This is a genomic window from Alteromonas sp. I10 (genome assembly GCF_003201515.1).
Classification (GTDB): domain Bacteria; phylum Pseudomonadota; class Gammaproteobacteria; order Enterobacterales; family Alteromonadaceae; genus Alteromonas; species Alteromonas macleodii.
The window spans coordinates 1-57,671 of sequence record NZ_QJJN01000013.1 but is presented as its reverse complement, the minus strand read 5'-3'; the positions used below and the strand labels follow the sequence as shown (position 1 = coordinate 57,671).

The following is a 57,671-nucleotide window of genomic DNA, read 5'->3' as shown; positions in this document are numbered from 1 at the left end:
TCGGGAATTCCCAGGGAGCGTTGATGGCACACCAACAGAACAGATTGCGGAGCTGCTAACCAGCGAGTTTATCGGCAAAACAGATTTTTTGATCGACATGCATTCTGGTAGCGCAAACCAAACGTTGCTGAATCATGTGTATTCTCCTTTTGTGGGCGACGAAGAACTTGATGCGTTAACATTTGAATTTGCCAAAGCCACGGGCATGCAGCATATCGTTATGTATGGCGACCGCCCAAGAGATCCCAACAATTCAATTTCATACCCTAACACAGCGATGACGAGAGGAAAGCCGGGACTGACGACTGAAATTGGGCATTTGGCACAGACAGATGAAGAATCGGTAGCAGAAGCGCTAGATGTGGCTAAAAACGCCATGTATTTTTTGAAAATGCTGCCAGAGACGCCAAAGCAGCACCCCGAGCCAGTTATCTATGAAACAATCAAATATCCTAAGAGCTCAAAAAACGGATTCTTCAAAGCTTCTGTGGTGATAGGCGATAAAGTAAAGGCAGGGCAGGATGTAGGTGCGGTCACGGACTATTTTGGAAATCTCGTTGAAACCATTAAATCGCCGGTTGATGGCACGGTTATGATGGTTAATCAAATGCCAGCTATCAAAGACGGACAGTCTGTTATGGCTATTGGTGTTGAAGTTTCTGAATAACTAAGCTGGTAACGTAGTTACAGTGGTGATCTAATTAACCTACTCAAACAAATAAATGTTAAAGTTATTTCACGAAATTGTGATTAGGGAATGATATGGACTTTCTTTTTAATGTTTTGATTTGGGTGGGCGTTGTTATTTTTGCCATATTTTTTATTGGATTTATGGCCGCTGCTAAGCTGAATAAACGCCAAGAAGAAAACCGCGCCAATCAGACGTCTGCAGAGCCTACTCGTGAAGGCGAAAAGCCGAGTAACCAAAATAAAAGTTAACCTTTCGTTCATTGTAAAACGTCAACGTTAAATAAAAACGTTCACATTTATTCACCCCTTTATATCAGTTCCCCCGTTTAGTGAAAAAGGGGGAACATTATGCAAACAACAATTTTACCAAACGCTAACCCAAAGCACTTAACACACCAAAGTGTACTACCGTTTGAAAAAGCGCCTTTCGCTAAACGTGCTTTAAACGCGGCCACAATTGCTATAGCTGGATGTACCGTTACGGCAGGGCTTTTCGTATTAATGGCAGAGCTCATTAAGCAAGACAAAGTAAACATAAGCGAAGCCCCACCGGTGTTCTTTGAGCCGATCATTTACCAACCTGAAGACGAACGGACCATCACTAAAAAACCAATGGTGCCAATTGAGCAGGTAATTAAAACGCCACCTCAAAAAGTTATCGAGATTGACCCTGAGCCCAATGAAGGCCCAGGAGGCTTTGAGATAAAAACGCACATACCTAATACTGCGTTAGATTTGTCGATTAACTTGAATAGTGCGCAAGGTGATATGCAAGCCACACCCCAATTTAGGGTAGACCCCACTTATCCACCTGAGGCCAGTCGCGACGGAATTGAAGGCTGGGTAAAGCTAGGGTTTACGATAAGTGCTAGTGGCTCAGTGTCTGATATTACAGTACTAGATTCAGAGCCCAAGCGCGTGTTCGATAGAGCTGCGCGCAGAGCGCTTAAAAAATGGAAGTACAAACCCAAGCTGAATGGCGGTAAACCTGTTAGTCAATCAGGTATGGTTGTAGTATTAGATTTCAAACTAGAACAATAAGGACTGCCTATGAGTATAGGCGCAAGCTTGCAAAGCCTGTTTCAAGGTAAGCGTGAAAAAGCGCTGGGAGTCAGCGAAAGGCTAATGCTGCGGTACAGCGCAAAAGGTGATGAAGCATCGTTAGCCGCGCTGTTTGACTTACACAGCCATAAGCTATTTTATTTTTTGAAGGTGTTAAGTGATAGCACTGTTGCAGAAGATATGTGTCAGCGCACTTGGATTAAGGTTATCGAAAATCGTCACTTATTTAAAAGTGGCGATAATTTTCAGGCTTGGCTTTTCACTATTGGTAGGCGGACGCTTATTGATGAATTCAGAAAAAACGCCAAGCTTGAATTTAACAACGAGGCAGTTGAGTCGTTTTCGTTAAGCGAGTTACTTAAAAATGCACAGTCTTCGGTAGAGGACGATGTAGCAAAAGGGATAGAAAAAGACGTGTTTAAGGCATGTATTCAGCAGTTACCCTACAAGCAGAAAGAGGCGCTTTCGCTACAGTTTGAAGGTTTTTCGTTAGCGGAAATCGCCACTATTTGCGGCGCTGAAAAAGAAACGATTAAAACCCGGATACGTTATGCCAAAGACAGCCTTAAAACCATGCTGGAGAAACTGTAATCATGTCTACATCAGATAAAGAGCTACAAGGTGCGTTCAAACGCAGCCAGCAGGTACAAAAGCAAAATGATGGAATGAGTGAAAAGGCTAATGCTCGAATTCGTGAAAGGGTTCTCGCGTACAACAAGGCAATAGAAAGTGATAGTGGAATAAAACGCGTATTTGCTGCTACGGCTGCTAATATTCGAGCGTACTTCGCTTCTTCAACCTTACGTTTTACGGCTGTGGCATTTGCTATTGTCGCAATGTTGGGCGTTTACAATATCGGTACATTCCAACGTAATAGTTCGTCGCCTTTTCAAACGGCAGCACACCGTGTAGACATTGTTCAATATCACGGATTCGAAGGGGAAGATAAGCTGCTAGCTGGTAAAGCCGGAACTGATTATAAAGCGCGATTTAATGCCTATACTCAACAATATATTGAAAGCAATTTAGTCGCTAGAGCGGTTACGTTAGAGCCAGCCACGGTTACAGCGCAAAATGGGTATTGGCTCTTGGTGAGCTGCAAAAATCAGCAAGTTGTGGTTTCTGAAAACCTTATCGCATCATTAAATATTAACGGTCGCATTGAAGGGGATATCAATATTGGCACGCATGTGGCGCTCGCCTTTGATGCGCAAGGAAGAATACTTTCAGTTAAACAGTCGAGTAAGCCGTTGATGTGCTGATTTATAGGGCGTTTAGCTGGATGCGTTCGTAAACGAGGTAAGGGCGGTGAAACTGGCTCGAGCCTCGATTACGAACAGTATCTTAGGAATGACTTATTTGTCTAGGTCGTGCGCCCTAAAGGCATTTGGAAGTAACTCACCAATGGTGGTTTCGAATGTCTCGCCGTTTTGACTTACCATGGTTACGGGAGTTTCATCTGGGGCGAATTCAGCAATTTTCTGTCTGCATCCACCGCACGGAAAGCAAAACTCGTCGTTCGGGCTCGCAATAACGATATGCGAAATACGTTTTTGTCCCTGTGTGACCATATTGCCAATAGCTGTGGCTTCAGCACATTGTCCTAATGGAAAAGCAGCACTTTCTACATTACAACCAGAGAAGGTTTCGCCACTTGGAGTAAGCAACGCAGCACCAACTTTAAAGTTGGAATAAGGTGAGTGTGAGTTTTTCTGTGCGTCAAAAGCAAGTTGTGATAGTTGTTCTAAATTATTTTTCTTCATAGCTACCTGTGTTAACCACCCAATACGCTTTACTTTTATCATCAAATGCGAGAAGGTTGGCGGCATTAGCGCCGCAACAAGCGTATACTTAATGCTCAGGCGGTTTTTTCTTTTTTTATAGAATGCTTTTTTACCATGTGCAGAAACGTTAGTCTCATCTTTTTTTCTCTATTCGCTGCTATTTTAACCGGTTGTGCGCAAACACCACCTGTTTCAGAAAGACCACAAATGGGAAACCTGCTTTTAGCCGAACCTGCGCCCATTAATCCTCGTTCCGAAATGGCTATTGCTCGTTACAATCAGGTGCTTACCAGCCCTGCGTTATCAGATGAAGACAAAGCTGAACTGCACTTTCAGCGAGGCATGTTGTACGACAGCGTGGGTCTATCGGGCTTAGCGCAGTTTGATTACACCCAAGCCATTAATTTAAAGCCAGATTTGGCTGAAGCCTATAATTCTATGGGTATTCACTATATTCAGCAGAACGACTTTATTCAGGCTTACGACGCATTCGACTCTACGCTGGAAATCAACCCAGAGTATGATTTCGCGTTCCTAAATCGCGGTATTGCGCTTTATTACGGTGGCCGCGCCGAACTCGCGACCAACGATCTTAACCGCTTTTTTGAAAAAGATGACAGCGATCCATTTCGCGCTCTGTGGGCCTACTTTGCGCATCACGACGTGTCAGAGCTTGAAGGACAAAAATACTTGGCTTCTATTCGACCAACGCTGGACAACCAGCACTGGGCTACTACGCTGGTGGATTTGTTTTTAGGTACTGTTGATGAGAACGATGTACTTAACTCATTGTTAGACGGTGTGAAAAGCCAAAAAGCGTTAACAGACAGGTTGTGTGAAGCGTATTTTTACTTAGGTAAATTTCATACCCAGCGCGGCAACAGCGGTATTGCATCAAATTACTTCAAGCTTGCATTAAGCACCAATGTATTTGATTACGTTGAACACCGCTACGCACGAATGGAACTTAACCGTTTGCGTGAACTAGCTAGCAGCGATCTGGTTAGCGAAGAGTAAGCAGCAAGCGTTATGCGAGGCTTATTTTTAGCAGTGTTCGCACTGCTCATAGTTGCGGGCGATAGCGGACGCTATGTCCCGCAACTAATTGCTAATGCAAGCAAGGTACTTACGCCGGCAAGCCTAGTGTCAGATAGCGACCCAACTGAAAAGGCGAGCTCTGCTTCAGCAAATACTGCCGACGGCATGGCACAGGACAGCACAGAATCTTCTCCCGACGCTCAAACTTCGGATATTACCGAACGTTTCAATTATTCTGACTATCACCTTAAGCATGACGCACTAGCGCTACTTTGGTTAGCTGCAAAGCAGGGCAGTGAAAATGCACAGGCACGCTTGCTCGGTGAATTTGAGCGTGCGTATAACGCAGGCTTCATTGCTACTGACTATATCGATGAAGCCACTGCAACCTATTTTCTAGAGAAGCTAGTGAATCTTGAAAACGCAGACGCTGCATGGCTGCTGTACCAAATATTAGGTGAAGAAGGTGCGTCACAGCGCTTTATGCGCTTAGCGGCGCTCGGCGAGGTCGCAGAAGCACAGCTTGCGTTTGCAATGTCTACCGATTCGCCAGAAAAACGTGAGAAGTGGCTGGTACGCGCGGCTTCACAAAACTACGTACCCGCACAGGCCGCATTGGCCGATTGGTATCTTCTACACGGGCAACAACAACTAGCGAAACCACTGCTCGCAGCAACAGCAACCTTAGACATGCAAAGTGCATTTAAGTATGCTCGCCTTCTGTGGGACGAAGGGGAATTTTCTGAGGCTAAGGAGCATTTTAGCTTTGCCGCGAAGAAAGGGCATCTTCAAGCGGAAAAAGCCTTAGAGGCCATCAATCTCTACACGCCGTATTCTATACAGCAAGCACTAAAGCAGTCTCCTTCATTTAACTGGGAGAATGAAGGGAAATGCCTTCAGCGTATTCAGCCTTTTGCTACCAGTTTAGCTACTATCATGCGTGCTCACAGTCTTTATAACTCATTCAACGACGACAAGCGCCTGCAGAACCTTTCTATTTGCCTGACCCCGCCTATTTGGCTTAAACCCGATGTACTAAGCTGCGATCCGGATTATAAGAACGCTGGGATCTTAGGCTGTAGTATTACTCCTTTGGCAAGCATTGCGAAAAAGCAGAAATTTAGTCATGCAGTAGTAGTGGCAGAGCAGGGTAAGGCAAATGTTCAAAACGGCGTAATGTACTTAGACATTAGTGACGCTTATTCAGTGTTTGTTCACGAGCTAGCGCACTTCGCAGGCTTCGCTGACGAATATCCTATTGGCAAGGGCATGGCGAATAGGCTGTGCGATGAAGATGGAATAAGCGATTTTGCACCACCAAACCTAATCGTAGACTCTGAGTATTGGTACGCACCTCACGAAACGGTTGAAAATTGGCTAGAAATAGATCCTGCAACCATTATTGCACGCGCCAAAACGTGCACCGTATTGGGGAAAAACAGCTATAAGCCCAGTCGCAGAATTACCTTTATGGAACATCACGATAGCGGCGTGATCCCGCCTTTATATTTGGTACTGTGGCAGCAGCAGCTGGAAAAACAAAATGCCCAGCGACCTATTTCAATGAATTTTTTCCAGGCGTTCCACAATAGCGGCAACCAAAAAGAAGCCGCACACTGGTTAGCTGAATACGAAGCGTTTACTGGTGGCAAATAACCGCAGCTCTCATTACTAAAACAATGCACTCGCCACTATTTGGCGAGTGTATCTTTAAGCTCTCTTACCCACATAGACGTTGCACCACAAATTGCTACGGGCATAACGATAAAGTTAACCACGGGAATAAGTGAGAATATATTCACCATCATTCCGAACGTCATCGCTTTCCCTTTGTGTTCACCAAGGTGCAGGCGCATGCGCGTAAAATCTATTTTGTGGTTGTCGTATGGGTAATCGCAGTACTGAATTGCCATCATCCAGGCGTTAAATAAAAACCACAAGACTTGCCCAATAATAGGTAGGAAAAAGAACAATAACAAAAAACCAATAGCGCGAGGTAAATACCAAACGAGCTTGGTAAGTTCACGGCCTACAGTTCTAGGAATGTCTTTAACTAAAGACATCACGCCCTCGTCACCTAAATCTTGACCCGTTAAATGACGCTCTACTTTTTCTGATAAAACGCCATTAAACGGCGCTGCAATCCAGTTTGCGAGTGTACCAAAGATGAGTGCGAAAATGAGCAATACGCTGATGACTGCTAGGGGCCACAAGAAAAAGCTGATCGCTGTTTTGATCCAGCCTAACCATTCAGGTACAAGGTCAATCACATAAGCGATGCCCATTTCTATTTGGCCAAATAAGAAGTAAAAAGCCACAGAAAAAAGCACTAAGTTTATTGTTAGGGGTACAAAAACAAAACGCTTTAATCCTTTGGTTTTTATAAGCGAAAAGCCTTCAAAGAAATAATGTACACCGCCTGAACTCATTCGTACTCCTTCGCGTTTGAAACGCTGTGTTTGTTAACTATCTGTTCTATCATACGCGCTTGGCGTATTCTCTGCCTAACTCAGTGAAATGGTAATTGTTACAAGCTGTTAGATTTGGTAGAGTCGAAGCATAATAACAAAAGAATCTTCCGTGTGATTGCATCATTTCTACATCAACTGCTATTTCAGCCGATGGTTAGCTGGTTTCTGGCTAATATCAAGGCGATACCGCGTGCAGCTTTGTGTTTAAGAGGGATGATGTGTGAGGCTTAAAAAGATTAAGCTCGCGGGTTTCAAGTCCTTTGTTGAGCCAACTACTATTCCATTCCCCGGCGAAATGACCGCCATCGTAGGTCCTAACGGCTGCGGCAAGTCGAATGTCATTGATGCTGTACGTTGGGTTTTAGGTGAAAGTTCTGCCAAAAACTTACGCGGCGATGCAATGACCGACGTGATTTTTAATGGCTCTTCGTCTCGTAAGCCAGTGGGGCAATGTAGCGTTGAACTTGTTTTCGACAACAGTGCAGGGCGGATAGCGGGTGAATTTGCCAACTACAATGAGCTGTCTGTTAAACGCTTAGTTACACGGGACGCCACCTCTACCTATTTTCTAAACGGCACTAAATGTCGCCGGCGTGATGTCACCGATCTGTTTCTAGGAACAGGGCTAGGCCCCCGGTCTTACGCCATCATTGAGCAAGGTATGATCTCGCGGCTTATTGAATCTAAGCCACAGGATTTGCGTGTATTCATAGAAGAAGCCGCGGGTATCTCAAAGTACAAAGAGCGCCGCAGAGAGACAGAGAACCGTATAAGGCACACGCAAGATAACCTTGAACGCTTGAATGATGTGCGCGATGAATTAGGCAAGCAGCTCGAAAAATTACAGCGTCAGGCTGCCGCGGCTACTCGTTACAAAACGCTACGTGCACAAGCCAGAGAGCTGAAAGGCCAGTTAGCAGCCCTTCGTTTTCTAAAAAATAGTGAACATATTGAAGCGCTGCAAAAACAGCAGCAATCACTACAGTTAGAAGTGGACGACTTAGTGGCTCGACTACAGGGCGATGAAGCGGGGCTTGAGTCGTACAAAACCAAGCAACTGGAAACAAAACAAACTATAGATGATCTTCAGCAGCAGCTGTTTACTACTAGTAACGCAATCACACGACTAGAGCAAAATGCGCTGCACGCAAAACAACGCAAAGGGCAGGTAGAGCAAGAGTTAGCACGAATTAGCGAGCAACACGAATTGCTTAACCACTCTATTGACGAGGCACAGGAAGCGCTTGCGGTATCAAACGAGGCGCTTGAAAACATTGAGCCTGAATTTGCCCTTAAGGAAGCAGAGTTAGAGCATGCCAAAGAGCGTTTTGAAGACGCTGAACAAGCGCTAAGAGAATTTAACGCACAAGCGCGAGCGCAAGAACAAACCTACAATCAACTTCGTCAGAATGTTCAGCAATGCCATAGCCAAATTCAGTCAACTATGAGCATGCAGTTACGCACTTCTCAGCGTATCAGCGAACTACAAGACGAGCTAAAACAGCTAGATGAAGAAGATTTTGCCAGTCAGATAACACTTTTAGAAGAGCAATGTAGCGAACTCGATTTTGACATTGACGAAGCTAAGCAATTACTTCAAGAGTCCAATCAAAAGGTGTCGCAGCAACAAGGCGAAGTCAACGCTATAGAAGCGAAACGCCGTGATGTACAAGGCCAGTTGCAAACTGCACTGTCCACAAAAGCTGCACTAGAAGCGCTTCAGCAAGATGCCTCAAATAATGAAGACGTACTATTAGACGGAATAGAAAAGCTGTGGCAGCAGTTTAGCTCTAACCAAACCCTTGCACCTTGCGTAGAATCGATTTTACAACACGCAAAAGACCCCGTTGTTGCCAAAAGCCATGACATACAGGCATTGCTTCAAAATCGCGCTTATTTGCCAAGCGGCATTAAAGTGTTTACCGATAAGGCGTTTGTAAGCACTGCCAAATCGGGTTCACTAGCACACGCTCTATTAACTGAATCTAGCACTAATGAATCGTCAACACAGCGTGTTCCCGCATTTTTTAATGACATTTACCTTTGTAGCAACGATGACGAACTTGCGGAAATGATTGAAAGTGCTTTTAACAATGAACCTGAACCTGAAGGTATAGCCAAGGGGTTTACTAGCGCAATCTCACCTTCAGGGTTGTGGGCAAGCTCGCAGTGGGTAGTGAAACCTGGCGAAGCAAGCGACGGTGCTTTGCAGCGGGCGAACAAAATTAAGGGGCTGGTAGACAGCATTGAAGAAACTGAAAGCCTTATAGATGAGATTGAGTATTCACTAGAGCGCGCCAAACAGGCACTTGAACAGAGCGAAGCGCAAAAGCAGGCTATTCAGAGCGCCTTGGGTGAAAAAGAAAACCAGCGCGCACAGATTAAAAATAAACTTTCTTTGCTTGAAATGCAGCAAGAGCAACAGTCAACACGCACTGCCAAACTTAATGACGAGTTAGCAAAGCAAGAGTTAATGTTAGCGAAAGAAGAAGAGCAACTAGCCCAACTTTCGGAAAAGTTAGAGCTTCAAGAGGCACAAATACTTGAACACGAAGTGCACATTGACGATGTGAACGCTAAGCGTGATGCAAATGAGCGAACTACATCAGAGCTACGCGCGTTAGTTGATACATTAACATCGCAAAATCATGAGCTTGCACTTAAGAAGCAGCAACTAGAGAACCACCAGAATTTATATAGCCAACAGGTTACACGTAACCTTCAGCAGCGTGAAGAGTACATAAAAAACAAAGAAAGATTACAAAAAGAACTTACACAGCTGACGTCTCCTGAAGAAATTCAAGAAGCAGAGCTACAGTCGTTGTTAGAGAATAAAGCGGAATTAGAACAGCTGAAAAGTGCTAAGCAAAGTAGTCTTGAAGATATAGAGCAGTGGTTGCGAGAAGCCGAAAAAGGGCATCAAGCTCTGGGTAAAGACATTCAAACGCGACAAACCAATATCGATAAACTCAACATTGATATTGAAGGCTACCGGGTACGTGCGAATACGATTTTAGAACAGCTTGATGAAACGCAGCAGTCGCTGAAGAGCATTCTAGAAACCTTACCTGAAGATGCCGAAGAGAAGCGCTGGCAAGAAGACCTTGAAAAAACGCAGGCTAATTTGCAGCGCTTAGGTGCAGTGAACTTAGCCGCGGTTGAAGAATATGAAACCCAGTCGGAAAGAAAGTCACATTTAGATACACAGCACAACGACCTTACTGAAGCCTTGGAAACGCTACAGTCGGCCATTCGGAAAATTGATAAAGAAACCCGCACGCGCTTTTCTACTACCTTTGAACAGGTTAACGAAGACCTTAAAACGTTATTTCCCAAAGTGTTTGGGGGCGGTTCGGCGTATCTTGCGCTTACCGATGACGATTTGTTAGAAACTGGGGTGACGATAATGGCTCGCCCCCCTGGTAAGAAAAATAGTACGATTCACCTCTTAAGCGGTGGAGAAAAAGCACTAACCGCTTTATCATTGGTGTTTGCTATTTTCAGATTAAATCCGGCTCCATTTTGTTTGCTGGATGAAGTAGATGCACCATTGGATGATGCAAATGTAGGGCGCTTTTGTAACTTAGTGTCAGAAATGTCACAAACAGTGCAGTTTATTTATATCACCCACAATAAAATAGCGATGGAAATGGCCAGTCACCTCACCGGTGTTACCATGGCGGAACCGGGAGTTTCGCGCATGGTGGCGGTAGATGTGGATGAGGCTGTAGCCTTCGCAGAAGCATAACAAAGGGCGAAAGAAATTAAATGGAAGATCAATTACGTCTATTTTTACTCCTTGGAGGCACGGTTTTTATCATCGCAGTGCTTGCCCATGGTATTTGGAAAATTCGTAAAAACAGTAAGCCTTCGGAAAAAGAGCGCTTAGAGCCCCGTCAGTGGCAAGATGATGACAACGATTTCGAGTCCGACGAGCAAGAAGGCTTTGACGAGCTTGGCATTGGCGCGGTGCGCGTGGTTAGCAAATCACAAAACCAAGAGCGTGAGGCTGCAAGCAACGTATCGACGAATACGGCAAAAAGCCCTGCGCATCACGATATCAATGAAAAACATGCTTACAGCAGCGAAGAAGCTGATGACGACGATAGCTTGTCTCAACATGCCACGTCAAAAGAGCACGGTGATGGAAAAGAGGGCGCACACGGTGAGCATGCGGGTAAACGCCCAAGCAGCGTTGGTAATTCCGCTATGCCGTCTGACGGGAAAGAAGAAGCTGAGAAAGCACCAAAGCTCTATGGCTCTGTGGTTACGAATCCGAAGCCACACATGAAAGGGCAAGCTCGTCCCGATGGCGCATCTACAAAAGGTGCTAACAGAGGCGACGAAAACCTTGCCGCGTTCCCTGAACCTCCTGGCTTCTTACTTCGTGAAGGCGAAGAGCAAGAGGAAACGTCTTTAGCGTCGCATGCTCAGCGTGAAGAAAGCGAACAGCCAAATACTCCAAGTAATCAAGAGAGAGCGGATAACGCGCAATCGCATGATCCAATTCAGAGTCAGGCGGGCGGTCATCAAGAAAGTGGGCGTGCAGAGCCAGTTCGTCCTGCACAGAAGTTTTATATCGACCCAACGCTGGAGGAAGAGCCTGAAACAGTGCAGCCGCCGGCTAAAAACGAAAGAGAAGTTGCTGATTTTAGTTTAGATGCACCCGAAGAGTCTGTTTCATCCAGCGATGTTCATGAAGAAAATGAACAGCCTCGACGTTTTGCACGTAATAAACGAAGTAAAACGCCAGTGAGAAGACGTGAAGAGCCGAATTTTGGCGACGATCAAATGCGTATTGATTTTGACACCAGTGAAGCAGCTAGCGCTGATTTTGGCGATGAAAGCTTTAGTGCTAATGAGTCAGGTAATGATGGTGCTGGAAGTACACCAAAGACCGCTAAGTCGTCGATTGAACCTGAGGTTTTAGTATTAAATGTAAGAACGCCAGAAGGCGAGCCTATCTCAGGCGCGGCGCTACTACCTATGCTATTAACATTAGGGTTCAAGTTTGGCGATCAAGACATCTTCCACCGCCACGTAAATTCAAATGGCAAAGGGCCAGTATTGTTTAGCCTTGCTAACATGTTTAAGCCTGGGGTTTTCGATATTGATAACCTAGAGAACTTTGAAACCCAAGGTATTTCGCTGTTTATGATATTGCCTATTGAGGGTGACCCTCATCAAGTGTTTAACATGATGCACAATGCCGCCCGCAAATTGGCAGATGAGTTCGGCGCACAAGTACTTGATGGGCGCCGAAGCGTATTAACGAAGCAGGGCTTACAGCAATACGTCGAGAAAATTCGTGAGTTCGAGCGCAAGCGTATGATTGCGCGCAGCTAGCGTTAATTTATCACTTGCGCCTCAATCTTGTGGATTATTCATGTAGGTGCAAAAACAAAAAAGGACTTGGCTCATACCCAGGTCCTTTTCTGTTGATTAGGGTCTATTGATCTTTGATGTATAACAAGGGCTAGCAAGCCATAGCATTGTAGCGTGGCTGTACGTTTCACAACCTGACTGAAATAGGCCAGGTTTTTGCAGCCCATTTGGAACATACAGCGGCTTGGGCGAATAGGCCTTGGCAACGAATTGTAATACTTTTAACTATTTAAACGGCGTGACAACAACTCCATGTCAGATTCTTTAGAACAAGCAAAGCAACAAATAGCAACACTTCGCAACACACTTAATGAGTACAACTATCAGTACTATGTGATGGATGACCCTTCGGTTCCTGATTCAGTATATGATAGAGATATGCAGGCGCTTATTGCGCTAGAAAAACAATATCCTACGCTTCAAAGCCCGAATTCTCCCAGTCAAAAAGTAGGGGGCGCAGCGTTATCGGCCTTTGAACAAGTTACCCATGATGTTCCTATGCTGTCGCTGGATAACGCCTTTGATGAAGAATCACTGCTTGCCTTCGAAAAACGTTTAAAAGACAGACTAAAAGATTCGGCAACGTTAGATTTTAGCTGCGAACCCAAGCTAGATGGTTTAGCGGTAAGTATTCTGTACGAAAATGGTGAATTAGTGCGTGCTGCAACCCGTGGTGACGGTCAGGTAGGAGAGAATATCACGGCGAACGTTCGTACCATCTCTAATGTGCCGTTAACGCTTCGTGGTGATCATTATCCTGAGCGCGTAGAAGTGCGCGGTGAAGTGTTTATGCCCCGTGATGGCTTTGCAAAACTCAACGAACACCAAAAAGAAACGGGGGGTAAGGTTTTTGCCAACCCTCGTAATGCTGCGGCCGGCAGCTTACGACAGTTAGACTCTAAAATTACGGCCAAGCGCCCGCTGATGTTTTATGCTTATTCGCTAGGCGTAGTGCAACCTGAAAGTTTTGAATTACCCACAACACACAGCGAGCGCCTAAAACAATTGGGTAATTGGGGGCTGCCATTGTGCCCTGATATCGATACTGCTGAGGGCGGTAAGGGCTGCTTGGCATACTACAACCACATTCTGGAAAAGCGCGACAGTTTGCCATACGACATTGACGGCGTGGTGTTTAAGGTAAACCGTATTGACCTGCAAAATGCCCTTGGCTTTGTGGCGCGAGCGCCTCGCTGGGCCATTGCACAGAAGTTTCCTGCACAAGAAGAAGTAACTAAGCTACTTGACGTTGAGTTTCAGGTAGGAAGGACTGGTGCGATAACGCCGGTTGCCCGTTTAGAGCCCGTGTTTGTAGGCGGAGTAACAGTATCTAATGCTACTCTTCACAATCAGGACGAAATTTCCAGATTAGGCGTTAAAGTTGGCGACACCGTGGTAATCCGCCGTGCGGGTGACGTTATTCCTCAGGTCGTGTCTGTGGTAGAAGCTAATCGCACAGGTAGCGAAACTGACATTAGCTTCCCAAGCCAATGCCCGGTTTGTGACTCGCAGGTTGAAAAACTAGAAGATGAAGCGGTTGCTCGTTGCACCGGTGGACTAATTTGTGCCGCACAACGCAAACAGGCGCTTAAGCATTTTGCTTCGCGTAAAGCATTCGATATTGATGGTCTGGGCGACAAGTTAGTCGATCAGTTAGTTGACGCTGATCTTGTGCACAGTCCCGCCGACTTTTTCACGCTTTCGTTAGGCGATGTTGTTGGGCTAGAGCGCATGGCTGAAAAGTCTGCCAGTAAGCTACTGGCATCGCTTGAAGCTTCTAAGCAAACAACGCTTGCCAAGTTCCTATACGCATTGGGGATCCGTGAGGTTGGCGAAGCTACTGCGGCAAACTTGGCTGCGCACTTCGAAACCTTGGAGGCTATTCGCGAGGCGTCGCTTGAAGCACTGGTTGAAGTCCAAGACGTTGGTGAAGTGGTGGCTACCCACATTTTCAATTTCTTTAACGAGTCACACAATACCGATGTTATTGATGCGCTGTTAAAAGAAGGAATTAACTGGCCTGCTATTGAAAAGCCAGATTCGGATAATTTGCCTCTTGAAGGCAAAACATGCGTTATTACAGGTACGCTCAGCGAAATGGGGCGTTCTGACGCGAAAGCACGTTTGCAGTTACTTGGTGCAAAAGTGGCAGGCTCGGTAAGTAAGAATACCGACTTCCTAGTTGCAGGAGAAAAAGCGGGTTCCAAATTAACCAAAGCACAAGAGCTAGATGTGGAGGTATGGGACGAAGCTGCGCTTATCGCTTTTTTATCAGAGCATGAAAAGTAGCCTGTCTGGCTTAAATTCAATAAGAGCGCTCGGCGTAATGTTTTTCCTGAATAGATTGACGCCGAACTCATATTGATAGTTACCAATAAAAAAACGCCACTTCTATGAAGTGGCGTTTTTTTATAATTCTTGCTCTGTCTTTTACGGCGTATTTTGTACTGAACGTTGTAAGGGGCTTGAGAAAAGGTAAATATTTCTACAAAAACTCAAGTGTAAGGCTCTCACGCTAGTGGGCTTCTTGATTCCGCATTTGTCTGCGTCTTTCCCAGGCTTTTTTCACTTGAAAGCGCCAAACCCAGTTTAAAGAGAAATAACCCGCTAGACCAAACACAACCGAGCAAATTCCACACCCGACTAAAAATGCAGGGCCAATGGTATTAATGCTTTCTACAACCCACTGCCAACTAAACTGAAATTCAAAATGCTCAGGCTTGGTCCCAAGTACAGTAGTACCAACCTTGTAAGCTCCATAGAATATAGGCGGGATAGTAAATGGGTTAGTCACCCAAACAGTTGCAACAGATAAGGGCAGGTTTGCTCGAAATGGAATAGCTAAACCGGCAGAAAGCCACATTTGAAACGGTACCGGCCAAAACGCGAAAAATAAACCTATGCCAAATGCACCAGATGCAGAACGACGGTTTAAGTGCCAAAGATTAGGCTCGTGCAATACGCTACCAAAAATTTTTAAAGCTTTGTTTTGCTTAATGCTTTGGTGATCTGGCAAAAAACGTCGGATAAATTTCTTAGGCATAAATATCAATGCATCTCGAAAATAAAATCAAAAAAGACAGAAAAAATAACAGTAAACGGAATTGCGCAACATGAATTTGCACCACCCACATTCACTCACTGTCAATTGCTACGTGAAAACATGGTCAATCGTATCACAATTTGCTTAAGCTGTTTTTGCGCTAGCGCAATAAGTGCAGTTTTCTGGCAAAAACTTCCAAGTACTCACAGCATGGCATTGATGATTGCCATTTTAATAATATCTGTGACTATCATTATATTCATTTCGACGACAAAACCCGCTGAACATCATGTATTTCCAGAGGTGCCGCTGTGTTGGGCAGTGAGCGGACTGCTGTCTGGAGTACTTTGGGTGGCGAGTGTAGGGCATTTTTACTACGCTTGGCAACTGCCCCAAGGGAAAATTCAACAAGATGTCACAATTTCAGGTCGAGTTGTGTCGGGGGGATGTGTCTTCGGCACTGCTAGGGTGCCGGAAACGATTTATCACTATGTTGTCGCTATTGAGTTTGTCAACCGTGAAAGCACAGCGACATTTGTAGACAAGGGTATACTTTTCCCCTTGCCTAAGCGTGTTTTAACTAGCACGTTTAATTTCAAAGCTCGTCTTACTCACCAACGTTATGAATTCCCAAATGATCGAAAAAGCGAAGGCTTAGCCAATAAGAAAATCGCACATGCTCAACAGGGAGTTATAGGCGTGCGGCCTCAGTCAGTTTCTCCGTCTCAGGTGAAATTAAATTGTTTGCACAACGGCGATACGTTCACCGCACTTGTAAAACTTAAACCTGCATACGGTACGGCTAATCCTGTTGGAGCTAGCCGACAACAGCAGTTGGTTAGCCAATTTATTCATGCAACTGGCTATATCAAGTCGATAGAGCACGATAAAACAAAGCATAATCACTCAGTGCGTTATGAACTTGCTACAACATTGCAGAAGCTAGACCTTATTCATGAAAGATGGTGGCGCGCATTGCTGCTAGGGGATAAAACGGGCTTTACGTTGGATGATTGGACCCTGTTACAACGCACCGGCACTGGGCACATGTTTAGTATATCAGGCATGCATCTATCACTTATCGCTGGGGTCTGCTTATTGTTTTTTAACCCTGTTATATTTTTACTCACGCATGTTACTAGCCTATTAGGCAGAGCGAAATATTGGTTAGTACGTTCAGCCTCCATCAACTATCCGGCAACAGGTCGAAAGAATAGAGTGCGGGAAATAAGTAAGATGTTTCAAACCAGCGCGCCAATTAGAGCCTCTGTACTTTGTGTGCTTATTGTTGCTTGTTTTTGTTACGCGTTGCTTAGTGGAAGCGCATTGCCGGTTGTGCGTGCGCTGATACTGGTAACTATGGGGTGCGTGCTGTCTCTTTCTCGACATGCATGGCGGCCAGTAAATGTTGCGTTGACAATGCTTACTTTGAGCTTGTTGCTGTTTCCTCTTTCTATACTAAGCGCTAGCTTTTACTTGAGCATAGGGGCTGTACTGTGCATTTGGTTTTTAGTTGTTGTTTGGGGGCTACAGCGAGCACCCTGGTATGTGTCTTTGTTTAAACTACAAGTAGCGCTTACCGTAATAATGATGCCCCTAACCCTAATATGGTTTGGTAGCGCCAGTTTTGTTGCAGTTGTTACCAACTTAATCGCCTTGCCCGTAATAACGTTACTTTTACCTATTTGTTTAATTTCGTTGTTAGTCCTTCATTTTGCTGAGTTGCCTTTCGCACAACAAGTTACGGGCATGCTTATGCATTACAGTGATGTGTGTTTAGGGTATTTGTTATCGCTTTTGAACGTTCTTAGTCAGTTTTCTGGGAGCGCTATCAATTTTTACGTAAGTAGTGGTGCGGGACTTTGTCTAATTGTCGCTTTTTTTATTTTTCTTTTGCCAACATGGCGGTACAAAGCTATCTGTGTAGCGCTTCTCTTGCTCCCATCGCTAAGCATTTTTCAAAAGTGGTTACTTACCAATGAATCGATATGGGCGCTGCATGTATTTGATGCGGGCCAGGCCAGTGCTATTGCAGTGACTGCGGGAGGTCGGGCTATGATTATTGATTCTGGTGCTCAGTTTAATGGCAATGCTCATACTGCAACGAAACACCTGTTACCTTTTTTAGAAAGTAAGCATATTTCGAATATAGATGTTGTAGTTCATACGCATAGTGACAACGATCATGCAGGTGGGGCATTAGCCATTGGACAACACGCCTTAGCTAAAAAAGCCACTTTCTACACACCAACATTAGGTTGTGAGCGAGGAAAGCGTATACGCTGGCAGAACTTAACAATCAATTTTCTATGGCCGCCAAATGGCAACAAAGAGGACAACAATGCCATGTCGTGTGTGGTTAAAATAACAAGCGACGCTGGTAGCGTGTTAATTCCTGGTGACATTGAGAAAACAAGTGAGTACGCGTTGATAACCCGTGAAATCATGGATGGTTTTTCAGAGGGGGCTTCAATGGATACTTTAGCGAGTTCTACAAATCTAAGTGCCGACATTCTTATTGCGCCGCATCACGGAAGCAAAACATCTTCTACTAATGTTTTTATAGAACACGTTGCACCAAAAGCTGTGATCTTTACGCAAGGTTATGAGAATCGATGGCAGTTTCCTGCGTATGTTGTGGCTAAACGTTACGAGCGTTTGGGCGTAACGCAATATTTAACAAGCTATCACGGATATATAAGCGCAACCTTCGATAAGAATTCTTTCCATATAGATTCCCAACGTGGAACGTTGAATAAACGCTGGTATTTACCAGGCATTACACCGCGACACCTCAAAGACTAAGTAATATCGCCAAATGACAGAAATATTAGCTTGTAACGAAACGAAGATGTACACGAATACCTTTAAATAGGTATGAAGTGGCCACACATTATTCACTTAGTTGGCAGACTAACCAATTTTGCCGCTATATTAGTGAATTAGAGCGAGAACGAGTACAATACTTCCAACGCGTTTTTGTTAACGTTTCAAACAGGTTAAAAAAACTACATGCAACAAGCCGACAACTCGGATTATCAAATTAAGCGCTTTTTACAGTATCTTAAAGCGTATAAAGTGCCTTTCGTTTTTGCCATCATCGGTATGATTGGTTATTCCGCGGTAGATACCTTCGTATTTTCCCAGCTTCAGCCAATGATTGACGAATCACTGGGGAAAAACGACCATGACTATCTACGTCTAGCCGCATATGCGATTGTGCCGCTCTTTTTGTTACGGGGTGTTTTCAACTTTTTAGGTAGTTACACGCTAAGCTGGATTGGTGCTCAGGTGGTAATGCGCATGCGCCAGCAGTTGTTTGAAAAATACATTCATCTTCCAGTGGCATTTCACGATAATCATGCGGTTGGCGGGCTTATCAGTAAAGTCACCTACGACACAGAGCAAGTGGCTAATGCATCTGGTAAGGCGCTGCTAACATTGGTGAGGGAAGGCGCACTGGTCATCGGTTTGCTGTGTGTCATGTTCTATTACTCATGGCAGCTTTCGCTCATATTTCTTTTAATTGGCCCAATTGTGGCGGTAATTGTTTCTATCGTCAGCAAGCGTTTTCGCGTTGTAAGTAAAAACATTCAACAGTCAATGGGCAACCTAACATCGTCGGTAGAGCAAGCGGTGAAAGGTCACAAAGTTGTGATCATGTTTGGCGGTCAAGAAATAGAGCAAAAGCGTTTCGAGCAGAAAAACAATCACAACCGTCAACAGTCAATGAAGCTGAATGTCACTTCTATTTTGAGTGTGTCTTCAATACAGGTAATAGCGTCAATTGCCCTTGCTGTCGTTCTGTTTATTGCCAGCACGCCCGGTATGCTTGAAAAGCTTACAGCAGGCGTATTTATTAATGTGGTCTTTTGTATGGTGATGCTGCTTAAACCTCTTAAACAGCTGACTACCATTAATAACCAATTTCAAAAAGGTATGGCAGCCTGCGCCAGTATTTTTGAAATTCTTGATGAAGCAGACGAAGAAGATAAAGGGAAAACCAAAGTAGAGCGCGCAACAGGAAAAATTGAATTTGACGACGTTACATTCTCTTATCCAGGAAAACAGACGCCCGCGTTATCTAATGTGAGCTTTATCGCAAACCCTGGACAGTCGATTGCTTTGGTAGGGCGCTCGGGAAGTGGTAAATCGACCATCTCGTCGCTGCTTACACGCTTTTATGTACCGCAAGAAGGTGAAATTCGCTTGGATGACACGGCGCTCAACGATATTGATCTTAAAGATCTGCGGGCGCAGTTCGCCGTGGTATCGCAAAACGTTACGCTATTTAACGATACCATAGCTAACAATATTGCTTATGGTGCGCGCCAAAACGTATCTCGCAAAGACATCGAGAATGCGGCAAAGATGGCGCATGTTGAAGAGTTCTTATCAAACTTGCCTGATGGGTTAGATACGATTATTGGTGAAAACGGCTTAATGCTTTCTGGTGGTCAACGTCAGCGTATTGCCATTGCAAGGGCAATACTTGCCGAAGCGCCCATACTTATTCTTGACGAAGCGACATCTGCCCTTGATACAGAATCTGAGCGTTTGATCCAAGACGCATTAGAAACGCTGCAAAAACGATGCACCAGCATTGTTGTGGCGCACCGCTTGTCTACCATCGAAAACGCAGATTGCATTATGGTAGTGGAGCAGGGGCGCATTATTGAAAAAGGTAAACACAACGAATTGCTTGAAAAAGGTGGTCACTACGCGCAACTGCACGCGTTACAATTTGGTGAGACTAAGTGAGTCAATCACAAAGTAAAACCAAGCACGATAAATGGTATTTCGGCCATCCTTTAGTGTGGCTGCTCTCACCATTTGCGCTACTGTTCTACTTTATTTCGGCAATTCGACGATTACTTTTTAAAATTGGACTCAAAAAGGCCTTTAAGGCTAATGCTCCCGTGATTGTCGTTGGCAACATATCAGTGGGCGGCAACGGCAAAACGCCAGTCGTATTAGCTTTAGCCGATTATTACCAGAAGCAGGGCATTAAGGTCGGCATTTTAAGTCGGGGCTATGGCGCTAAATCACCAGAATACCCGCGATTAGTGAAAGGCGAAGATGATGCGTCTGAAGTGGGTGACGAACCTCGTTTACTGGCCATTAGAAGCCAGTGCGACGTTGTTATCGATCCAGTCCGCGCACGTGGAGCCGCGTACTTAAGTGACGAATTACACTGTGATTTAATTATTTGTGATGACGGTCTTCAACATTACGCGCTTCATCGCGACGTTGAAATTGTAGTGATGGACGACAGAAAAGTAGGCAGTGGTTATTTGCTGCCGATGGGGCCCCTTCGCGAAGGACAATGGCGCCTTGGTACCGTTGATGCGCTAATACATAATAGCCGTTCGATGCCGACATTTAGCCATGCTGTAGCGCCTCAATATTTAATGACCTTAGTAGCAGGGGACTTCACCTCTGTTTCAAACAGAGTAAGAACCAGTCCCCTTGAAGAGATACAAAAAGTGCCGTGCAGCGCAATTGCTGGAATAGGTTCACCTCAGCGTTTTTTCTCTCAGCTTAAAAAAATGGGTATCCAGCTTTCTTCGGCTACACCGCTGGCGGATCACCATGCGATCACACGGTCAGACATACCGAATGGCAGAGTATTAATGACAGAAAAAGACGCCGTTAAAGCTGCACCTTTTGCTCATAACGACTGCTGGTTTTTACCTGTTACCGCGCATTTAGCGCCAGACTTTTTTAATTTAGTAAATGTGAAACTTGCCAAGGCAGGTTTGAAGATCAACCAAGACGGACAGGAATAATAACAATGGCCTTTGATAAAAAGCTTTTAGAAGTTTTGGCTTGCCCAGTGTGTAAGGGAAAATTAGTTCTGAGTGATGATAGCACCCAGTTAGTGTGTCGATTTGATAGATTGGCTTTCGATATTAAAGATGGCATCCCTGTACTTATCGAAAGTAAAGCAACAGCATTGTCGTTAGACGATGTAGACGCAACACGGTAATAAAACGTTAAACTAAGTGGTAAATAAGGGCGGAATAAAGTTATGTCATTTACAGTTGTGATCCCTGCTCGATACGGCTCAAGTCGTTTTCCTGGCAAACCCTTAGCGCTAATTGACGGAAAGCCGATGATTCAACATGTGGTTGAACGTGCTAAAGAAGCTGGAGCAGATAACGTCATTGTTGCCACGGACGATGAACGTATTCAAAACGTCGTGCTTGGTTTTGCTCAAGTATGCATGACGTCTGTCAACCACCAATCTGGAACAGAGCGCATTGCTGAGGTTATCGAAAAAGAAGGCATTGCGAGTTCTACTATTGTGGTTAACGTACAGGGGGATGAGCCATTTATTCCCGCCGAAAACATCAAACAGGTTGCAGATAATCTTGCCAATGCGCCCCAGTGCCAGATGGCTACGTTATCTACGCCTATTGAACGTGTTGAGGATGTGTTTAACCCCAATATCGTTAAGGTGTTGGTAAACGAAAAGGGTGAGTCTATCTATTTTTCACGTTCTCCTATTCCTTTTGAACGCGATCACATGATGGCAAACCCACAATCTGCAAATACGTCGCTGTACAAACGCCATATAGGTATTTATGCCTATCGTGCTGAATACGTTAAGCAATATGTTGCCTATGCGCCTAGCTCTCTGGAGCAAATTGAATCCTTAGAACAGCTTCGAGCCATATGGTATGGCGATAAGATTCACTGTGAGGTGGCGATAGCGCCACCGCCAGTTGGAATTGATACCCCGGAAGATCTAGAACGTCTTTTAAAGACTATAAGTTAATAAGAAATGAGTGCTGAAATAGGGCTGATGCTTTTTAGTAAATAAGCAACAAGCCTTATCTAAACAGCCAGTTCTTGTAAAAGGTGAGTGAGACCTTTTAAACGCATACACATAGTAACAAGGGAACCGTTATGAACGTAGTTATTACCGGTGGCAACAGAGGCATAGGCCTTGCGCTTACCAAGCAATATAAAGCACGTGGTGCGAAAGTTTATGCTACCTGTCGAAACAGTTGCGACGAGCTAAACAGTGCTGGTGTAACAATCATCAAAGGTGTGGACGTATCCCAACCAGAAATGTTGGCTGAAAAGCTTGCACCTTTAATGGACGTTAACATCGATTTGCTCATTAATAATGCCGGAGTGCTCGGACGCGAGAGTATTGACGATTGGGATCCAAATACCATCGATTATCAATTTAGGGTTAATGCATTAGGTCCATTGTTAGTTACTCAAACACTATTACCCGCAATGGCAAAAGACGGTAAAATTGCCATGATTACCAGTCGCATGGGTTCAATGGCAGACAATGGGTCAGGCGGCTACTATGGCTACCGAATGTCCAAAGCCGCACTAAACGCGGCGGGAGTGTCCATGGCGAATGATCTGAAACCCAAGGGAATTGCAGTAGGTATTTTTCATCCTGGATTCGTTCAAACAGAAATGGTCAATGGAGCGGGAGATATTGATGCTGATACCTGTGCTGAGCGTTTGTCACAACGCATAGATGAGCTAAATGTATCTAACGCAGGTCGCTTCATCCATTCAAATGGTGACGAGTTGCCTTGGTAGGTTTAATGATGGCTTGCCACAAACTCAATCAATAATGCATCACACCAAGAGAGCGCTTACGAAAAGCGCTCTTTTACTTTTAAACTACACCTGTCTTTAACTGTACGTGTCCTTAACTACACGTGTTCTTAACTACATGATTCCAACGCGCCTTAGCTTTTTAGCGCGTTAAATCATACGTATCGATTATTTGCTTAATAGACCCGTCTTTTAAACGAGCGCTAAGGGCTTGGTTAAACTCAGGAAATAGTGATGCGCACTTAGATTTGGCGGAGATAGCAAAATGTACATTGTTTGAAGATATCGGTGACTGGCTTATTCGCATGCCGTCATTTTCTGGGTCGTTCAAGTGGCTTAGTGCTGCGCTTTGTGGTGAAACTGCGTAATCAGCACGATGTCGACGCATCATTTCATACATTTTGTCGTGGTCTTTAACTTCGATAATATTCAAGTTTGATTTAATGCTATCGAATTTTTCACCTAAGCTTATTCCTCGAGGCATCACACCAATATATTGCGCGAGTGCGTTAAGCGAAAGGTCGGTACCTCGCGTTTGAGAAAGTGAAGGAGAGAGCACAACGTAAACCTCTTCTGCTGCAAACGGTGCGGTGATAAGCCATTTTCGACTACGAGCTTCGTTCCAATAGTTTCCCGCCAAAATATCAAGTTCGCCCGCGTCGAGTTTGGATTCTATTCGCTTCCAGGGTAGCCCGGTTTCTATCTTTAGTGTGACACCTAAATCCTGTGCTAGCAGGGTTAAAACGTCAAATGCTATCCCCGTAGCTTTCAACCTTCCTTCAAACTCGTTAAATGCGTAGGGAAACCACTGTTGTGCTCCCGCGGTGTGTAAAGTCTTACACTCTGTACTGGCAAGTGCACGAGGGTTGAATACAAAAGTCAAAATGAGCAATATGCCAAATGACGAGATGTGGCGGGAAGAGTGTTTCAGTTTGGAGTAGGGTAACATTGCCATATTTTATTCACGTACCACAGAAGATGGCATTGATAGTTTTACTTGTTTAATTATGTATAAGGTCTGTTATACATAAAACCCTATCGACTGGCAATTAGCCGATAGGATTACAAAAATAACGAATAGATGACTTTCGAGTATAGACTGCAGTTAATCGAAAGTTACAGCGCGGGATCAGCGCCTTCGTCTTCTTCGTCTTGGTCTTCAGACAATACTGCCCATACGTCGTGTTCGTTAGCGTGAATAACTTCAGCCCATACACGATCGCCAGGTTTTACGTCATAAACACCGTTTAAATGAACCAGACCATCAACTTCCGGTGCGTCTGCATAGGTACGGCCGACGGCACCTTCCGCATCAACGCTGTCGATAACAACTTGATATTCGTTACCGATTCTCGCTTGAAGTCGCGCTGCGCTTATTTCGCCCTGTACTTCCATAAACCGTGCAAGGCGAGCTTGTTTCACTTCTTCTGGCACTGGGTCAGGGAGGTCATTTGCTCTTGCACCTTCAACAGGGGAATAGGCGAATGCACCAACACGATCAAGCTGCGCTTCGCGAAGGAAGTCCAATAACTCTTCAAACTCTTCTTCCGTTTCGCCCGGAAAGCCGACGATGAATGTCGAACGAATGACTAATGATGGGCACTGTTCACGCCACTTTTTAACGCGCTCAAGAACACGTTCAGCGCTACCAGGGCGTTTCATTAACTTAAGAATACGTTTGTTGGCGTGTTGAAACGGAATATCCAAGTAAGGAAGGATTTTACCTTCGTTCATTAGTGGAATTAGGTCATCCACATGCGGGTAAGGGTACACGTAATGTAAACGGACCCAAATGCCCATTTCGCCCAGCTTTTCACACAACTGTTGCATGTGTGCTTTAACCGGCATGCCGTTCCAAAAGCCCGTTCTGTGCTTAACATCAACACCATAGGCGCTAGTGTCTTGTGAAATAACCAATAGCTCTTTAACACCAGCATCTTTCAAACGCTTAGCTTCATCGAGTACGTTACCCACTGGGCGGCTGACAAGGTCGCCACGCATAGAAGGAATGATACAGAACGTGCAACGGTGGTTACAGCCTTCTGAAATCTTCAAGTAAGCATAATGACGAGGCGTTAATTTAACGCCGTGATCAGGAATAAGATCTTCAAACGGATTGTGCTGGGGTTTTGGAAGATGATCGTGTACTTGCTCAACTACCGTTTCGTAGGCATGGGGCCCGGTGATAGCCAGTACATTTGGATGAAGCTCTCTAATTTCGTCTTCTTTAACACCTAAACACCCAGTAACGATAACTTTGCCGTTTTCTTTAAGTGCTTCGCCAATGGTGTCTAATGACTCTTCTACCGCCGCGTCAATGAATCCACAGGTGTTAACGATAACTAAATCTGCATCGTTATACGTGGGGACGACGTCATAACCCTCGGTGCGAAGTTGAGTAAGAATACGCTCAGAATCAACTAAGTTCTTAGGGCAACCTAAGCTAACAAAACCAATTCTGCTGCCATTGCTTTGTTGCGAAGGTTTGTTGTCACTTAATACCTTCACTGGCGTTTCTAGCGTGGTGGTTTTATTTACTACTTTGTTTGGATTAAACGTTTCTACTGTCATCTAAAATATCACCTGGAAAATGACTGAGCTTAAAATGGCCGCGGATTATACAGGAAAACGCGCTTGTACGCAGTATATATAATTAGCGACCAAGATATAAATTATTGACGCATTCTCACAATACAGCCGTAATTTAGGCACTAAACGTGAAAACAAGTTTAAACGGCCACGGGTTTCATTGTAAAAGCGGCACGAACAAGGTTTAAAAATACCTTACTCACCCCCACATTTATCACTTCTTGAAAGTAAACATTATCAGAGTTGAATGCGCTTTAGGGTTCAAATTAATAAAATAGAAGTGAATGCATGCTTAAATTACCGCTAACTTTTTATGATGAGTCAGGGCGAATTCTTCCTCCCCGTTGGCTTTACAGCGTGTTTATACTTCTATGCATTGACTGGCTCGCGTTCGGTTTTTCTCTGGCTTCCCGCACTCAAACTAGTGAGCTACTTTCCTTCTTTTACCCACAAAAAGAAACGTTAGGGTTGGGGTTAGCGGCAAGTTTACCTGTGTTAATTGCGTTATCTTTGGTTAGTCAACGAGATCGCTTATGGAAAAAAGGCTTTTTAGCATGGCGCCGATGGGTTATTCCGCTGGCTCAATTGGGGGTGTTGGCATTGTTGAGTGTTCAACTTTACTACGCTATGCATCATCACTGGGGGTTTGAAACTATTACGGGTGTAAAAATCGTTTTTTACAGTATAGCCTTGTACGCAATTTCAAAAAGTCGTCATTTAAAGTGGATGGTAGAGGATTGGGAAACACCTAACCCCTGAACCTCATTCTCCAAAAACATCTTTATCGGAAATATATTAAATGCACTCAATTGAACAGACGTAAAACTGAGTGCAAAATCTGTCAGAACGTTAGTGGCTGCGTAAGTGGTTCCCCAACGCCTGTTCATAGTAGGCAAATACGCTGATTTGACTGTCGTTAACCAGACGTTCATAGCAAATACCCGCTAAGGCATAGGTATTTTCACCAACCTGAAGAAAAACGGCAGGTGCTTTAGGATTTGACTGATCGTAAATCCATTCACCATCTAGCTGCGCTTTTAAAATTTCTCCAACGTAAGCGCCAAAGATATTACAGATGGTGAACACTGCTTCATCTTCTAACGCTAAATCGTGATATTTATCTACGAAACTAAGTAAAATGTCGTCCACCAGTGCTACGCTAGCGGGTGAGTGGTCGAGTACAATATCGAACTCATCAGCTGCTGTTACCACAGCGTCCTTCGCGCAATCTGCCATTAATTTATTGAGTTCATCAGGTGACATGTTGTTCTCCTTCTCACCGATACTTTTGGTATAACAAGCTAACGCTTAAAAAGTCGTTAAGACAAGGTGTTATAAGTTTTTGACTATTGTGCGCAAGTTATCGGCTAAAGTCTATTTTTGTCCAGTTAATCTATTTATTACACTTGCAGCGGCAAACATACCAAAGGTGGCGGTTACCGTGACCACAGCACCAAAGCCGCCTGCACAGTCTAGTCGAGTACCACCTTCCATTGCAGATTTGTTGTAACAAACCGAGCCGTCAGGTTGTGGGTAGCGCAATTGCTCTGTTGAATAGATACACTCAACGCCAAAGCGGCGTTTTGGGTTTTTACTAAAATTATAGTTACGTCTAAGCTCACTGCGTAGCTTAGCTGCTAGGGGGTCTTGTGTTGTTTTAGCTAAATCGCCTTTAGTGACTTGAGTTGGGTCTATTTGACCGCCCGCGCCGCCAACCGTAACAATGGGAATTTTATTGCGTTTACAGTGAGCTATCATCGCCGCTTTAGCGCGAATACTGTCGGTGGCATCGACCACAGCGTGCATTTCTTTGGTTAAAAGTGTGGCCGTATTGTCTGGGGTGACAAAATCCTCAATACATTTCACTTTGCAAGCAGGATTTATCAAGTGAATTCTCGATGCAATGGCGTCGACCTTTGCTTCTCCTATGGTATTGGAAAGCGCGTGAATTTGACGATTTGTATTAGTTACGCAAACATCGTCTAAATCAATAAGGGTTATAGTACCAATGCCCGAACGAGCTAGTGCTTCTGCAGTCCAACTTCCCACACCGCCAATACCGACTACAGCCACATGACTGTTGGCTAAATTATTAGTTTGCTGTGCGCCATATAAACGCACAATACCGCCTAAACGTGGATCATCAGACATGTTTCACTTCACTTAAAAATAAACTAACTCAAAGGCGTGTGTTTACACAAAAACGTGCAAGCACGCTAGCAGGGCGCGCATCATCTCAAAAGTGGACACTAAAGATCAATACACTCCAGTTTTTTCGAATAATAAATCCGATTTTAAGCGACATACGTTCTACCCAATACATGTTTAAATGAATTCATTGTTTAATGAAGTAATAAAAAGGGGCAGGCATATGGGCTTACTCGTTGATGGAAAATGGCAAGACAAGTGGTACGACACCAGCAAAAATGGTGGGAAATTTGAGCGCCAAGCATCTAAATTTCGTGGCAAAGTCAGTAACGAAGATGGTTCCACGTTTCCCGCTGAATCTGATCGCTATCATCTTTATGTCTCGTTAGCTTGTCCTTGGGCCCACAGGGCGCTCATATTTAGAAAGTTAAAGGGATTGGAGGAGCATATTGATGTTTCGGTGGTACACCCTGAGATGCTTGATCAAGGCTGGGAGTTTAAAGATTACCCTGGGTCAACGGGAGATAAGCTTTATAACTTTGATTATGCCCATCAAATTTATACTAAGGCAGAACCTGAGATAACCACCCGTGTCACTGTTCCAATCCTTTGGGATAAACGAACAGAAACTATCGTTAATAATGAATCAGCTGAAATTATCCGTATTTTTAACAGTGGGTTTAATTCACTGACTAATAATGAAGACGATTATTATCCTAACGCCCAACGTGAAGAAATTGATGCCATCAACAATATGGTGTATCACGACATAAATAATGGCGTGTATAAAGCTGGATTTGCTACAACGCAAGAGGCCTATGAAGAGGCAGTAACTGCATTGTTCTGCGCGCTAGATAGGGTTGAAGAAAGGTTGAGTAAACAACGTTATTTGGTTGGCAGCAAAATAACAGAAGCTGACTGGCGCTTATTTACCACGCTGATACGCTTCGACGCTGTGTATCACGGGCACTTTAAATGCAATAAAAAACAAATTGCAGACTATCCAAATATTTACGGCTATATGAAAGAACTTTATCAAGTTCCGGGTGTTGCTGAAACGGTAAACTTCGACCATATCAAAAGGCACTATTACTACAGCCATACTATGATAAATCCAACCCAGGTAATCCCCGTTGGGCCAGAGCAAGATCTTATGTCGCCTCACGGTCGCGATAAAATGGGACGTTGAAGCACCCAAGGTCGGTAATACAAAAAGCTAAACGTGAAGCTCGTAAAAGATAGTGAAGGTTAAGATTTAAGGTAGATACACATTATGTCAGTGGAAGTGAGTGAACAAAAATCGATAGAGAAAGTGGTTACAGGTATGCCAACAAGTGATGGCGCGGGGGTGTCGCTTACACGTATTATCGGACAACCTGATCTACCTCGCCTCGATCCCTTTTTAATGTTGGATTTTTTTGGTTCAGATAATCCAGGTGAATACATTGCTGGTTTTCCACCACATCCTCACCGTGGTTTTCAGACAGTTACTTATATGCTTGCAGGAAAAATGCGCCATAAAGACTCTGTAGGCAATGAGGGGGTTATTGATGCTGGTGGCATTCAATGGATGAATGCGGGTCGAGGCATAATACATGAAGAAATGCCAGAGCAGGAGGAGGGCTTGTTACAAGGCTTTCAGCTGTGGGTGAATCTTCCGGCCGTAGAGAAAATGTCAGCGCCTAACTATCAAGACATACAGCCAGATAGTGTGCCTACAGTACACATTCAAGATGCAGTAATCAAAGTGTTAGCAGGTGAAATTGACGGTGTAAAAGGGCCTGTGAAGACAACGGCGGTTGCTCCTACTTTTTTAGACGTTGCACTACGAAGCGGGAGTTCGGAAATTGCACTGGGTTCGGATGAAGCTGCCTTTATTTATGTGTACGAGGGAAGCGTGGTCATTAATAGCGGCGAACTTAGCAAAGAAACAATTGTGTCGCAGGGAGAGCTGGGTGTTTTGTCACAAAGTGGCAAGCAGCTATCTGTATCCGCTGATACAGGTTGTAAGTTTATAGTGGTCTCAGGTAAACCTATTGAAGAGCCTGTTGTCCAATATGGGCCTTTTGTAATGAACACTCAGCAGGAAATTGTTCAGGCATTTAACGATTACCAAAGCGGTTCATTAGCAAAGTAGATACAAGGTTTGCCTGATTTGATTCGACGATGGGTAATTATCTATGCGGACTGGTAGTAGACTGGGCTTTTAGTCAATACCTCTTCATTAGGTTCAGCAAGGAGCTGCACTGCCAATGCATTTTGAAAGCGTCGCCGAAAAACATGTGCTATCACTTTTAGAATTTGAGCGTAGTAACAAAGCCTATTTTGAATTGTCTATAGCACCAAGAGAGGCAGCGTTCTATTCATTGGATGGCGTTGGCTACCACATTAGCGAATTGCTTTACTTACAACAGCAGGAAAGAGCTTGGGGTTATTTGCTTGTTGATGAGCAACGAAATAACCAGATTGTAGCGCGTGCTAACATCAAAAATAGAGCAGGCGACAAGGCGGAAATCGGCTATCGAGTTGCAGAGAAGGATTGTGGAAAAGGCATTGCTTCTCGCTGCGTCTCATTTTTAATTGAGGAGGCCAAAAGCATGGGCATAAAATTGCTGACTGCTGAAGTCATGGACAATAATGCCGCTTCTGAAAAAGTTCTTATCAAGAATGGCTTTAGTCCAAAGCTGTGCTTTCGCCGAAAGTATCGTCATCTAGGCGCTTTCCATAACTGTATCTACTTCGAACTCGCGCTTTAAACTCATCGATTGAAAACAGCGTGAGCAAAACGTTGCGCTGTTCAAATTGAATTAGTAATTCACTCCCTCTAATGATTTAATATCGGTATGTCTAATCTCTTTTACGACAATAACAAAAGGGGCGTATGCGCTTTTTTGTTGTAAAAGGCGATAATGTAATCATAAATAGTTAAAACACAGGGAATTTCGATCCAAATGGCAACCCCAATTACCTGCTTTAAAGCGTACGATATTCGTGGCGAATTGAACTCACAACTGACTGAAGATGTTGCGTATCGAATTGGCTATGCTTTTGCGCAAGAATTAAATGCGAAAACTGTTGTTGTTGGTAGTGATGTGCGTCTTACGTCAACACCATTAAAATTGGCGTTAAGCGCGGGTCTAATCGATGCTGGTGCAACAGTGACCGATATTGGCATGGCAGGAACAGAAGAAATTTATTTCGCTACCAAACACCTTGGCGTTGATGGTGGCATTGAAGTAACAGCAAGTCATAACCCCATTAATTACAACGGTATGAAACTGGTGAAGTCAGGCTCTGTTCCAATTAGTGGCGACACAGGCCTAAACGCGATAAAAGAGAAAGCGGAAGCACTAGAAGATAGCTTCGTTTCAGAGCGATTAGCACACTACACTGAGGGTGCGTTGATTGATGCTGATGCGTTTTTTAACGGTACGGCCCATGTAAAAGAAGACAAGCTTTCTGAAACCGATAAATATGCGGTTAAATCGTGTATGTCTGACTATGTTTCTCACATGCTTTCTTACGTTAATTTGAGCAATTTTACGCCGTTAAAAGTGGTGGTTAATGCAGGTAATGGTGCCGCAGGCCCCGCGCTAGACGCTATTGAAAAAGAAATGAAAGTGCAGGGTGTTCCGATAGAGTTTGTGAAAGTACATCACAATGCTGATGGTACATTTCCGAACGGCATCCCCAATCCATTGTTACCTGAAAACCGTGCTGATACGGCTGACGCTGTTAAAGCGTCGGGAGCTGATTTTGGCATTGCATGGGATGGTGATTTCGACCGTTGCTTCTTGTTTGACGCTGATGGTGAATTTATTGAAGGGTATTATATCGTTGGCTTGCTTGCTGAAGCCTTTATCGAGAAAAACACCGACAGTAAAATCATTTATGACCCTCGCGTATACTGGAATACAGAAGATATCGTAGCGAATGCAGGTGGTACACCCATTAAGTCGAAAACCGGCCATGCGTTCATTAAGGAGCGTATGCGCAAAGAAGATGCGGTCTATGGCGGTGAAATGAGTGCGCACCATTACTTTAGAGATTTTGCCTACTGTGATTCAGGCATGATCCCTTGGTTGTTAATTGCCGAATTGGTGTGTGTGAAAAAGCAAACACTAGCGAGTATGGTAAAAGCGCGAATTGAAGCGTTTCCATCTTCTGGTGAAATTAACAGTAAACTAAAAGATGCTGACGCAGCGCTGGAACGCGTTACAAGTAAATATCAGCCACTAGCCAGCGTAATCGATACTACCGATGGCTTGGGTCTGGAGTTTGGCACATGGCGCTTTAATTTACGTAAATCGAATACTGAGCCAGTTATTCGTTTAAACGTCGAAAGTAAAGGCGACATTGCGTTGATGGAACAAAAAACCGAAGAGCTACTTTCGCTTATTCGCGCTGAATAACCACGGTACTTTTCGTTAATAACGCTAGGTCAACAGGCCCTAGATAAGTAAAAAACGAAGGCGATAATATAGTGATATTATCGCCTTTTTTGTTTTCGAGATTTGAACTTGTTAAAGCTCTATTTATCAATCGCTTAAGCTGGTTATGCGTAACTTTACGGTTTGAGTTAGACACTCGCTTAATCACCGCAGGCTTTTGCCGCTATTACTTTTTTGCAATTAACTAATGTCATGCCTTTAACGCTAAGTTGTTAGTAGTAACGTTATACGAGCAAGTAAATCATCCAGGCGTGACAGATAACAACGACACTTGTTAATCCCATCCGCAAGCTTATGTAACTTACAATCTGCTCTTTAGGAAGACTAAGGATAAACTTGTCGTAAATAAGTACGGCGACGTAGCTTAGCGATAAAACGCCAAACACCTTCACGTCGTGAGAGAACACTAAACACAACCACCCAATTATGGTCGGCAACATAGCGACTAACATTTGCTTGTCGTAACGTTGATTACTTATTGCGTCCCACCAATGGATACCACCAAAGAAAGACAATAGCACGGCTGAGTATTGGACAAAGTAAACGGCGCTTTGTGTAAGCGATAACAGGTTAAGCTGATAAGCCAGTGGCATAGCCACAAAAGGAATGAGACCGGCAATACCTAGAAAAACCGCTGAATAGGGCATTGTTGTTCCTTGAAGTAATCTTGTATAAACAAAAATAGCGCCTTAAAGGCGCTATTTTTACTATTAAGCGTAATACTTAGTTCAGTATTTACTAATTTACTACTTAATTGGCGTGTACTTACGCTGGTTATGACCAGTGTAAAGCTGACGAGGACGACCAATTTTTTGTTTAGGGTCGCTCATCATTTCATGCCAGTGTGAAATCCAACCTACTGTACGAGACAGGGCAAAAATACACGTAAACATGTTAGTTGGAATACCAATCGCTTTAAGTACGATACCAGAATAGAAGTCTACGTTCGGGAACAGTTTCTTCTCTGCGAAGTACGGGTCACTCAACGCAATCTTTTCTAGCTCCATCGCTACTTCTAGTAGTGGATCTTTTACGTTAAGCTCGCTTAATACTTCGTGACAGCTTTCACGCATTACTGTTGCACGTGGATCGTGGTTCTTATAAACACGGTGACCGAAGCCCATAAGACGGAATGGGTCATTCTTGTCTTTAGCGCGTGCAATAAACTCAGGAATACGATCAACAGTGCCAATTTCTTCTAGCATGTTCAGACATGCTTCGTTTGCACCACCATGAGCAGGACCCCAAAGTGAAGCAACACCAGCAGAAATACATGCATATGGGTTCGCACCAGAAGAACCGGCAAGACGAACGGTAGACGTTGAAGCATTCTGTTCGTGGTCTGCGTGAAGCGTAAAGATACGGTCCATCGCACGCTCAACAGCTGGGCTGATTTGATATTCTTCTGCTGGTACAGAGAACATCATGTTCAGGAAGTTAGCTGCATAGCTTAAGTCGTTTCGTGGATAAACAAACGGCTGACCTACATTGTACTTGTAGCACATAGCAACAAGAGTAGGCATTTTAGCAATTAGACGGTGTGCGCTGCGAATGCGCTGTTCTTCATTAGAAACGTCTAAATCGCTGTGGTAGAACGAAGACATCGCGCCAACGGTACCACATAGCATTGCCATAGGGTGGGCGTCGTTGCGGAAACCGTGGAAGAACATGTTAATTTGTTCATGTACCATGGTGTGACGAGTAATTGTCTCTTTAAATTCTTCGTACTGTTCTTTTGTTGGTGCATCACCGTGAAGAAGCATGTGACAAACTTCTAAGTAGTCTGCGTCACGCGCTAGTTCTTCGATAGGGAAACCGCGGTGTAATAATACACCTTGAGCGCCATCAATGTAGGTAATTGAAGACTCGCAAGATCCTGTCGCCATAAAACCTGGGTCGTACGTGAAATAACCGTGCTGGCCTAACGTACGGACATCGATTACATCTTGTCCTTCGGTGCCAGACAAGATAGGAAGCTCGATTTCCTTACCGCCGGCTTTAAGAATGGCTTTCTGATCTGCCATAAAATGCTCTCCTCAGAATGGTTCTGTTTGCAGCGAAAACGGACGAAAATATCCGCTTCGTTGGGAAAAGTGGGCGTATTTGTACTTTATTATGCACCAACAAGTCAATTTAATTGCATATTTGCACAATAAATATTCCGAATTGCTTAAAAAAATACTAGCAATCAGATAACGATTAATTAACTCGTTGGGATTTCACTTTGCCCGATACGGTGCAATTATCAATGGCTTTTCGATAAAGGTAAACCACCGAACGATAAATATATTAACAGGTTAGTTTAAAAAGTAACCTTTTGATGAGGAATAAATACGCATACAGATTAAAAGTGCTTAATTTCTCGTTGTTATGCATAGTTATTCCATTTAGCTGCTGGTAAACTTCTTAACACTGTAATTGCGCTCGTTTAAACGTGTTGCGCTCAATTTTGATCTCTTTTTATTCAAAATAATTATCATAAAAGTGTATATAGCGACTAAAGTCTTACTACGGCACAAAAAATTGTAATTATATACTACGCTGGATATACTCAGCGGTGCTTTGGAAATGGAATAATTATTCTGTTACAGGCATTAAAGAATAATTCACAAATTGTTAACAACTCAATGGATGAGGCAATTAACAGGTTAAAAATCGAATTCACTTACTCAGGACATAATAAAGGTAAGAAATTCATTATCCCCTACGGATTAAACAGGCATACATTGTGAAAAAGCAAAGACCAGTAAATTTAGAACTCAATACTATTAAATTTCCGCCCTCTGCTATTTCGTCAATTCTCCACCGTGTAACCGGTGTTGCAATGTTCTTCGCGCTACTTTTTGTTATCTGGGCATGGGCAGTTTCTGTTCATTCGCCTGAAGGTTTCGCGGACGTACAAGCAATCATGGACGGTTTCTTTGGAAAATTTGTCGCAATTGGCACAGCTTCAGCGCTGACATATCACATTCTAGGCGGCCTAAGACACGTTGTTATGGATTTAGGTCACTGGGAAGAATTAGAGTCGGGTAACACAAGTGCAAAAGCTGTAATCGCACTTTGGGTTGTACTGACCGTAGTATTGGGAGTCGCATTATGGTAACCAACCAAGCAAGCATTAAGCGTGACGGCGTACAAGACTACGTTTCACTTCGCGCTACAGCAGCAATTATTTTCGCGTACTCGGTTTTCATGGCGTGGTTCTTTATCACCACCGATAACCTAACGTTTATCGAATGGCGAGGGTTGTTCTCTGGCCTGGCTATGAAAGTTTTCACATTGGCAGCACTAGTAGCAGTGATGATCCACGTGCGCATCGGCCTTTGGCAGGTGCTTACAGACTATGTTAAATCAGCAGGTCTGCGCGCAGGACTACAATATATCTTAAATATCATCGCATTCGGCTATGTAGCTGTTGGCCTATTCGTATTGTGGGGAGTGTAAAATGAGTTTACCCGTTCACGAGTTTGATGCAGTAGTAATTGGTGCTGGCGGTGCAGGTATGCGCGCAGCACTACAGATTTCGCAGTCTGGTAAATCATGTGCACTGTTATCAAAAGTATTTCCAACCCGTTCTCATACTGTGTCTGCTCAAGGTGGTATTACTGTAGCACTTGGTAATTCACACGAAGACAATTGGGAATGGCACATGTATGACACCGTTAAGGGTTCTGATTATATCGGTGACCAAGACGCTATCGAATACATGTGTAAAACTGGTCCGGAAGCAATTATCGAAATGGAAAATATGGGTCTACCATTTTCTCGTTTCGAAAACGGTAAAATCTACCAGCGTCCTTTTGGCGGTCAGTCTAAGAACTTTGGTGGCGAGCAGGGCGCTCGTACAGCAGCTGCAGCTGACCGTACTGGTCATGCGCTTCTACACCTTCTTTACCAGCAAAACGTAAAGAACAAAACAAAAGTTTTCTCTGAGTGGTATGCACTTGACCTAGTTAAGAACCAAGACGGAGACGTTGTTGGTTGTACCGCGATTGATATCGAATCTGGTGAAGTAGTTTACTTCAAGTCTCGCGCAGTTGTACTTGCAACAGGTGGTGCGGGTCGTATCTACGCATCTACTACAAATGCACACATCAATACCGGTGACGGTGTTGGTATGGCACTTCGTGCAGGCGTTGCAGTTCAAGATATGGAAATGTGGCAGTTCCACCCAACGGGTATCGCTGGCGCAGGAACATTGGTAACAGAAGGTTGTCGTGGTGAAGGTGGTTACCTTCTAAACAAAGACGGCGAACGTTTCATGGAACGTTATGCGCCTAACGCGAAAGACCTTGCTGGTCGTGACGTTGTTGCGCGTTCAATGATGACTGAAATTCGTGAAGGTCGTGGTTGTGAAGGCCCATGGGGTACTCACATTAAGCTTAAGCTTGACCACCTTGGTAAAGACGTTCTTGAGTCTCGTCTACCTGGTATCCTTGAACTTTCACGTACGTTTGCACACGTTGACCCAGTGAAAGAGCCAATTCCAGTAATTCCTACTTGTCACTATATGATGGGTGGTATTCCTACAAATGTTGATGGCCAATGTCTAACGGTTGATGAAAACGGTAACGACAAGGTTGTTAACGGTCTATTTGCTTGTGGTGAGATTGCCTGTGTATCTGTACACGGTGCGAACCGTCTTGGCGGTAACTCACTTCTTGACCTTGTTGTATTCGGTCGCGCGACTGGTTTACACCTGGGTAAGACATTGTCTGAAATGGCACCAACACGCGACGCATCAGAGTCTGATCTTGAAGCCTCTATGACGCGTTTCAACCGTTGGGAAAATTCAGAGAAAGGTAAGGGCGAAGATCCAGTACAAATTAAGAAAGACTTGCAGAAATGCATGCAGCTTAACTTCTCAGTATTCCGTGAAGGTGAAGCAATGGCGGAAGGTCTTAAAGAGCTTAGCGAAATTCGCGAGCGTCTTAAGCATGCACGCCTTGACGACAAGAGCGCAGACTTCAATACCCAGCGTATTGAATGTTTAGAGCTTGATAACCTAATGGAAACCGCGTACAGCACAGCAGTAGCAGCGAACTTCAGAACGGAAAGCCGTGGTGCTCACAGTCGCTTCGACTTCCCGGACCGTGATGACGATAACTGGTTATGCCACAGCATCTACGATCCGAACACTGATAAAATGCTTAAACGTGAAGTGAATATGGCGCCCAAGCTTAGGGAAGCATTCCCGCCTAAAGTGCGTTCATATTAAGAGAGGCAACGATCATGCAATTAACTTTTTCGATTTATCGTTACAACCCAGAAGTAGATGCGAAGCCTCGCATGCAAGACTACACTCTAGAAGTAGAGGAAGGTCAGGACATGATGGTGCTAGACGCGCTACTTGCACTTAAAGAGCAAGATCCGACGCTTTCTTTCCGTCGCTCTTGCCGTGAAGGTGTGTGTGGTTCAGACGGTGTGAACATGAACGGCAAAAATGGCCTTGCGTGTATCACTCCTTTATCTGCACTGGGCAAAGGTAAAATAGTAGTTCGTCCGCTTCCAGGTCTACCAGTTGTACGTGACCTTGTTGTTGATATGACGCAGTTCTACACACAGTACGAAAAGATTAAGCCGTTCTTAATCAACGACAGTAAGCAGCCGCCAGCGCGCGAACACTTACAGTCACCTGAAGAGCGTGCGAAACTTGACGGTCTTTACGAGTGTATTCTATGTGCATGTTGTTCAACGTCATGCCCATCTTTCTGGTGGAATCCTGATAAGTTCATCGGTCCTGCTGGTCTACTTCACGCGTATCGTTTCCTTATCGATAGCCGTGATACGGCAACTGAAGAGCGTCTTAACGACCTTGATGATGCGTTCAGCGTATTCCGCTGTCACGGTATCATGAACTGTGTAAGTGTATGTCCTAAGGGCTTAAACCCTACAAAAGCGATAGGCCAAATTAAGTCTATGCTTTTACAACGGGCTGTTTAGTACTATATTCTGATAACTTCCTAAAGTTACAGATAGTGATGCTCTAAATAGCCATCCCAAAAGGATGGCTATTTTTTTATATATTCGCTGTTATAACACTTGGTTATGCTGAGAATAACCTTATAATACATCTTGATTGTTAACTAGATTTTATAAAACGTAGCAAGGCAAATTAAATGCAAGAAAGCGTGATGAAAGCGTGGTGGGATTCCTCGCACATGGCAGGTGCCAACGCTGCCTATGTTGAAGAGTTGTATGAAACTTATTTAGAAGACCCGCAAAGTGTCTCTGAAAATTGGCGACAAATCTTCGATAACCTCCCCAAAGTCGATGGCGTAGAGTTAGAAACCAATCATACAACAATTAAAAATCAATTTAGGCAACTTGCTGCGTTAGGGCCAACCGCCCGCATGTCTAGTCCGTCTGTGCCTTCTGCAAATGTTTCAGACGACAGGCAAGTTAAAGTTCTTCAGTTAATCAATGCGTTCCGCTTCCGCGGTCATCAGCACGCAAACCTTGATCCGCTAGGTCTATGGAAACAAGAGCGTGTACGCGACTTAGAACTTTCTCACCACAGCCTTTCTGAGCAAGATTTCGATTCAGTATTCAATGTAGGTTCGTATGCCATTGGCAAAGATTCAATGCCATTGGGTGAACTGTTTAAATCGTTAAACCGCACATACTGTGGCTCTATCGGTGCAGAGTACATGCATATTACCGATACTGAACAGAAACGCTGGTTGCAACAAAAAATTGAATCTGTTCAAGCAAAGCCTGAAATTTCTCGCGACGAAAAGCTAGGAATTCTTAAAGGTCTTACTGCGGCTGACGGAATGGAAAAGTACTTGGGTTCTAAATTCCCAGGGGCAAAGCGTTTCTCTCTAGAAGGCGGCGATGCACTTATTCCTATGCTGAAAGGTTTAATCACCAAGGCTGGCACTGCAGGTACCAAAGAAGTGGTTATCGGCATGGCTCACCGTGGTCGTTTGAACGTGCTAGTTAACGTATTGGGTAAAAACCCATCGGTGCTGTTTGATGAATTTTCAGGTAAGCACGACGACTCACTAGGCGCGGGTGACGTGAAATACCACGCAGGTTTCTCGTCTGACTTCGCGACTCCAGGCGGCAATGTTCACTTAGCACTAGCGTTTAACCCGTCTCACCTAGAGATTGTAAACCCTGTAGTTATGGGGTCTGTACGTGCACGTCTTGCGCGTCGCAATGATGACACGAATACAGTACTGCCTATCACTATTCACGGTGACTCGGCAATTGCTGGTCAGGGTGTAGTACAAGAAACCTTCAACATGTCGCAAACTCGCGGCTTTGCTGTAGGTGGTACGGTTCGTATTGTGGTAAATAACCAAGTTGGTTTCACCACATCGAAGACTGAAGATACCCGTTCAACGCAATATTGTACTGACATCGCGAAGATGGTACAGGCACCGATTTTCCATGTGAACTCAGACGATCCAGAAGCGGTTGCCTTTGTTACGCAGCTTGCGCTTGAATACCGCAATAAGTTTAAGAAAGACGTTGTAATTGATTTAGTTTGTTACCGTCGTCATGGTCACAACGAAGCGGATGAGCCAAACGCCACGCAGCCGTTGATGTACCAAAAAATTAAGAAGCACCCGGTTCCACGTGTTCTTTATGCTGACCAGTTAATAGCTGAAGGTGTGATTGAACAACGTGACGCAGACCGCTATCTTGAAGAATATCGTGAAGCGCTCGACCACGGCGCGTGCGTTGTTGAAGAGTGGCGTCCAATGACAGAGCACAGCGTTGACTGGTCTCCATATCTTGGTCACGACTGGGATACGCCTTACGATGGTTCGCTTTCAGTTGAGAAGCTCAAAGAGCTAGGTGAGTCAATCACTACTATTCCTGAAGAGCACAAGCTTCAGTCTCGCGTAAACAAGCTTTACCAAGACCGTAAAGCGATGGTTGCTGGCGAGAAAATGCTTGATTGGGGCATGGCTGAAAACTTGGCCTATGCAACTATCGTTGATGCCGGCGAAGATATTCGTATTACAGGTCAAGATTCTGGCCGTGGTACTTTCTTCCACCGTCACGCGGTGTTACACAATCAAAAAGATGCGTCGACATATATGCCATTACAGCATATTCGTGAAGGACAGGGCGAGATCGAAATTTACGACTCTGTACTTTCAGAAGAAGCGGTTATGGCATTCGAGTATGGTTATGCGACAGCAGAGCCTACATGTCTGACTATTTGGGAAGCCCAGTTTGGTGACTTCGCTAATGGTGCGCAGGTTGTATTTGATCAGTTCTTGAGCTCAGGTGAAGCGAAGTGGGGTCGTTTGTGTGGCCTAACTGTTTTACTGCCACATGGTTATGAAGGTCAGGGGCCAGAGCATAGTTCTGCGCGTCTTGAGCGATTCTTGCAAATGTGTGCTGACCACAACTGGCAAGTGTGTGTACCTTCAACACCCGCTCAGGTTTACAACATGCTTAGACGCCAAGTGGTTCGTCCAATGCGTAAACCACTTATTGTGATGTCACCTAAGTCACTATTACGTCATCCAATGGCTGTATCTTCGTTAGAGGAACTTGCAGAAGGCAAATTCCATAACGTAATTGGCGAAATTGATGATATCGATCCGAAGAATGTGAAGCGTGTTGTTATGTGTTCAGGCAAGGTTTACTACGATTTGTTAGACCAGCGCCGTAAAAATGAGCAAACAGACGTCGCAATCATCCGTTTAGAGCAACTTTATCCATTCCCACAAGAAGAATGCGCTAAAGTTGTGGCACAATACAGCCACGTAAAAGATTGGGTTTGGTGTCAAGAAGAGCCTCAAAACCAAGGCGCTTGGTACTGTAGCCAACACCATTTCTGGCAAGCAATTCCAGATGGTGCAAAATTAACATATGCAGGTCGTGATGCATCCTCGTCACCTGCAGTAGGTTATGTATCCGTTCACAACCAGCAACAGAAAGCCCTGGTTGAAAACGCACTCACAATTAAATAAGGAACAGTAATGACAATTGAGATAAAAGTTCCGGTTCTACCTGAGTCAGTTGCCGATGCCACCATTGCAACCTGGCACGTAAAGGCCGGTGACGCAGTTAAACGAGACCAGAACCTGGTTGATATTGAAACTGATAAAGTGGTTTTAGAAGTTGTGGCGCCAGCGGACGGTACAATTGGTGAGATCCTAAACGAAGAGGGTGCAACTGTTTTAGGCGAGCAAGTTATTGCTAAATTAGAAAAGGGTGGTGCTGCACCAGCAGAAGCTAAAACAGAAAGCAAAGCGAAAGACGATTCTAAATCAGATGCGGCTCCAGCGGCTTCTGGAAAAACATCTGATGTTAAAGTACCAGTACTTCCTGAATCTGTAGCTGACGCGACAATCGCAACGTGGCACGTAGCTGTAGGTGAAGCAGTTTCTCGCGACCAAAACTTGGTTGATATCGAAACTGATAAAGTAGTACTAGAAGTTGTTGCTCCTGCAGACGGTTCTCTTGCTGAAATTATCGCAGAAGAGGGCGCCACTGTAACAGCTGAAGAAGTGATTGCTAAATTTGTAGAAGGTGCAGCAAGCGGCGCTTCTGGTCCAGCAGCGTCAAGCGAAAGCGATGACAGTGACGAGAGCAGCGATGCGCTTAGTCCTTCTGTTCGTCGTTTACTTGCAGAAAAAGGTGTTGACGCAGCTAAAGTGAAAGGCACTGGCAAAAATGGCCGTATCACTAAAGAAGACGTAGAGAAATACCTTAAAGGCGGCGACAGCTCAGCGAAGGCAGCGCCTGCTGCGTCTGAATCTGTTTCAGCTGACTTACCAACGGGTAATCGTACCGAGAAGCGTGTTCCTATGACGCGTCTTCGCAAGACAATTGCTAACCGTCTTCTTGAAGCGAAGAACTCTACAGCAATGCTAACAACGTTTAACGAAGTAAACATGAAGCCAATCATGGATCTTCGTAAGCAGTACCAAGACAGCTTCGAGAAGCGTCACGGTATTCGCCTTGGTTTCATGTCTTTCTACGTGAAAGCGGTAACCGAAGCCCTTAAGCGTTTCCCTGAAGTTAACGCGTCTATCGACGGTGATGACATTGTTTATCACAACTACTTCGATGTATCGATTGCTGTTTCTACACCACGTGGCCTTGTAACACCAGTACTTAAAGATACTGACACACTAGGCATGGCAGGTGTTGAAAAAGGAATTAAGGAACTAGCACTTAAAGGCCGTGACGGTAAGCTGTCATTGGCTGAACTACAAGGTGGTAATTTCACAATCACCAACGGTGGTGTGTTTGGTTCACTAATGTCTACACCAATCATTAACCCGCCACAGAGCGCTATTTTGGGTATGCATAAAATCCAAGATCGTCCAATGGCTGTTAATGGCAAAGTAGAAATTCTACCAATGATGTACCTAGCGCTTTCTTATGACCACCGTATTATCGATGGTAAAGAATCAGTAGGTTTCTTGGTAACCGTTAAAGAGATGCTAGAAGATCCAACACGTCTACTTCTAGACGTATAAGACTTTCGTCTCACGGAATTGTGGTTAGGCGTTTAGCTTGTGTATGCTTGCTTTGCGCCTAACGCAACGCTGATATTTGCCCTATAATATCAGTCAAACTAATCAAGTCGCATTTGCGGCTTTTGTCTTACTAAAAATCGGATAGAAACACCATGAATTTGCATGAATACCAAGGTAAGCAGCTATTCAAAGAATACGGTTTGCCTGTTTCTGAAGGATACGCAGCAGACACTGCTCAAGGTGCTGTAGAAGCCGCTGACCGAATTGGCGGAAACGAGTGGGTAGTTAAGTGTCAGGTACACGCGGGCGGTCGCGGTAAAGCTGGCGGTGTAAAGCTAGTTAAAAACAAAGACGACATTCGCGCTTTCGCTGAAAACTGGCTTGGCAAAAATTTGGTGACTTTCCAGACTGACGAAAACGGTCAGCCTGTGAGCAAAATCCTAGTTGAATCTTGCACAGATATCGCTAACGAGCTTTACCTTGGTGCAGTAGTTGACCGTACAACCCGTCGCGTTGTATTCATGGCATCTACTGAAGGTGGCGTTGAGATTGAAACTGTTGCAGAAGAAACTCCAGAGAAAATCCTTAAAGCTGAAATCGACCCAATTGTAGGTCCTCAGCCTTATCAAGCGCGCGAAATGGCGTTTGCTCTAGGTCTTTCTGGCGTACAAATCAAGCAATTCACTCAAATCTTCCTTGGCCTAGCTAAGATGTTTGAAGAGCTTGACGTTGCGCTTATCGAAATCAACCCGCTAGTTATCAAAACTGACGGTAACCTACACTGCCTAGACGCGAAAGTAGGTATCGATGGTAACGCGCTATATCGTCAGCCTAAGCTGAAAGATATGCAAGATCCTTCACAAGAAGATGCGCGTGAAGCTCATGCTGCTCAGTGGGAACTAAACTATGTTGCGCTAGACGGTAATGTAGGTTGTATGGTTAACGGTGCAGGCCTAGCAATGGGTACTATGGACATCGTAAACCTACACGGTGGCAAGCCAGCTAACTTCCTAGACGTTGGTGGCGGCGCAACTAAAGAGCGTGTAGCTGAAGCATTCAAAATCATCCTTTCTGATGACAATGTTAAAGCGGTATTGGTTAACATCTTCGGTGGTATCGTTCGCTGTGACATGATTGCAGAAGGTATCATTGGTGCGGTTAAAGAAGTTGGCGTAGAAGTACCTGTAGTTGTACGTCTTGAAGGTACCAATGCAGAGCTTGGCCGTGAAGTTCTAGCGAACTCTGGTCTAGATATCATTGCTGCTGAATCGCTAACTGATGCAGCACAGAAAGTTGTTGCTGCAGCGGAGGGCAAATAATGTCTGTATTAATTAATAAAGATACTAAAGTAATTTGTCAGGGTTTCACTGGCGGTCAGGGTACTTTCCACTCTGAGCAAGCAATTGCTTACGGTACGCAAATGGTTGGTGGTGTAACACCAGGTAAAGGCGGTACTGAGCACCTAGGTCTTCCAGTATTCAATACTGTACGTGAAGCGGTAGAAGCAACTGGCGCAACTGCAACAGTTATCTATGTACCAGCACCTTTCTGTAAAGATTCAATTGTTGAAGCTGCAGATGCGGGTATCGAGCTAATCGTATGTATCACTGAAGGTATCCCAACGCTAGATATGCTTTACGTTAAAGAATACGTAGAAGCGAAAGGCGTTCGCATGATCGGCCCAAACTGCCCAGGTGTAATCACTCCTGGAGAGTGTAAAATTGGTATCATGCCTGGTCACATCCACAAGCCTGGTAAAGTAGGTATTGTTTCTCGCTCTGGTACACTTACGTACGAAGCGGTTAAGCAAACCACTGACGAAGGTTTTGGCCAGTCTACTTGTGTTGGTATCGGTGGCGACCCAATTCCTGGTTCAAACTTCATCGACATCCTTCAGATGTTCCAAGACGATCCACAAACTGAAGCTATCGTAATGATCGGTGAGATCGGTGGTACAGCTGAAGAAGAAGCAGCAGCGTTCATTAAAGCTAATGTAACCAAGCCTGTTGTTTCTTACATTGCTGGTGTTACTGCTCCTCCAGGTAAGCGTATGGGTCACGCTGGTGCAATCATCGCAGGCGGTAAAGGTACTGCTGATGAGAAATTCAAAGCACTAGAAGACGCTGGCGTTAAAACTGTACGTTCACTTGCTGAAATCGGCAAGGCGCTTCGCGAGACTACAGGTTGGTAAGCTAACGCTTAACAATTTTGTGATAAAAGCCCGCTTTAAGCGGGCTTTTTTGTGCGCGCTTATTAACAACTCTGCAGAAATGCATGTAACAAAATTACAACTATCTGCCGTAAAAGCCCCGTATAATCCATATTGTGTTGTTAAATTACATAAAGGCCTGCATATCCTTTGTTAACGGCGTGTTGCACAAATTTTATTGAATACGTATGCAGGCAATTGTGCAAACCCTAGGTCCTCTATAGCATTATGCCGACGAGATGTATTGTCATTTAATTGTCATAAGAACAACAAAAAGACAACAACTATAACCGTATGGGACACCCGTTTTATGAAACAATTTAAACCCAACCTAATTAAAGCTGCGCTTATTTCAGGCGGTATGGCGTTTGGTAGTGCACCAGCATTTGCACAAGATGCAAACACTGATGCTGTTGATGAAGCAAATCTTGAAGTAATTCAAGTTAGCGGTATTCGCGGCAGCTTACAGCGTGCTCAAGCAATCAAAATGGATAACACTTCAATTGTTGAAGCGTTATCAGCAGAAGATATTGGTAAGCTACCAGATACCAGTATTGCAGAATCAATCGCACGTCTTCCTGGTGTAACTGGTGAACGTCGTAACGGTCGTACAAGTGGTATCTCTGTTCGTGGTTTTAACGAGAACTACGTTGGTACGTCACTGAACGGTCGTGAACTTCTAGGTATGGGTGACAACCGTGGGGTTGAGTTTGACCTTTATCCAACGGAAATCATTTCAAACATTCTGGTATACAAAACACCAGAAGCGGGCATGACTACCCAAAATATCGGTGGTTCAATTGACCTTCAAACGGTTAAGCCTCTAACGGCAGAAAGCACGTTTACCGTAAACGGCACGTTCGAAAAGAATGCTGAAGACTCTCCAAACCCAGATTTTGACAACGACGGTCACCGCATTTCTGTAAACTTTGTCGATCAATTTGCTGACGATACGATTGGTTTAGCGTTAACTGTTGCGAGCATGGAGTCTCCGCGCCAAGAGCAACACTTCCGCGGTTGGGGTTATGCAGGTGTGAACTTTGATAATGAGCGCCGTGACCTAGACCCTGTAGAAGTTCCTGAAGGTACAGTAGTTCTTGGTGGTCACGATTCATTCCAGCGTTCGGCAATGCTAGAACGAGACTCAATTGCCGCTGTTGTTGAATGGGCGCCTACCGACAAGCTCAATATCCAACTTGATGCACTTTATATCGATTTCGTTGAAGACGACGTACGTCGTGGTCTTGAAGAAGGCGGTGCAGAGTGGGGTACAAGCGCTTACACTATCACTGGTGTTGAAAACGGACTGGTAACCAGCGGTTACTCTGATGGTTTCTATAGCGTTGTTCGTAACGATGCGCGTCGTCAAGAAGCAGACCTAACCACAGTAGGCATTAATGCTGAATACCAAATCAACGACTCTTGGACACTAGAACTAGATTACTCTACCGGTAAAGTTGAAAAAGAAATTATCGATGTAGAAAGCTACTCAGGTGTAGGTCGTGCTGGTACTGAAGGCCGTCCAATTACTGCACGTAGCTGGGAAATGACATCTTCTGGTGTAATGTTCTCTGACCACCCAACTATTGCACCGGTTGACCTAACCGACCCAACACTTATTAGTCTTGCAGGTCCGCAAGCATGGGGCGCACGTCCGTTACTTGAGTCTGATGCACAGGATGGTTTCGTAAACCAGCCGCTTTTCGAAGAAGAGCTTGATACCCTTCGTTTCGACGTTAAAGGCTATGTAGATTGGGGAGTAGTAACTGGCCTATCTGCTGGTGTTGTATATTCTGACCGCTCTAAATCTAAAGACAATAACGGTGCTTACCTAACAGCGCCTTCGTATCCTGGAAATGCTGCTATTCCTGAAGTGCTAGGCGTAACGAACCTTAACTTTATTGGAATTGACGGCGTGTTAGCGTACGACTCGCTAGGTCTTTTCGAAAGTGGTTATTACATTGAAAGCGATGCAAGCCGCGTTCAAAACGATCGCTTAGGTGATACTTACACCGTTGATGAAGAGCTACTTACCCTTTACACCAAACTAGATTTGGAAATGGAAGTTGGCGATATTTGGGTGCGCGGTAACGTAGGTCTTCAAGTAGTAAGTGCAGATCAAGAATCAACAGGTTTCTCTGCAACGTCTGACCGCGAAGGTTACACCATTGCCAACCCAGTAACAGGTGGTGCAGATTACACAGACGTACTTCCAACGCTTAACCTTTCAGCTGAAGTTGCTGAGGGACAATTCGTACGTTTGGGTTTGAGCAAGGTTATTTCTCGTCCGCGTATGGATGATATGCGTCCTAATACTCAGGTTACGTTCTCATTCAACGACAACCAAATCACTAGCCCAGACATCGAAAATGGTCCATGGGGTGGTAGTGCTGGTAACCCTGAATTGCGTCCACTTGAAGCAAACCAGTTTGACCTAGCTTATGAGAACTACTTTGCAGATACAGGTTATGTAGCTGTGTCGTTCTTCTATAAAGACATTAAAAACTGGCACCGCAGCACATCAATTGTGGCTGATTTCACAGAGTTTTATATTCCTGAGCTACATCAGGGCTCTGAAGGTCAAACTCCTGTATTGTTCACAGGTCAAGTAAGCAGTGTATTAGATGGGTTCGAAGGCTTTGTTCGCGGTTACGAATTACAAGGTTCACTTCCATTTGACATGATCCATGATTCACTTGAAGGCTTCGGTTTGTTCGCAAGTGCAACCTTTATGGATGGTGAAGTTGACGCGGCTCCGGGTCAAACTGAAACACGTATTCCTGGACTATCTGAAGAGTCTTACAGTATGACTTTCTTCTATGAGAATGCTGGTTTCGAATTCCGTCTTGCGGCAACAAAACGCGATCAGTACCTAACTGAAGAACGTGGTGTTAGTTTGGCGTTAGTTGATGCAACGAAGCAAGGCGGTACGCTTGTTGATGCGCAAATTGGCTATGACTTTAGCGAGTCTGGTATCGAATATCTAGAAGGCCTACGTGTTACTTTACAAGCACAGAACCTGACCGATGAAGATGATATTCAAGCGTCAGCGGCTGACGGCCGTCAAATCACGCAGTTCCAAACTTATGGAACGAACTACTTGCTAGGATTTAACTACAAGTTCTAATTTCTTCGTGTGTGTAAAGCCACCTGCTGCTTTTTGTTTTAGCTTGTGCTAAAAGAGAGAGCAAATGGTGGCTTTTCTTTTTGTATGAAAGGAACCCTTCAAAATTTTTGGTACGAATTGCGAGAAGTTTATGCAAGATCCTCATAATAAACCGATAAAGCATGTAGTGATTGCCGGCGGTGGAACGGCAGGTTGGTTAGCTGCATCATTAATGAAAAAGGTGTTGGGTAAAGCAGTTGATATTACTCTGGTTGAATCTGAAGCGATTGGTACGGTCGGTGTTGGTGAAGCTACCATCCCCCCAATACGCCTAGTAAACCAAGTGTTAGGTATCGACGAAGCACAGTTTCTTCATGATACTAAAGCAACGATAAAACTTGCTATACGGTTCGAGAATTGGAAAACGAAGGGTGAAAGCTACTATCACACCTTTGGTGCGCCGGGCAAAAGCATGGCGTTTTGTCATTTTCATCACTATTGGGTAAAGGCGCGCCAGCAAGGCCTAAAAGACGATCTGTGGGATTTTGACCTAAATTACCATGCCGCTGAAGCGGGACGATTTGCGCAGATAAATGCCAAAGACCCAGTCGTTGAGCTACCTTTCGCCTATCATTTTGACGCCAGTTTATACGCTCAGTATTTACGAAAGCTGAGTGAAAATATGGGGGTTGTACGCAAAGAAGGTAAAATTTCACGTGTTCAACGTTTTACCGACAGCGGTTTTATTCAAGCACTTCACTTAGAAAGTGGGGATGTGGTCGAAGGGGACTTATTTGTTGATTGCACGGGCTTTAAGGGGCTATTGATAGAGGAAGCGCTGGGCGCTGGTTACGACGATTGGTCTCACTTACTTCCTTGTGATAGTGCCATTGCAGTACCGTCTGAGCGACATGAAAAAACCGCGCCTTACACGCGCTCTATTGCCCACGATGCGGGTTGGCAATGGAGGATCCCACTGCAACACAGAAATGGTAATGGTCACGTATATAGTTCACGCTATATCAGTGATGATCAGGCCTGTGACACCTTGTTGTCAAACTTAGATACCAAACCATTAGGCGACCCTAAACTGATAAAGTTTACGACGGGCAGACGACGTAAGCAGTGGTACAAAAACGTAGTAGCAGTAGGTCTATCAAGTGGATTCTTAGAGCCACTTGAATCTACCAGTATTCACCTCATACAATCTGCAATTGTTCGCTTAATTCAGTTGTTTCCCCACAACGGCTTTGCACCGAGCTTGGAAACGGAATATAACAAGCAGTCTGAATTAGAGTTTGAACAAATCAGAGATTTTCTTGTTTTGCATTACACCGTAAATGAGCGAACCGATAGCGCCTTTTTCAATGATATGCGAAATATTACTTTGCCCGATTCCTTAGCACATAAAATTGCGTTGTTTAAAGAAAGCGGAAATCTGCTACGAGAACAAAATGACCTATTCCTTGAAAGCTCATGGCTACAGGTCTTGTACGGTCAGGGGATTACTCCTAAGGATTATCACGGTTTGGTAAACAGTGTGCCTGAAGTTCAGTTAAATCAAATGTTAACAAGACTGTTGGAAATCAAAAAAGAGCCCATTGCTAAGTTGCCGACACATGACGAGTATATAAATGGGATGGTTGCAAAGTATAAACGCGCAATGAGTTGAATAATTTCATATGGTTAGAAGTGCTGCGAGCAAACGCATTAGCTAACTAAACAGGTAAAGGATAAAGCAGCCAAAAGGCTGCTTTATTCGTTTTTAAGGATGAATTGTTACAATTTTGCTGGTTTTTTACTAGCAAATTAAAAATATGTTGCGCTGATGTAAATGAATACGTATGCATAGCATTGCTCCCTTTTTATACAAAACAGTAGTATTTGGTGTTGAACCATAAGAGGCATTTTTGGGTGTGGTAGTCCTAAAAGTGTCGATAATAAACAAGGAATGGGACACCAATGAAAACATTCAAACCCAGCACTATCATGGCGGCCTTGATAAGTAGTGGGGTCGCGTTTAGCGCAGCTCCACTTTATGCCCAAGAGTCACCAGACACCTCAATAGACGAAGTTGAACGACCACAAGAAGATACCTTAGAGCGTATTGAAGTACGTGGTTTTAGTACCAGCTTGATCCAATCACTAAACCAGAAACGCTTCTCCGATACGGTTTCTGAACAAATATCTGCAGACGATTTGGGCGGACTTCCCGATGTGTCGATGGCGGATGCACTGACCCGCTTGCCGGGTATCTCTGCGGTAAGAACCGGAGGGCAAGCCGCGCAGATAAACATTCGTGGTCTATCCGGTGACTTTGTGTTTTCTACATTAAACGGTAGAGAGCAGGTATCGACCAGCGGAAGTCGGGCAATTGAGTTTGATCAGTATCCTTCAGAGCTTATTAGTGAGGCAGCGGTTTATAAATCACCCAAGGCATCGCTTATTGAGGGGGGTATAGCGGGTACGGTGGAACTTAAAACTGCATCACCGCTTGCCATTGAAGAGCAGCATAAATTCAGCGCCAACATGCGTGGCATGTACAACGATAGAGCGTCAGAGGTGAGTGATGCTACAGAGTATGGACATAGACTGAGTTTTTCATACCAAGGTAAATTCCTTGACGATACGCTAGGTGTATCACTAGGTTATGCTCGTTTATTCCAACCGAGTGTTTCTACTCAATTCATTGGTTTAGCTTATAACGGTCAAGTTGATGTAGACGGACTTGAAGGTGATATAGACGGGCCAGCAGATTGCCCCAATTGTGAACTCATTTCAGAAGGCTTTGAAATGCAGCACAAGGGCGGGGAAGAGACTCGCGATGGCTACGTTGCCGCGTTTGAATGGGCACCTATCGATACCTTTACACTTAAAGCTGATGCTTTTATCTCGAAATTTGACTCCGAAGCCTTTGCACGTGGATTTCGCGTTAAGCTAGGTGGAATAAACGCTGGTATAACTAATCCTGTAGTAGTAAATAATAGCGTAATTGGCGGCACATTTTCTCGTACAGACAACAGCTTTACCCGTGTTGAGTTGGTAAACGACGACAATCAAGATTTCGACAGTGTCACAAACTTAGGCGTGAATGCTAGCTGGGAAATATCGCCAGATTTAGCGGTTCAATTTGACGTCTCCCGCTCAAGTGCTGAAAGCGACTTTAGAAACGGCTTACTGTGGTCGCTTGTTGGCGAAGATGCGACAGCGGCAAACCCCGTGTTCGACGAAAACGTCCAAATTTCTTATTTACTCAACGGTTTAAACTTACCTGATATCGGTTTTAATCAAAGTGATGCTTTTACAGACTTAGACCGTGTAATGGTAAGTAAATACGGTATTTATCCGTATGAAAACAAAGATGAGTTAGACGCCTATCGCGTAGACTTCCAATATTATGTCGATGTGCCAATCATTTCTGGCTTTGAATTTGGCTATCGATACTCAGACCGGGAATATAACAATGACCGCTCTGTGTTTGAATACGGAAACGATAGTGCATTCTCAGTAAGCGAACCGCCACTTCAGTTAACTTCTGATATGGTCGAAGAGGTTAATTGGAGCGGTGATTTTGGTTATTTTCCAAGTTATCTTTCCGTTGATCTAGACAGTGCACTTAATGCTTGGTTTCCAAGCGGTAGGCCACAGCCTGTTCAAACGTGGGGACCAGGCGCTGCCGGCGTTATCAATGGTCCAGGTACCGGGCCTGCTACTGCGTGGACGCTACAAGAAAGTGGCGATGTATTTGAAACAGTGAATTCTGCCTACTTGATGGCAAACATTAATACAGAAATTGGCAGTATTCCTGTTACAGGTAATGTTGGTGTTCGTTACGTTAAAAGTAAACAAAGTTCAACGACGCTACAGCGTGCTACTCAGTTAATTGAAGACCTTGAGACCGGAACATCGGTTGAAGTTAGTGACCCTACGGCTGGTGCACAAAACATTACCGACGACGTAGGGCTAATTAATAACTTTTATCGCCCAGCGTTGATAAGTCACGAATATTCTGACGTTTTGCCTTCAATTAACCTGAACTTTAAACTTACAGATGACACGCAACTTCGTGTAGCCGCCGCAAAGGTGATGGGCAGAGCGCCAATAAACCGTTTTGCCGCAAATGCGTCAACCACTATTGAAACGGTTACCGCTTTCCAAGACAGAGACTCGGGTGAAATTACGCTTTCCAACCCTACGGCAAGGGTTAGTGGTAGCGCCCGTAACAGCCCTTATTTAGAACCATTCTATGCAACTCAATACGACGTTTCGTGGGAGTATTATTTCTCAGATACGGAAGGCGCATTAGTTGTTGCTGGCTTTTATAAAGACATTGAATCGTTCGTAGAAGACATCGAAATAGAGCCTTATGATTTTGAAGCAAACGGAATTGTAATTCCTGATAACGTAAGTGTGCCGGTTTACTTGACGCCAGAGTTTGCAGGACAGGAAGCCGAACTAGCGCTTGATGAAAATGGCGACCCCATCTTTATTACCGTCCCTACTGAAAATGGTAGCTACAGCACAGCCGTAAACAATGCCGAAGGTGGCTATATTCGCGGTTTAGAAATCGCCTATACGCAAATTTATAGCATGCTACCTGGCATGTGGTCAGGCTTAGGCGTTAGCGCAAGTTACTCTTACACCGAAAGTGAAATTCAGCGCACGCTAGGTGATGACGTGTATGCCGCTAACTTACCAGGTCTTTCTGAAAACGTTGCTACGCTAACCGTGTTTTGGGAATACGAAGGTTTTGAAACTCGCTTGTCTAGCCGATATCGCGATGCATTTGTTTCGCAGCAAGTAGCGGTAAACGACCAGGTGGTTAACTTTGACGAAGAATTGGTTATTGATTACCAAGCGTCGTACGAGATTAACGACAATTGGAGCGTACTATTTCAAGTTAATAACCTAACAGACGAGCCAACGAAGAGCTATTTCTCATCAGAAGAGCAAACCGGCACTATCCAATACTTTGGAACGCAATATTACCTAGGGATGACATATCAACTATGAAAAACAGCATCTTAGGTAATTTATTTAGCAACACGAAGGAATATTCGGTTGCCAAAAGTAGCGAAAATATTCAGGAGAATTCTATGTTTACTAAAAAAAGAGTAGTGCGCGCTGCGTTACTCGTAGTAGGCGCATATACACTTGCAGGTTGCGGTGGCTCGGGCGTAGAGTCGGGCACCAACGATCTGCTTACCTGTGAGGTGCCAAATGTACCTAATTCAACAGGTACGGCTTGTGAACCACCACCACCTATTCAATGCGATGCGCCGCTCGTACCTAATGAAGCGAACGATGCATGTGAAGCAGGTGCTGATCCAAGTTTACCTGCACCTGTATTTACCCCTTCATCTAATCAAGCTGTACTTTATTATAATCGGGCTGCTGTTGACGCTGATAACTCAAGTAACGATGCAGCTTATGAAGGCTGGAGACTACATACTTGGAACAATGACGAGTGTGATGCTTATGCTGACGCAGACACGGATTGGGCCAATGGTCGCATTCATAGCGGTATCGATCCAAACTATGGTGCGTATTGGATTCTAGACCTTAAAGAAGGGTATGGAAGCTGCCACAATTTCATCATCCACAAAGGCACTGACGATGCTGGAAAAGAAATGGGGGGCGGAGACTTCCAGGGTTCTTTAGTACAAGATGATGAAACATTTGTACGCATGAATTTTACCCTCTCTGGTGAGGCAACCATATTCGAGTTTCCTATCATGTCTCTTGGTCCTCAGCCTGTTGATATCGAGGGTTTTGGCGCGCATTGGTTAGATGCCAACACTATTTTATGGGATGTACCTGAAACCGTTTCAGAGGTGAAACTTCACTATTCAGCCCAGGCTGACTTAGAGAGCACGCTGGAAGAGGGTATTAACGGTACTCAAGTAACGTTAATGAGTACAGCACTTACCGAAGAGCAAACTGCCCGTGCGCCGCACTTATCTGCTATGCAGGCTTGGGAAGGCGACTGGTCGGTTGAAGATGCTAAAACCGTGTTAACGACACAAGCCGTAGTAGGGGGGTACGATGCTGACGGTGCGCTTGTTGTTGCGACCGGTATCCAACTGGCTAACGGAATAGACGCACTATATACGCTCGGTGAAGACGATGCCGACGAAGCTCAACTTGGTGGTATTTACTCTGATACAGGTATTACTGCCGCATTGTGGGCGCCTACTGCTTCAAATGTTGATCTTCTGATTTATAACGACAACAAGACATTAAGCCAGCGTATTGATATGGTTCGCGATGATACGTCTGGTGTCTGGCGTCATGAAGGCGATATGTCCCTTGACCGTCAGCTTTACCGTTATGAAGTTACCGTCTATCACCCTATTACGGGGAATGTAGAAACGCTGCTTGTTACAGACCCATATTCTGTGTCACTAAGTACAAACGGCCGTTTCTCTCGCTTCGTAAATCTAGCTGATGATGATTTAAAACCACAAGGCTGGGATACTCATACTATTCCGACGGTTGAAAATTATGAAGATGCAGTCATTTACGAAGGACACGTTCGTGACTTTAGCGTACGTGATATGTCTACGTCTGAGGAAAATAGAGGTAAATACCTTGCCTTTACTGAAGAGGGCACAGCACCTGTTGAGCATCTTAAAAAGCTTGTTGAAGCAGGGCTTACTTACTTCCATATACTTCCAGCAAATGACATTGCAACCATCGATGAGGATCCAACAAAAACGGTAGATTTATACGATACGGTAGGCAAACTGTGTCGCTTAAATAGCAGTGCTGCGGTATGTGAAGAAGAAAGCGCTGATGCATTGCTAATTGACGTTTACAACGATTACGATCCTTTATCTCAAGCGGGTAAAGCTCAGCAGCTTACTAATGACTTACGCAATCTAGATACATTCAACTGGGGCTATGATCCTCATCACTTTAACGCGCCGGAAGGCAGCTATGCGTCGAGTGCAGAGGGTGTAGAACGCATTGTAGAAATGCGCGCCATGATCCAAGCACTTCACGAGATGGGGCTACGTGTTGCACTTGATGTAGTCTATAACCATACCAATGCGTCTGGTGTTTTCAGTAAGTCAGTATTAGACAAAGCGGTACCGGGTTACTATCACCGTTATGAAGTGGATACTGGTGCGATTGTTCGTGAAACGTGCTGTGATGACACAGAGCCTCGCAATGTCATGATGGAAAAGTTCATGGAAGACTCGCTGCTAATGTGGACTGAGCATTATAAGTATGATTCATTCCGTTTCGACATCATGAGCCAAGCTACAAAAGACACTATGGTACGCTTGCGTGATGCAGTCCAAGCTATCGATGCTGACAACTATTTCTACGGTGAAGGCTGGACTAAAATAGACCGCGGTTACGAGCAAGCGAGCCAGCTCAATATGGCTGGTACCGAGATTGGTACCTATAACGACCGTATTCGCGAAGCTATTCGCCAAGGCGCTATCTTTAGACCGGAAGATGAAGGGCTATTAAGCGCGCAAGACCGTGTAAAAATGGGCATGATCGGAACGTTAAAAGACTATGTTTTGGAGACGTCTTCAGGAAGTGCAGGCGCTACCAGTAACTTAGGCGGCTATGCAGAAGATCCTGCGGATATCATTAACTACGTGTCGAAGCACGATAATGAAACACTGTGGGATCAGTTAAACTACACGCTTCCACAAGATATTACTCTAGAACAGCGGGTTCGTGCCCAAAATGTAGCAATGGGTATTAATCTTGTGTCTCAAGGTATTCCATTTTTACAAATGGGCGGCGACATGCTTCGCTCAAAATCAATGGATAGAAATACCTATGATGCGGGCGACTGGTTTAACTACGTCGATTTCACCTACGAAACTAACAACTGGAACGTAGGTTTACCATTAGCACAAGACAATGAAGCCCGTTGGGAAGAAATGGGTGAATTCATTTACAATCCAAATCGCGCGGCCTCAATGGCAGATATAATGTTTGCCTCTGATGTGTTTGCAGAATTGCTTAATATTCGAATGACAAGTCCGCTGTTTAGATTAACCACCGCTGAAGACATCATCGACCGTATAGGTTTCCACAATATTGGCGAACGCCAGCAGCGTGGTCTTATAGCGATGAGTATTGATGACGGCATATCTGAAAACAGCGAAGTACCTCGTCAAGATTTAGACATGATGAATGATGCGGTTATGGTGCTAGTGAATACAGGGTATGAAGAGAAGTCTATCACGGTAAACACAGCAACAGGTTTTTCGCTTCACGCCACACAAATGAATTCTGTCGATGCTGTGGTACGCGGCGCCACATTTGTAGAAGGTGAAAATGGTAATGGAACCTTTACCGTTCCTGCATTGACTATTGCTGTGTTCGTAAAACCACAGTCTGGAGCCCAAGGTTATGGTCTATCAGCGTATGCCACGTCTGGTGCGCCTGATGTTGTTCCTTACGGCGACACCATCGCTTACCTGCGTGGAGATATGAATGGTTGGTCAACGGATGATGCATTTACTTATCAGGGTGACGGTAAGTACACCGTAACAGCTACACTTGAAGGTGGCGTTACATATGGATTCAAATTCGCATCTGAAGATTGGAGTACAGTGAACTTTGGTGCAGCGGATGGTGAAGAAGGTACAGTAATAGCGGGTGAAGAAAAGGTTCTTGCACGTACTAATACCAACCTTTCATTTACACCAGCGACGAGCGCGACCTACCTGTTTACTATTGATGCGACTGATAGCGAAGCACCAATCCTTATGGTTGAAAACGAAGAGCCCTATGTTGGCACACCAGTGTATCTTCGTGGTGCAATGAACGACTGGGGTACGGCTGAGGAGTTTGCTTACCAAGGCGGACGTATTTACACTTTCTCTCGTGATGTTGAACCAGGAACTTACGAGTTTAAGGTTGCTTCAGAAGATTGGAGTACCGTGAACTTCGGTGCGATATCAGCCGATGATTCAGATCGCAACCTTGCGCCTGGCCAGACTTTGGGGCTCGCCGCTACCAACGACAATCTTATTTTGAACATTGAAACCGCCGACCGCTATGTGTTCGTATTCAACGTCACTGATTTAAATGCGCCAACCATTGGTGTATTTAAAGAAGCGTTTTGGGGCGACACTCAAGTTTATATCCGTGGTGGTATGAATGGCTGGGGAGCTGTCGATATGTTTGAATATCAAGGAGAAGGTGTTTATACCGCAGACATTGAATTGAGCGCAGGTAGTATTGAATTCAAAGTCGCTTCTGAAGACTGGTCGACAGTAAACCTTGGCAACCCGAACGATGCAGCAAGCAACGTAGTAACGCCTAGCGAGCCGAAAACACTTGGCGCAAGTAACAATAATCTAATGATTGAAGTTGCTGAGTCTGGTCTATACGAGTTTAAGGTATATGGCCCTGATGGAAATGCACCTACGTTAACGGTTACGAAAAAGTAAGACCGAATAAACGCTAATTTGGTAAATTTCTAATTAACCAAGATTTAAAAACCGCGACGTAGTTTGAAGTGACCCCCATTAGTTGGACATTCCAATTATTGGGGGTCTTTTTATGTCAAAACACGATAGAGCGTTTAAAATAAAGCTCGCTCAGCTAGTCGAAGAGAAAAATTCTGAAGCTTTAGGTAGAAAGTACAGAGTAAGCGCTCGGCTTATTCGC

42 protein-coding genes (1 of these 42 running past the window's edge) are annotated in these 57,671 nt (G+C 44.5%); 33 read left to right on the top strand and 9 right to left on the bottom strand.

From position 1 onward, the window contains the following. From BZA03_RS19610 to BZA03_RS19595, 5 genes are all read left to right on the top strand, one after another. On the top strand, positions 1–667 hold the 3' portion of the coding sequence (locus BZA03_RS19610; protein ID WP_258364676.1) for a succinylglutamate desuccinylase/aspartoacylase family protein. Its footprint begins 380 nt before the window's first position; the window shows 667 of its 1,047 coding nt (coding positions 381–1,047); its start codon lies beyond the left edge, outside the window; the stop codon is at positions 665–667. 95 nt (positions 668–762) lie between these two features. Next, positions 763–939: a hypothetical protein gene (locus tag BZA03_RS20450; protein ID WP_014979255.1), complete on the top strand. Its 177-nt coding sequence runs from the start codon at positions 763–765 to the stop codon at positions 937–939. Between the two features lie 99 nt (positions 940–1,038). Further along, entirely contained in the window at positions 1,039–1,731 is a 693-nt protein-coding gene (locus BZA03_RS19605; protein ID WP_014949416.1) for an energy transducer TonB, read from the top strand. A gap of 9 nt (positions 1,732–1,740) precedes the next feature. After that, entirely contained in the window at positions 1,741–2,343 is a 603-nt protein-coding gene (locus BZA03_RS19600) for an RNA polymerase sigma factor (protein WP_110289639.1), read from the top strand. A gap of 2 nt (positions 2,344–2,345) precedes the next feature. Then, the gene (locus tag BZA03_RS19595) at positions 2,346–3,014 is read left to right on the top strand and encodes a hypothetical protein (RefSeq protein ID WP_110289638.1); all 669 of its coding nucleotides are present in this window, start codon (positions 2,346–2,348) and stop codon (positions 3,012–3,014) included. Positions 3,015–3,107: 93 nt separating this feature from the next. Here BZA03_RS19595 and cdd read toward each other — a convergent pair whose 3' ends face one another. Next, complete coding sequence (cdd, locus tag BZA03_RS19590) at positions 3,108–3,515, bottom strand: cytidine deaminase (protein ID WP_041693482.1); 408 nt, start codon at positions 3,513–3,515, stop codon at positions 3,108–3,110. A gap of 135 nt (positions 3,516–3,650) precedes the next feature. On the opposite strand from cdd, the gene nlpI reads away from it, so the two are divergent. Both nlpI and BZA03_RS19580 read left to right on the top strand, forming a co-directional pair. Further along, the gene (gene nlpI, locus BZA03_RS19585; protein WP_014949420.1) at positions 3,651–4,553 is read left to right on the top strand and encodes a lipoprotein NlpI; all 903 of its coding nucleotides are present in this window, start codon (positions 3,651–3,653) and stop codon (positions 4,551–4,553) included. A gap of 12 nt (positions 4,554–4,565) precedes the next feature. Then, positions 4,566–6,230 carry a sel1 repeat family protein gene (locus tag BZA03_RS19580; protein WP_110289637.1) on the top strand — a complete coding sequence of 555 codons (1,665 nt, stop codon included), beginning with the start codon at positions 4,566–4,568 and terminating at the stop codon, positions 6,228–6,230. A 35-nt stretch (positions 6,231–6,265) separates the two neighbouring features. Here the strand turns inward: BZA03_RS19580 and cysZ are convergent, their stop codons facing one another. Then, positions 6,266–7,003, bottom strand: a complete 738-nt coding sequence (cysZ, locus tag BZA03_RS19575; RefSeq protein WP_014979262.1) for a sulfate transporter CysZ — start codon at positions 7,001–7,003, stop codon at positions 6,266–6,268. 262 nt (positions 7,004–7,265) lie between these two features. Between cysZ and smc the strand changes: the two genes are divergently transcribed. From smc to ligA, 3 genes are all read left to right on the top strand, one after another. Further along, the gene (smc, locus tag BZA03_RS19570) at positions 7,266–10,793 is read left to right on the top strand and encodes a chromosome segregation protein SMC (protein ID WP_110289636.1); all 3,528 of its coding nucleotides are present in this window, start codon (positions 7,266–7,268) and stop codon (positions 10,791–10,793) included. Positions 10,794–10,813: 20 nt separating this feature from the next. After that, the gene (gene zipA, locus BZA03_RS19565) at positions 10,814–12,391 is read left to right on the top strand and encodes a cell division protein ZipA (protein ID WP_110289635.1); all 1,578 of its coding nucleotides are present in this window, start codon (positions 10,814–10,816) and stop codon (positions 12,389–12,391) included. 291 nt (positions 12,392–12,682) lie between these two features. After that, positions 12,683–14,719, top strand: coding sequence for an NAD-dependent DNA ligase LigA (gene ligA / locus BZA03_RS19560; RefSeq protein WP_110289634.1), 2,037 nt, complete (start codon positions 12,683–12,685; stop codon positions 14,717–14,719). Positions 14,720–14,945: 226 nt separating this feature from the next. Here ligA and BZA03_RS19555 read toward each other — a convergent pair whose 3' ends face one another. Continuing rightward, positions 14,946–15,473, bottom strand: coding sequence for a DUF2062 domain-containing protein (locus BZA03_RS19555; RefSeq protein WP_014949426.1), 528 nt, complete (start codon positions 15,471–15,473; stop codon positions 14,946–14,948). 210 nt (positions 15,474–15,683) lie between these two features. Between BZA03_RS19555 and BZA03_RS19550 the strand changes: the two genes are divergently transcribed. From BZA03_RS19550 to BZA03_RS19525, 6 genes are all read left to right on the top strand, one after another. After that, positions 15,684–18,278, top strand: a complete 2,595-nt coding sequence (locus BZA03_RS19550) for a DNA internalization-related competence protein ComEC/Rec2 (RefSeq protein ID WP_110289633.1) — start codon at positions 15,684–15,686, stop codon at positions 18,276–18,278. 207 nt (positions 18,279–18,485) lie between these two features. Next, complete coding sequence (gene msbA / locus BZA03_RS19545) at positions 18,486–20,234, top strand: lipid A export permease/ATP-binding protein MsbA (RefSeq protein WP_110289632.1); 1,749 nt, start codon at positions 18,486–18,488, stop codon at positions 20,232–20,234. Next, on the top strand, positions 20,231–21,262 hold the full coding sequence (lpxK, locus tag BZA03_RS19540; protein WP_110289631.1) for a tetraacyldisaccharide 4'-kinase: 1,032 nt from the start codon (positions 20,231–20,233) through the stop codon (positions 21,260–21,262). Before msbA ends, lpxK begins: the two co-directional genes overlap by 4 nt. Before the next feature lie 5 nt (positions 21,263–21,267). After that, entirely contained in the window at positions 21,268–21,462 is a 195-nt protein-coding gene (locus BZA03_RS19535; RefSeq protein WP_014949430.1) for a Trm112 family protein, read from the top strand. A gap of 42 nt (positions 21,463–21,504) precedes the next feature. Continuing rightward, positions 21,505–22,254 (top strand): 3-deoxy-manno-octulosonate cytidylyltransferase, encoded by a 750-nt coding sequence (kdsB, locus tag BZA03_RS19530; protein WP_110289630.1) that lies wholly within the window; start codon positions 21,505–21,507, stop codon positions 22,252–22,254. A 131-nt stretch (positions 22,255–22,385) separates the two neighbouring features. Next, on the top strand, positions 22,386–23,045 hold the full coding sequence (locus tag BZA03_RS19525; protein WP_014949432.1) for an SDR family oxidoreductase: 660 nt from the start codon (positions 22,386–22,388) through the stop codon (positions 23,043–23,045). A gap of 160 nt (positions 23,046–23,205) precedes the next feature. Here BZA03_RS19525 and BZA03_RS19520 read toward each other — a convergent pair whose 3' ends face one another. Both BZA03_RS19520 and rimO read right to left on the bottom strand, forming a co-directional pair. Continuing rightward, positions 23,206–24,018: an ABC transporter substrate-binding protein gene (locus tag BZA03_RS19520; protein ID WP_110289629.1), complete on the bottom strand. Its 813-nt coding sequence runs from the start codon at positions 24,016–24,018 to the stop codon at positions 23,206–23,208. Between the two features lie 161 nt (positions 24,019–24,179). After that, on the bottom strand, positions 24,180–25,634 hold the full coding sequence (gene rimO / locus BZA03_RS19515; protein WP_014949434.1) for a 30S ribosomal protein S12 methylthiotransferase RimO: 1,455 nt from the start codon (positions 25,632–25,634) through the stop codon (positions 24,180–24,182). A gap of 306 nt (positions 25,635–25,940) precedes the next feature. On the opposite strand from rimO, the gene BZA03_RS19510 reads away from it, so the two are divergent. Beyond that, positions 25,941–26,411, top strand: coding sequence for a DUF2919 family protein (locus BZA03_RS19510; protein WP_110289628.1), 471 nt, complete (start codon positions 25,941–25,943; stop codon positions 26,409–26,411). A 90-nt stretch (positions 26,412–26,501) separates the two neighbouring features. On the opposite strand, the gene BZA03_RS19505 is transcribed toward BZA03_RS19510, so the two are convergent. Continuing rightward, positions 26,502–26,915 carry a hypothetical protein gene (locus tag BZA03_RS19505; RefSeq protein WP_014949436.1) on the bottom strand — a complete coding sequence of 138 codons (414 nt, stop codon included), beginning with the start codon at positions 26,913–26,915 and terminating at the stop codon, positions 26,502–26,504. 111 nt (positions 26,916–27,026) lie between these two features. Next, positions 27,027–27,803 (bottom strand): tRNA cyclic N6-threonylcarbamoyladenosine(37) synthase TcdA, encoded by a 777-nt coding sequence (gene tcdA, locus BZA03_RS19500; protein ID WP_049587860.1) that lies wholly within the window; start codon positions 27,801–27,803, stop codon positions 27,027–27,029. 220 nt (positions 27,804–28,023) lie between these two features. Here tcdA and BZA03_RS19495 point away from each other — a divergent pair, with 220 nt between their 5' ends. From BZA03_RS19495 to BZA03_RS19480, 4 genes are all read left to right on the top strand, one after another. Beyond that, positions 28,024–28,989: a glutathione S-transferase family protein gene (locus BZA03_RS19495; RefSeq protein WP_110289627.1), complete on the top strand. Its 966-nt coding sequence runs from the start codon at positions 28,024–28,026 to the stop codon at positions 28,987–28,989. Positions 28,990–29,073: 84 nt separating this feature from the next. After that, positions 29,074–29,937, top strand: coding sequence for a pirin family protein (locus BZA03_RS19490; protein WP_039220427.1), 864 nt, complete (start codon positions 29,074–29,076; stop codon positions 29,935–29,937). Positions 29,938–30,052: 115 nt separating this feature from the next. Then, positions 30,053–30,556 carry a GNAT family N-acetyltransferase gene (locus tag BZA03_RS19485; protein WP_110289626.1) on the top strand — a complete coding sequence of 168 codons (504 nt, stop codon included), beginning with the start codon at positions 30,053–30,055 and terminating at the stop codon, positions 30,554–30,556. Positions 30,557–30,751: 195 nt separating this feature from the next. Further along, positions 30,752–32,212: a phosphomannomutase CpsG gene (locus BZA03_RS19480; protein WP_110289625.1), complete on the top strand. Its 1,461-nt coding sequence runs from the start codon at positions 30,752–30,754 to the stop codon at positions 32,210–32,212. Between the two features lie 263 nt (positions 32,213–32,475). Here BZA03_RS19480 and BZA03_RS19470 read toward each other — a convergent pair whose 3' ends face one another. Both BZA03_RS19470 and BZA03_RS19465 read right to left on the bottom strand, forming a co-directional pair. Then, on the bottom strand, positions 32,476–32,898 hold the full coding sequence (locus BZA03_RS19470) for a DUF3429 domain-containing protein (protein WP_014949443.1): 423 nt from the start codon (positions 32,896–32,898) through the stop codon (positions 32,476–32,478). Between the two features lie 99 nt (positions 32,899–32,997). After that, on the bottom strand, positions 32,998–34,275 hold the full coding sequence (locus tag BZA03_RS19465; protein WP_014949444.1) for a citrate synthase: 1,278 nt from the start codon (positions 34,273–34,275) through the stop codon (positions 32,998–33,000). 704 nt (positions 34,276–34,979) lie between these two features. Between BZA03_RS19465 and sdhC the strand changes: the two genes are divergently transcribed. The 12 genes from sdhC (at position 34,980) to BZA03_RS19405 (ending at position 57,451) form a co-directional block, all read left to right on the top strand. After that, complete coding sequence (gene sdhC, locus BZA03_RS19460; RefSeq protein ID WP_014949445.1) at positions 34,980–35,354, top strand: succinate dehydrogenase, cytochrome b556 subunit; 375 nt, start codon at positions 34,980–34,982, stop codon at positions 35,352–35,354. Next, complete coding sequence (gene sdhD, locus BZA03_RS19455; protein ID WP_014949446.1) at positions 35,348–35,695, top strand: succinate dehydrogenase, hydrophobic membrane anchor protein; 348 nt, start codon at positions 35,348–35,350, stop codon at positions 35,693–35,695. Before sdhC ends, sdhD begins: the two co-directional genes overlap by 7 nt. Before the next feature lies 1 nt (position 35,696). Beyond that, positions 35,697–37,469 (top strand): succinate dehydrogenase flavoprotein subunit, encoded by a 1,773-nt coding sequence (sdhA, locus tag BZA03_RS19450; protein WP_014949447.1) that lies wholly within the window; start codon positions 35,697–35,699, stop codon positions 37,467–37,469. Between the two features lie 14 nt (positions 37,470–37,483). Further along, positions 37,484–38,194 (top strand): succinate dehydrogenase iron-sulfur subunit, encoded by a 711-nt coding sequence (locus BZA03_RS19445; protein WP_012518362.1) that lies wholly within the window; start codon positions 37,484–37,486, stop codon positions 38,192–38,194. 176 nt (positions 38,195–38,370) lie between these two features. Beyond that, complete coding sequence (sucA, locus tag BZA03_RS19440; RefSeq protein WP_014949448.1) at positions 38,371–41,190, top strand: 2-oxoglutarate dehydrogenase E1 component; 2,820 nt, start codon at positions 38,371–38,373, stop codon at positions 41,188–41,190. 9 nt (positions 41,191–41,199) lie between these two features. Then, positions 41,200–42,708 carry a 2-oxoglutarate dehydrogenase complex dihydrolipoyllysine-residue succinyltransferase gene (gene odhB / locus BZA03_RS19435; protein ID WP_110289624.1) on the top strand — a complete coding sequence of 503 codons (1,509 nt, stop codon included), beginning with the start codon at positions 41,200–41,202 and terminating at the stop codon, positions 42,706–42,708. Between the two features lie 152 nt (positions 42,709–42,860). Next, positions 42,861–44,027, top strand: coding sequence for an ADP-forming succinate--CoA ligase subunit beta (gene sucC / locus BZA03_RS19430; RefSeq protein ID WP_014949450.1), 1,167 nt, complete (start codon positions 42,861–42,863; stop codon positions 44,025–44,027). Beyond that, positions 44,027–44,899 carry a succinate--CoA ligase subunit alpha gene (gene sucD, locus BZA03_RS19425; protein WP_012518366.1) on the top strand — a complete coding sequence of 291 codons (873 nt, stop codon included), beginning with the start codon at positions 44,027–44,029 and terminating at the stop codon, positions 44,897–44,899. Before sucC ends, sucD begins: the two co-directional genes overlap by 1 nt. A 328-nt stretch (positions 44,900–45,227) precedes the next feature. Then, positions 45,228–48,044, top strand: coding sequence for a TonB-dependent receptor (locus BZA03_RS19420; protein WP_110289623.1), 2,817 nt, complete (start codon positions 45,228–45,230; stop codon positions 48,042–48,044). 130 nt (positions 48,045–48,174) lie between these two features. Further along, complete coding sequence (locus tag BZA03_RS19415; protein WP_110289622.1) at positions 48,175–49,695, top strand: tryptophan halogenase family protein; 1,521 nt, start codon at positions 48,175–48,177, stop codon at positions 49,693–49,695. Between the two features lie 290 nt (positions 49,696–49,985). Beyond that, positions 49,986–53,036, top strand: coding sequence for a TonB-dependent receptor (locus BZA03_RS19410; protein ID WP_039227776.1), 3,051 nt, complete (start codon positions 49,986–49,988; stop codon positions 53,034–53,036). 83 nt (positions 53,037–53,119) lie between these two features. After that, positions 53,120–57,451, top strand: a complete 4,332-nt coding sequence (locus BZA03_RS19405) for an alpha-1,6-glucosidase domain-containing protein (protein WP_181417314.1) — start codon at positions 53,120–53,122, stop codon at positions 57,449–57,451. Positions 57,452–57,671: the final 220 nt, after the last annotated feature.

Excerpts from the sequence above, each read along its gene's own strand:
- BZA03_RS20450 (WP_014979255.1), top strand. The coding sequence starts at position 763 with ATGGACTTTCTTTTTAATGTTTTGATTTGGGTGGGCGTTGTTATTTTT.
- BZA03_RS19605 (WP_014949416.1), top strand. The coding sequence starts at position 1,039 with ATGCAAACAACAATTTTACCAAACGCTAACCCAAAGCACTTAACACAC.
- BZA03_RS19600 (WP_110289639.1), top strand. The coding sequence starts at position 1,741 with ATGAGTATAGGCGCAAGCTTGCAAAGCCTGTTTCAAGGTAAGCGTGAA.
- BZA03_RS19595 (WP_110289638.1), top strand. The coding sequence starts at position 2,346 with ATGTCTACATCAGATAAAGAGCTACAAGGTGCGTTCAAACGCAGCCAG.
- cdd (WP_041693482.1), bottom strand. The coding sequence starts at position 3,515 with ATGAAGAAAAATAATTTAGAACAACTATCACAACTTGCTTTTGACGCA.
- nlpI (WP_014949420.1), top strand. The coding sequence starts at position 3,651 with ATGTGCAGAAACGTTAGTCTCATCTTTTTTTCTCTATTCGCTGCTATT.
- BZA03_RS19580 (WP_110289637.1), top strand. The coding sequence starts at position 4,566 with ATGCGAGGCTTATTTTTAGCAGTGTTCGCACTGCTCATAGTTGCGGGC.
- cysZ (WP_014979262.1), bottom strand. The coding sequence starts at position 7,003 with ATGAGTTCAGGCGGTGTACATTATTTCTTTGAAGGCTTTTCGCTTATA.
- zipA (WP_110289635.1), top strand. The coding sequence starts at position 10,814 with ATGGAAGATCAATTACGTCTATTTTTACTCCTTGGAGGCACGGTTTTT.
- ligA (WP_110289634.1), top strand. The coding sequence starts at position 12,683 with ATGTCAGATTCTTTAGAACAAGCAAAGCAACAAATAGCAACACTTCGC.
- BZA03_RS19555 (WP_014949426.1), bottom strand. The coding sequence starts at position 15,473 with ATGCCTAAGAAATTTATCCGACGTTTTTTGCCAGATCACCAAAGCATT.
- BZA03_RS19550 (WP_110289633.1), top strand. The coding sequence starts at position 15,684 with ATGGCATTGATGATTGCCATTTTAATAATATCTGTGACTATCATTATA.
- msbA (WP_110289632.1), top strand. The coding sequence starts at position 18,486 with ATGCAACAAGCCGACAACTCGGATTATCAAATTAAGCGCTTTTTACAG.
- BZA03_RS19535 (WP_014949430.1), top strand. The coding sequence starts at position 21,268 with ATGGCCTTTGATAAAAAGCTTTTAGAAGTTTTGGCTTGCCCAGTGTGT.
- kdsB (WP_110289630.1), top strand. The coding sequence starts at position 21,505 with ATGTCATTTACAGTTGTGATCCCTGCTCGATACGGCTCAAGTCGTTTT.
- BZA03_RS19525 (WP_014949432.1), top strand. The coding sequence starts at position 22,386 with ATGAACGTAGTTATTACCGGTGGCAACAGAGGCATAGGCCTTGCGCTT.
- BZA03_RS19520 (WP_110289629.1), bottom strand. The coding sequence starts at position 24,018 with ATGGCAATGTTACCCTACTCCAAACTGAAACACTCTTCCCGCCACATC.
- rimO (WP_014949434.1), bottom strand. The coding sequence starts at position 25,634 with ATGACAGTAGAAACGTTTAATCCAAACAAAGTAGTAAATAAAACCACC.
- BZA03_RS19510 (WP_110289628.1), top strand. The coding sequence starts at position 25,941 with ATGCTTAAATTACCGCTAACTTTTTATGATGAGTCAGGGCGAATTCTT.
- BZA03_RS19505 (WP_014949436.1), bottom strand. The coding sequence starts at position 26,915 with ATGTCACCTGATGAACTCAATAAATTAATGGCAGATTGCGCGAAGGAC.
- tcdA (WP_049587860.1), bottom strand. The coding sequence starts at position 27,803 with ATGTCTGATGATCCACGTTTAGGCGGTATTGTGCGTTTATATGGCGCA.
- BZA03_RS19495 (WP_110289627.1), top strand. The coding sequence starts at position 28,024 with ATGGGCTTACTCGTTGATGGAAAATGGCAAGACAAGTGGTACGACACC.
- BZA03_RS19490 (WP_039220427.1), top strand. The coding sequence starts at position 29,074 with ATGTCAGTGGAAGTGAGTGAACAAAAATCGATAGAGAAAGTGGTTACA.
- BZA03_RS19485 (WP_110289626.1), top strand. The coding sequence starts at position 30,053 with ATGCATTTTGAAAGCGTCGCCGAAAAACATGTGCTATCACTTTTAGAA.
- BZA03_RS19480 (WP_110289625.1), top strand. The coding sequence starts at position 30,752 with ATGGCAACCCCAATTACCTGCTTTAAAGCGTACGATATTCGTGGCGAA.
- BZA03_RS19470 (WP_014949443.1), bottom strand. The coding sequence starts at position 32,898 with ATGCCCTATTCAGCGGTTTTTCTAGGTATTGCCGGTCTCATTCCTTTT.
- BZA03_RS19465 (WP_014949444.1), bottom strand. The coding sequence starts at position 34,275 with ATGGCAGATCAGAAAGCCATTCTTAAAGCCGGCGGTAAGGAAATCGAG.
- sdhD (WP_014949446.1), top strand. The coding sequence starts at position 35,348 with ATGGTAACCAACCAAGCAAGCATTAAGCGTGACGGCGTACAAGACTAC.
- sdhA (WP_014949447.1), top strand. The coding sequence starts at position 35,697 with ATGAGTTTACCCGTTCACGAGTTTGATGCAGTAGTAATTGGTGCTGGC.
- BZA03_RS19445 (WP_012518362.1), top strand. The coding sequence starts at position 37,484 with ATGCAATTAACTTTTTCGATTTATCGTTACAACCCAGAAGTAGATGCG.
- sucA (WP_014949448.1), top strand. The coding sequence starts at position 38,371 with ATGCAAGAAAGCGTGATGAAAGCGTGGTGGGATTCCTCGCACATGGCA.
- odhB (WP_110289624.1), top strand. The coding sequence starts at position 41,200 with ATGACAATTGAGATAAAAGTTCCGGTTCTACCTGAGTCAGTTGCCGAT.
- sucC (WP_014949450.1), top strand. The coding sequence starts at position 42,861 with ATGAATTTGCATGAATACCAAGGTAAGCAGCTATTCAAAGAATACGGT.
- sucD (WP_012518366.1), top strand. The coding sequence starts at position 44,027 with ATGTCTGTATTAATTAATAAAGATACTAAAGTAATTTGTCAGGGTTTC.
- BZA03_RS19420 (WP_110289623.1), top strand. The coding sequence starts at position 45,228 with ATGAAACAATTTAAACCCAACCTAATTAAAGCTGCGCTTATTTCAGGC.
- BZA03_RS19415 (WP_110289622.1), top strand. The coding sequence starts at position 48,175 with ATGCAAGATCCTCATAATAAACCGATAAAGCATGTAGTGATTGCCGGC.
- BZA03_RS19410 (WP_039227776.1), top strand. The coding sequence starts at position 49,986 with ATGAAAACATTCAAACCCAGCACTATCATGGCGGCCTTGATAAGTAGT.
- BZA03_RS19405 (WP_181417314.1), top strand. The coding sequence starts at position 53,120 with ATGTTTACTAAAAAAAGAGTAGTGCGCGCTGCGTTACTCGTAGTAGGC.